Genomic DNA, 46,920 nt, shown 5'->3' on the forward strand with positions numbered 1-46,920 from the left:
AACTTTGCTCCTCGGTCTCCTGAACGTTTCGATCATCCGCTTCCGTTTCCTCGCGGTTCACTTCTATCTCTTCTTCTGCTGCATACTCCACTTGAGAGAACTGAATGCCTTGGTCCTCGGCATTCTGATCTTCTCTCGTATATGAAGCTGATTCTTCGGGCATAGCTGCTGGTTCTTCTTTAGCAAATTGATAGCCTTGCTGCTCATAGGGCTGATTATCACGTGCTTGAGCTTCGATTTGATCAGCTATTTCGTCTGTATAAGATTTAGCCTGTTCTGCTTGCGGGATCGGAGGCGGGAAGTAAGGTTGCTGCGGTGCTTGCGGCTGGGCTTCTTTCCTCTCTTCCAACACACCATATATTGCAACCGTCGCATGTAGTTCAAGAACATTGCTGCCAGGAACTTCATAATCAAAATTATCGATTGTGACATATACGTCATTTAGCTGCTTGATACGATTTTTCGGAACAGATATCTCAACAGGGAAACGATGATAAAATGTATTTGTTCCAGCTTCCTGTTTCTCGATATTTTCCATTTCCCTTGTACCAGGACTGACTGCGACTGCACTTCCTTCAGCAACTTCCTGAATAGGGTAATATTCCCCCGTAAGTTCAATGACTCCTCGGACAGAAATTTCATGCTCAAACTCCTGGATACTAATCTCCGGCTCCAATGCGATTCCTATTAAATCCTGCAACTGTGCGTCAGCACGGAAACTGAGTGATTCTTGTATATCAAACATAAAAGGTGTTGTCTCATTTGTAGACAAGTGGAATCCTCCCTCCAAGATTTAAGCGTTCCTCTGTACTAAAACCTATGCTTATGCCCATTCTTATATGTAAGGAAAATCCTTTGTCCCCATGAAAAAAAGCCCAAGCATAAGCTTGGGCTTTGAGTTTAAGATGCTGCTATTTTCTTGAAGGCTTGTCTAGCTGCTTCAATTGTCGCTTCGATATCCTCATCAGTATGAGCAGCTGATAGGAACAGCCCCTCAAATTGGGAAGGCGGCAGGAAGATACCCGCTTCAATCATTTCTCGATAGTACATGGAGAAGTGATCCAAATTGGATGTCTTCGCCGTATCAAAGTTAATGACAGGAGTATCTGTAAAGAACACACCAACCATCGAACCAGCACGGTTTACTTGCAGTGCTATGCCAAATTCCTCTGCAGCTGCTTTGTAGCCTTCAGCAAGACGGTCAGCATGAACATTGATGCGCTCATACGCCGCTTTATCCATTGCTGCCAATGTTTCGTATCCAGCAGTCATAGCAAGCGGATTTCCTGATAATGTGCCCGCTTGATAAATATCACCCGCTGGAGCAACACGATCCATAATCTCCTTACGGCCGCCATATGCGCCTACAGGAAGACCTCCGCCAATGATTTTACCAAGGCAAGTCAAGTCTGGTTCAACGCCGAAGTGACCTTGTGCAGAATGATAGCCAACACGGAAACCAGTCATAACTTCATCAAAGATAAGCAAAGCGCCATGCTGCTTCGTGATGTCACGAAGTCCTTCAAGGAAACCTGGCTGAGGTGGAACCACACCCATATTCCCGCAGACTGGTTCAGCAATGACAGCTGCAATATCGTCACCGTACTGCTCGAAAGCATATTGCACACTTTCTAAATCATTGTACGGTACTGTAATCGTATTACGGGCAATAGTTTCCGGTACACCTGGGCTGTCTGGAAGTCCAAGTGTTGCTACACCAGAACCAGCTTTGATTAGAAGAGAATCACCATGGCCATGATAGCTGCCTACGAATTTCAAGATCTTGTCGCGTCCAGTGAATCCACGTGCCAAACGAAGGGCACTCATTGTCGCCTCTGTACCGGAGTTGACCATCCGAACGATATCCATAGATGGAATCCGCTCTTTTACTAAAGCTGCCATCTTATTCTCAATCACAGTTGGCGCACCGAAGCTTGTCCCTTTCTCTGTGATCTTCTTCAAACCTTCTACAACGCGGTCATCTGCATGCCCTAGAATGAGCGGTCCCCAGCTTAGTACATAATCGATGTACGTATTACCATCAATATCTGTAATTTTAGACCCCTTACCGCTATCCATGAAAATAGGATCCATACCTACGGAGCGGAATGCACGAACCGGGGAATTAACTCCGCCAGGCATATGCTGTTTCGCTTCTTCAAATGCTGCTATCGATTTTTCAAAGCTTTTCAAAAGATTTCCTCCTCGTCAGTTGTCTTCCTTCAGCCATCTTGCCACATCTTTTGCAAAGTAAGTCATGATTAAATCCGCACCAGCACGTTTCATGCCGATCATTTTTTCCATAACAATTGCTTTCTCATCAATCCAGCCATTCAATGCAGCGGCTTTCACCATGCTGTATTCGCCGCTGACATTGTATGCGACAATTGGGGCATTGAATTGATTGCGCACATCACGAATGATATCCAAGTAAGCAAGTGCAGGTTTCACGATAAGGAAGTCTGCATTTTCTTCGATATCAGATGTTGCTTCGCGCAGTGCTTCTCTTCTATTTGAAGGATCCATTTGATACGTTTTGCGGTCTCCGAATTGCGGAGCGCCTTCAGCTGCTTCGCGGAATGGACCGTAAAAGGCAGATGCGTATTTGACAGAATAAGCCATAATCGGAATGTTCGTAAAGCCGGCTTCATCCAGTCCCTTACGGATTGCTTGTACATAGCCGTCCATCATGTTAGATGGGGCAATGATATCAGCTCCTGCTTTCGCTTGGCTTACTGCAGTATCTACTAAATAGCCTAGTGATTCATCATTATCGATTATTCCGTCATGCACGATGCCGCAGTGTCCATGGGATGTATATTCACAAAGGCAAGTATCTGCAATCAATAGAAGCTCAGGGACTTCTTGTTTTGTCTGGCTGATTGCCCGCTGTACGATGCCGTGGTCATGGAAAGCACCAGTTCCGATTTCATCTTTTTCAGCTGGAATACCAAAAAATAGAACAGATTTGATTCCTAATTCGCTTACTTCCTTCATTTCAGCTGATAAATTATCTAAAGACAGCTGGAATACACCTGGCATGGAAGAAACTTCATTACGGACGTTTTCGCCTTCAACAACGAAAACTGGGTAAATCAAGTCATCCACTGTTACTTCTGTTTCTCTTACTAGTGCCCGCATGTTTGCTGATGTACGCAAACGGCGATGGCGTTTGAATTCTGCCATTATCATTCACCTGTCCTTTGTTCATAGTAATGTAATAATGCATCGATCATTGCTTCTGTTGTGTAGTGAGCGGGCAGCAGGATATTATGGAAGCCATGCCGCTTGGCAGCTTCCTCTGTTGTCGGTCCAATGACAAGACAAAGTTTATTCAGCTGTTCCTTTTGCATTTCAGCCTGGCTAATAAAAGAATGAAAAGCCTCTATCGACGATGGACTTGTAAACGTCAATACCTCTGGCTGGTCCTTTAGCAAGACCTTGTTCAGAAGCTCTTGGTTACATTTCTCTTCTACCGTATCATAGACGACCATTTTCTCAAATGCATAGCCATTCTCTCTCAATCCGTTTGACAATGCTGGCCGGGATAAGTTCCCTTGGATCAGCAGTATCCGGTTAGCAGGATCATATGCTGCGCTGAATTCTTCTGCTAAGCGGTCAGCAGTATACGCATCCGGTATTAAATCAGCTCTCCTGCCAAGCACTCTTTCTACCGCCTCAGCAGTCTTCTGTCCGACTGCAGCAATATGGCAATGTTTCCAGTTCTCCAATTCGGAAAACTTACTCACTAAAACGCCAAAGTGCTCTACTCCATTATTGCTCGAGAAGAACAGCCAGTCAAAGCGATTGCCTTGCTGGCTAAGCATTTGGTTTTCTTTATCCGTTCTCGTTCGAAAAGTTAGTAAAGGCACCATAATAGGACTCGCGCCTGCTTTGGCCAGCTGTTCAGCTAATCGGACAGCCTGCTGCTTCGGGCGCGTTATGAGCACCTTCACGGCCGGCAACCGGCTCAATTGGATTCCGACTCCTGAATCGCTTTGGTGATGATATCCTGTGCACCTTGTTCCTGCATCTTTTCAGCGGCAAGCTTACCAACTTCCTGGGGATCAGTTCCTCGTACTTCTTCTTTGAATACTTGTTTTCCGTCAACAGAAGCAATCAAAGCTGTCAGTACAACGTCGTCTTCTTCCATATGAGCAACACCAGCAATCGGAACTTGACAGCTGCCGTTCATCAAATAAAGGAAAGTACGTTCAGCTGCTACTGTCTGCTGCGTATAAGAATCATTGATTTTAGCCAAAAGCTCGATTAATTCCATATCCGTATCGCGGCACTCTATTGCAAGTGCGCCTTGACCGATAGCTGGCAGACAAAGATCTGTTTCCAAGTATTCCGTTATTATTTCATCGTCCCAACCCATGCGCTTCAAGCCAGCCGCTGCAAGAACGATTGCATCAAAATCTTCATTCTCAAGCTTTTTCAGACGGGTATGAATGTTTCCGCGAATAGGCTTAATTTCGATATCAGGACGAATAGCAAGAATCTGCGATGCACGACGCAGGCTGCTTGTTCCGACAACCGCACCTTCCGGCAATTCTCTTAAGGAAACGTTATTCTTGGAGATCAAAGCATCCCGGTAGTCCTCCCGAACTGGTACGCTGGCAATTGTGAGACCTACAGGAAGCTCGGATGGCATGTCCTTCATACTATGTACGGCCATATCGATTTCCTCGTCATACATAGCTTGCTCGATTTCCTTGACGAACAACCCTTTTCCTCCAACCTTTGAAAGTGTAACGTCCAGGATTTTGTCTCCCTTTGTTTCGATTTTCTTAATTTCGAATTCATATGGGGCACCAGTTAGTTTTAATTGCTCGATAACCCACTTTGTTTGTGTGAGCGCTAAATTGCTTTTTCTTGAACCAACGATAATTTTTCGCATTGCTCTACCTCCTAAGGACTACATAATTTACCCAGTAAAATGAAATGATGAATACGTGCTAAGCAAGAAGAAATTAATGATGAGGATTAGAAAGGCTGCAATAGTATATATTGCCAAGCCTTTCCCTCTGACACCTCTTACCAAACGCAGGAACAGATAAACTGCATAGACGGCCAATACCGTCAGAGAACCGATTGTCTTCCAATCATACCAATAGAAGACTGCTGTTGTCGTATGAGCCCATACTATTCCCATAACAATCGATAACAATAATAAAGGCGTCCCGATTGTGATGGAAGTGAAGGTATATGTCTCTAGCTTGCCCAAGTCGCCAAGCCTTGTCCACCACCTATACCCTTTTTTCTGCTTCAAAAGTTGGAATTGCAATAAGTACATAAGGGCAAAGACAAAGGACAGAGTGAAAAATCCATACGCCAGAATAGCCAGCGTGATATGTGCGATCAGCACTTCATTCATAAAAGGAATAGTCTGAGACCATTCCCTCTCATAGGCTGAGCTTGCAATATATAATAACATCATAAAAAAGCCGACCACATTCAGGAAGAAGGTGAGAAAATCGACTTTGTAAATGCGGTTGATGAATAAGGATAGAGACACCAGGACCCAAGCATAAAAGTATAACCCTTCATATACATCCTTTACCGGCAGGCCAGCATGCGCAATCATTTCCTGCAATAAAAAAAGGCTCTGGAAGAACCATACTAAAGTAAGCAAACGGAAGGCGAAAACATTCGCCTTCCGATTCTTTTGTATAAAATCGATAAAATAGCTGAAAATGCTGGCTGCATATAGAAGTAAAATAATTTCATAAAGATAAGCCGGTACCTGCATCTATAAGCCCTTCTTTTTATCTAGTTGTGGAAACACTTGGTACAGACTGAAAGCCCTGTGACTCTGTACGCTCCAGTTTGATAAGATTATTTTGTTTATCCAGCACCGCTTTTTCGATCCCAAAAATCTCTGCGAACTGCTGAATTAATTCTTCACTGTTCTCACGGCCGGCAAGCTCTTTTGCTTGTGTGATCGGCTGCTTGAGAAGCTGATTAATGATGCTTTTCGTGTGCTTGTTCAGCACTCGCATATCACGTTCGCTAAGGTCAGGCAGCTTCCGCTCCAAACTCTTCATTGTCTCAGTCTGGATAGATGCTGCTTTACGGCGTAGCTCAGAAATGACTGGTACAACACCTAATGTCTGCAGCCATACTTTGAAATCGACGATGCCGCCCTCAATCATAATTTCGATCTTCTCAACTGCTTCTTGACGCGCAGCCAAGTTCGCATCGACGACATCCTGTAAATCATCGATATCGTATAGGAAAGTGCTTTCCAACTCATCCACATCTGGATTAATATCACGTGGCACAGCAATATCGACTAAGAATAATGGCTGGCCTTTACGTTCCTTATGAACTTCTTGTAGCATTTCTTTATCCAGTACATATCCTGGTGCACCAGTAGAACTGATAACAATATCAGCATCTTGCAAGGTACTGTCCAGTTCATCCCATCCAGCTGCTTTGCCATTGAATAAAGTGGCTAGCTGTTCTGCTTTTTCTTTAGTCCGATTTACTACCGTAACATCTTTGACGCCTGAACCATGCAGGTTTTTCGCTGCCAGTTCCCCCATTTTACCAGCGCCTAGGATGACGATTCGTTTAGAAGAAATATCACCGAAGATTTTTTTAGACAATTCTACCGCTGCGTAGCTGACAGAGACAGCATTTTCTCCGATTCCTGTCTCTGTATGTGCACGTTTCGCTACCGTAACAGCCTGTTTGAACAATTCGTTATAAATCGTTCCAGATGTATGCAATTCTTGTGCTTTTTGAAACGCGCGTTTCAGCTGTCCAAGGATCTGTGTTTCCCCTACTACCATGGAGTCCAGTCCGCTTGCTACCTTGAACAGATGCTCCACAGCTCTTTCATCCTCATGAAATGTAAGATAAGATGCAATCTCGTCTTTCTCGATACCGAACCATTCAGACAAGAATTTCTTTATATAATAGCGGCCAGTATGCATCTGGTCGACCACTGCATAGATCTCCGTACGGTTACATGTCGAAACAATGACGTTTTCGAGCATGCTTTTCTGGTTGGAGAGTGCTTGCATCGCTAAGCCAAGCTCTTCTTCCTTGAAACTTAGTTTTTCTCTTATTTCAATCGGGGCTGTGCGATAATTGATTCCAGCAACTAACATGTACATTCCCTTTTTCCCCCTTGAAAACATGTCGCTCATACTAGTATAACACTATGGTATTTCTGTCCTATTCAAAATTGTGAACAGAATCGTAAACAATTGTGTTAGGATAGAGTGTGTGTTTATTTGTGAATGTTTGTGAATGATTTCATAAGTACATATAACAAGTTAACACAGCTAGTCATGATAATCAACGATTTAATCTTATTTAATAATAATTATTATGTGGAGAGATGTTATGACGAAGAAAAATGCTTTTATCGGGTTCCTGCTACTGGGGATCGGTGCTTATTTCCTGTTACGACAGTTGCGTGTTCCCCTGTTTGTCGACTTCTATTCGTGGCCGACTTTGTTAATTATCATTGGCGCCGCACTACTATTGCATGCTTATCTTGCGAAAGATCATAAAAACTTATTCGCCGGCTATTTTATTCTTGGTTTAGGTGTCCATTTCCATGGAATGAAGCATTACGGCTTTTGGACCGATAGCTGGGGAGCTTATCCCTTCTTAGCCGGCGCCGCTTTGTTCATTTCGGCACTTAAGACGAAAAAAGGTTATGTATGGGCAATATTGCTGCTTGCTCTCGGCGTTTTTGCCATCGCTGCACCTCAGCAGCCTGCTTGGTTCGGCTGGCTCGATAGGACAGCAGGTATCATTAGTAATTATTGGCCTGTTCTACTTATCCTGGCTGGAGCTTACCTTTTATTCCGAAAAAAATAACCGTACAAGCTATAGCTTGTACGGTTATTTTTTATAGGAATTTTTTCAATACTCCCCATGCTTCCTCTTTTCCTTCTCCTGTTTCGGAGGAAAATGGAAGGATGATATCTTCTTGTAACAGCTGTAATTTATTAGCAGCCCGCTTGATATGCTGGACACGTTTCCCTTTTGGAATCTTATCCAGCTTCGTAGCCACTACAACAACCGGCAATTCATAATGCTTCAAGAACTCATACATCGCAACGTCGTCCTTCGTTGGTTCATGCCGTATATCGACAAGCAACACAACCGCCTTCAGATTCTCACGCTCTGTAAAATATTCCTCGAGCATTATGCCCCAAGCATTACGTTCTTTCTTTGAAACCTTCGCATATCCATAGCCCGGTACATCCACAAAATGAAACCGCTCATTGATCTTATAAAAGTTCAAAGTCTGCGTCTTCCCTGGCTTCTGAGATGTGCGGACCAGATTCTTCCGATTGATCATCTTATTGATAAAAGATGATTTCCCTACGTTTGAGCGGCCGGCTAAAGCAATCTCCGGCATATGCGTCACCGGATATTGCTTTTTCGATACCGCGCTGATTACTATTTCTGCTTCAGTTACTTTCATGTTTATCTTCCACCAATGCGTATTTTAATACCTCATCAAGATGGCTGACTTTTATAAACGTCATGTCTTGCTTGATTGTATCCGGTATTTCTTCCAGATCCCGATCATTATCGGCAGGGAAGAGAATTGTCGTAATACCTGCTCGGTGAGCACTCAAACTTTTCTCCTTCAGTCCGCCGATTGGCAAGACCCGTCCGCGAAGAGTGATCTCACCTGTCATTCCGACTTCTTTTCGTACCGGTCTGCCAGTCAGTGCACTCGTCAATGCGGTGGCAATCGTAATACCGGCAGATGGACCATCCTTCGGTGTTGCTCCTTCCGGCACATGAATATGAATATCATAGTGCTCATGGAACGATGGATCAACGCCGATTTCTTCGGCATTGGAACGGATATAGCTGAATGCAGCCTGAGCTGATTCTTTCATGACATCGCCGAGCTTACCGGTTAATGTCAGTTTTCCTTTACCTGGAGACAAGGAAACCTCTATTGATAGTGTATCTCCGCCAGCAGTCGTATAAGCAAGACCTGTCGCTGCGCCAACTTGATTCTCCTCTTCCATTAAACCATACCGGAAGCGTGGGCGTCCAAGCAATTCTTCTACTTTCTTCGCGCTTACCGTAACCCGTTTCTTATCTTCGGAAACGATGATACGTGCAACTTTACGGCAAACAGCTGCCAGCTGGCGTTCCAGACCACGTACACCAGCTTCCCTTGTATAGCGGCGCACGATATGTTCGAGCGCTTCATCCTTTACAAGGATGTTGCCTTTCTTCAGACCATTTTCTTTGATTTGCTTTGGCAGCAAATGTTCCTTGGCAATATGAAGTTTTTCCACTTCCGTATAACCTGCAATGCTGATGATTTCCATCCGGTCAAGGAGTGGCCCTGGAATTGATCCTAAGTTATTCGCTGTTGCAATGAACATGACATTGGAAAGATCATACGTCTCTTCGATGAAATGGTCACTGAATGAACTGTTCTGTTCCGGATCAAGTACCTCGAGCATAGCCGAAGACGGATCACCTCGGAAGTCATTGGACATCTTATCAATTTCATCGAGCAGAAAAATAGGATTCGTTGTTCCAGCTCGGCGCATGCCCTGCATGATTCGTCCAGGCATCGCTCCAACGTATGTACGGCGATGTCCACGGATTTCCGCTTCATCTCGTACACCCCCCAAAGATACACGGACAAATTTCCGGTTGATTGCTTTGGCGATACTTGTCGCCAAGGATGTTTTCCCGACCCCAGGAGGTCCAGCAAGACAAAGAATTGGCCCTTTCAAGGAATTGGTCAGTTTCTGAACAGCCAAGTATTCAAGAATCCGTTCCTTCACTTTGTCCAGGCCGTAATGATCTTCGTTCAAGGTCACTTCAGCGTGAGGAATATCCAGATTGTCTTCTGTTTGTTTCTTCCACGGCAAAGCAATCAGCCACTCTAAGTAATTGCGGATGACAGAGCTTTCCGCTGAGCTCTGCGGTACGCGCTCATAACGGCTCAATTCCTTTTCAGCAACTTCTTTCATGTGATCCGTCATATCAGATGCTTTTATATCTGCCCGGAACTGCTCAATCTCACTGGACTTGCCATCGCGATCACCAAGTTCCTTCTGAATTGCCTTCATTTGCTCTCGCAAATAATATTCCTTTTGGGTCTTTTCGACAGATTGTTTGACTCGAAGGCCGATTTTCTTTTCAAGATCAAGTACTTCCCGCTCATTCGTAATGATCGTAATAATATGACGCAGGCGTTCTTTCACATCTTGCATCTCAAGGATCTCCTGCTTATCTTCCAATCGCAGTGTAAGATGAGAGGTGATCATATCAGCCATGCGCCCAGGTTCCGTAATATCCGTCAAGGTCGCTAACGTCTCTTGGCCAATCTTCTTAGAAACCTTTATGTATTGCTCAAACTGTTCCAAAAGCGCACGCATCAGTGCTTCTTCCTCATTTTTCGTACCATGCTCGTCTGGTCTTTCTTCTATTTCAACCATGAACTGCTTGTCATCTTCCAGGAAACGGATGATTTCAGCACGATATAGTCCTTCAACCAATACACGCATCGTACCGTTCGGAAGCTTCATCATTTGATTAACTTTTGCTACCGTGCCTATATGGTGGATTTCCTCTTCTGTCGGTTCATCTAAATCCACTTCCTTTTGTGCAGCCAGAAAGATTGTTTCTCCTTCCAGCATCGCACGTTCCAATGCATGAACGGATTTTTCCCTGCCTACATCCAAATGTAGAACCATCGTCGGAAAAATAAGCAATCCCCTTAAGGGTAAAAGAGGCGTTATCAGTGTCTTCTCTTTTTCCATCGTGACACCTCCAAATGTCTGTCTTCTTCAGTCTTTCTTAAAGTATATACACAACCACAGTACTGTACCCATACTTTGTGAAAATCAAGAAAAAAATCCCTTGCCACCAACTGTAACAAGGGATTTGCTGTAGATGATCATCTGCTTGGCAGATAGAGATTATGCACTCTCTTTCGGAGATTGCTGGTTCTCATCTGTTACGGTACCATCATGCAGTACAAACTTCGGACGGCCATTCTCAAGCAGTACTGTATCTTTAGTTATGATGCATTGCTTGATATCGTCACGGGATGGAAGTTCATACATAACGTCCAGCATGATACCTTCAATGATGGAGCGCAAGCCCCGTGCACCAGTTTTACGTTCGATTGCCAGCTTAGCAATTTCACGAAGCGCATCTTCTTCAATAACCAATTCTACTTGGTCCATCTGGAAGAGCTTCTGGTATTGTTTCACCAATGCATTTTTTGGTTTTGTCAGGATCTCAACCAAAGCTTCCTCATCAAGCGGCTCTAGGCTGCCGATAACAGGCAGACGACCAATGAACTCAGGAATCAAACCGAATTTCAATAGATCCTCCGGTAATACCTTGGAAAGATATTCGCCTTTATCCAGAGTCTCTTTGCCATCATTAGCACCAAAACCGATAACCTTGTTACCAAGACGGCGTTTAATGATTTGCTCGATTCCGTCGAAAGCACCACCACAGATGAATAGAACGTTTGTTGTATCAATCTGGATGAATTCTTGATGAGGATGCTTACGGCCGCCTTGTGGCGGAACGCTTGCTACCGTACCTTCAAGAATTTTAAGAAGTGCCTGTTGCACACCTTCACCGGAAACATCACGAGTGATGGATGGGTTCTCTGATTTACGTGCTACTTTATCGATTTCATCGATGTAAATGATCCCTTTTTCTGCTTTTTCTACATCGTAGTCAGCAGCTTGGATCAATTTAAGCAAGATGTTTTCTACATCTTCCCCAACGTAACCAGCCTCTGTTAAAGAAGTTGCATCTGCAATTGCGAATGGTACGTTTAGGATACGCGCCAATGTCTGAGCTAGTAATGTCTTACCGCTACCAGTCGGACCGATCATTGCGATATTACTCTTAGACAATTCCACATCATCTGAGCTCTTACCGGAATTGATACGTTTATAGTGGTTGTAAACCGCTACAGCAAGATTCTTCTTCGCTTTATCCTGTCCGATAACGTAATCGCTTAGAATTTCACGGATTTCCTGTGGTTTCGGAATTTCTTTGAATTCAACTTCTTCTTCGTTTCCAAGTTCCTCTTCCACGATTTCTGTGCACAAGTCGATGCACTCATCACATATATAGACGCCTGGTCCGGCTACTAATTTACGTACTTGGTCTTGGCTTTTGCCACAGAAGGAGCATTTAAGTTGTCCTTTTTCTTCATTAAATTTAAACATCATTTCACCCCTCGAATGTAATATCTATATATGATATCTCGAAAGATCAAACACATTCTGGATGCGCCCAGCCTTCCTTTTTCCAATCATATCAGATAAAAGCAGTATTAAAAAGCAAAACACTTTTTCCATCAGTATTAGCCAAATGAACGCAGGTAAACCCTGCAAAGGAAGATTTCTCCCTTTTATTAAACTGGCAAATCCTGCATACGCGAAAAAAGAGGTACGTTTTATTATGGAGTTTTTTTTGTAAAAGTCAAACCATATGTATGTAGTATATGTAAACGAAAAAGCCGTTCATGCACGTAATTCCACAGAGAGGCTAACAATACCTTCTGGAACTACGTTTATTTTTTAGAAAAACAAGGCACAGTGATTGCTGCCTTGTTTTTCTGATTATGTCTTATGCAGTTTTGCTGTTGTCTACCAATACATCAATAGCTTTTTGGAACTTCAGATCATCTTTGATAGCGTCTGTGTTGCCGCCAAGCATTTGAGTCAATTGCTCTTTGTCTGTTTGGTACATTTCAGCCATTTTATCAAGCTCAGTGTTAACGTCTTCGTCAGTCACTTCTAAGTTCTCCGCTTGCGCGATCGCTTCAAGTGTCAAGTTCGTTTTCACACGTTTGCCAGCATCTTCTTTCATTTGCTCGCGAAGTGCAGCTTCGTCTTGACCCGAGAACTGAGCGTACATTTCAAGTGTCATACCTTGCATTTGAAGACGCTGTTCGAATTCACGAACCATGCGGTCTAGTTCTGTATCTACCATTGCTTCTGGAACTTCCACTTTCGCGTTGTCTGTAGCAAGGTTGATCAGCTGCTCACGTTTGTTGTTTTCCGCTGCAGTTGTTTTTTCTTCTTGCAAACGGTTTTTTGTTTTTTCACGAAGCGCATCCAAAGATTCAACTTCTTCGTCTACGTCTTTTGCGAATTCATCATCAAGCTCAGGAAGTTCTTTTGCTTTGATTTCGTGAATTTTTACTTTGAAGACTGCTTCTTTACCAGCAAGTTCCGCAGCATGATATTCTTCAGGGAATGTCACAGTGATATCGGACTCACTACCGGATTCTTTACCTACTAGCTGTTCTTCGAATCCTGGGATGAAGCTGCCAGAACCAATTTCCAAAGAATGGTTTTCTGCTTTGCCGCCTTCGAATGCTTCGCCATCAACGAAACCTTCGAAATCGATTACGACTGTGTCGCCTTCTGCTGCAGATCCTTCTTCTTTAACAACCAATTCAGCTTGTCTGTTGCGAAGTGTATCGATTTCTTTTTCAACATCTTCGTCAGTTACTGTAGTATCTTCTGCTTCTACTTCAAGACCTTTGTAGTCGCCAAGCTCTACTTCTGGTTTGATAGCTACAGTAGCTTTGAAGATAAGCTCTTTGCCTTGTTCGATCTGCTCAAGATCTACATCCGGCTGTGCAACAGGCTCAATGCCAGTCTCTTCAACAGCGTTCATGTATGCTCCTGGAAGAACGATATCAATCGCATCCTGGTACAAAGATTCTACACCGAAACGTTGTTCGAAGATTTTACGTGGTACTCTTCCTTTACGGAAACCTGGTACCTGTACTTGTTTAACTACTTTTTGAAACGCTTGGTCAAGTGCTCCGTCCAATTCCTCAGGAGATAGGGTAATTGTTAAGATTCCCTCGTTCTTGCCTTCTGTTCTTTCGAATTTTGCTGACATAATATTCCCTCCAACATCTATCGTTTGTTTCATGTTAATCGTTCTCAATTCTAGCATAATATAAGCTATTAACTAGTACTGGTTTACAACCATCTTATTATAACATATTCATAGTCGCTTTCAACACTAACGATACGAACTCTGTCATTCCTCGGCGACAGTCAGATATTTCGCTTCCAATGTAATGATCTCTTCCATCATGGAAGCGATTCTCTGCGCTTCTTCCTCTGTAACAGCAGGCTGATCGATTTGCAGATAACTGCTTGCCAGCTTCTGCAGTGCAGCAGCCAAAACAGTGCCGTCTTCTTCTGTAGGCACCATTGGGTATCTAACATACATATAACGATGTAAAAGCTTGTACACCAAGTCGTAAAGTGATGGATTCTGCTGCTCAAGAAGATGCAAATGCTGCAGTACCTGTTTCATCCCTTCCGATCTTTCAACTGTTGTCAGGTTCTCCGGGACAACTGTCATCGTTTCTTTCATCTTATGTATTGTGACTGGGAATTCGATTTCTTGCTTCACGAGCCATTCCAGTACGGCTGTCTGTACGACGGGATCAGCTTCCTCATCAAGTAAATATGCTTCCATCTTCTGTACATGCGGACTGACATCAAGCGAATGGCATTTCTGGATGAGCTGCCATTGCAAGACGATATCCTTACTCTTGCGTGCTTTTTCGAAATTATGTATAAGCTGATCTGCAGTTGTCTGACTCTTATCTTCGGCCATTTTACGACTTACCTTCTGCAGCTGATCAAACGATGTCTTAAGCGGCGTCGGTATTTTCTCAGTTGCATATACCTCGTCCAGCAATTCCACTACTTCGTCGTAGCGTCCGAGCTGGAACAGCAGTGTTAAATGAATATGTAAGTATTGCAGATAATCCTTATCCTTGGCAGCCAACAGCTGCAAGGACATTTCCTCTGCCTCTTCATGCCTGCCAAGCTCCATTAGACATATTAGGCGCCCAGTCAAAATTTCCGGCTGACGGTAGCCATAATCCAGAAGCTGTTCAAATTTCCCTATTGCATCGGTGTAATTCTTCTCCTGCAGCTCCTTCATCCCTTCCCGCTCCAGCCGCGTCTTTAGACCCGGGAACAGGACAACATTATTCTCTTTATCCATCGGCAACATCCTCATTAGATTTTCAGTTAGAGACCTGGTAACAGCTATACCCTTAAATGTAACAAAGAAAACGCAGATTGCAACTTTTAAATGGCAAAAAGCTGTGAATCCATGCATTCACAGCCCTATGATACTATTCCCTACTTTTCCCGGGGCTCCCCAGGGTGGGGTCTTCTGAAAGGTATGACATTCTCCGAGGGGATAGGTGTATCATCATCGTCTTCTTCTTCATCAAGAAAATCGAATAATCGCTGCTGCATATCTCCAAGTTCCGAGGTCATGCTTCTTTCCTTAGCTTCCAAGTCATAGATATTACGTTTGATCTGAAGGTAAAACTCCTTTAAGGGCTTATCTGTATATTGGCTTAGAAGCCGATCTGATATTGTATACTCCTGCTGCAGTTCCAAGTCATAGATGCGAACCATGAAATATTTCCCGAAAGGAACGGATCCGATAAACCGATAACGTTTCGTCTCATCTAAATACATAGGCCACCTCCAAGAAAAGTGTAGCATGTATCGACAACTATATGCATATTTTCTCCATAATATACAGAAAACTTACATTTACTTAATCATGCATACTAAAATCGCAGTGACTATCGAGAAAGTGCGGTTTCTTTACCGATTAAACTGTTTTCTGTACCAGTTACAAGAACTCCTTTACCCGGATAGTCTTCTACATGATTACCCAGTAAGCAAGCGCATGTTATGGGCGACTTCTCATCACCTTTCAGCCTTATTGCTGAAGCATACTTTCCTCCGCCCGTGATGGTGTTCTGTAGAATAAGGAAATTCTTGATAGGGTTGCTGCGCCCTGTCGGACGATTCTTGCTGTCTGTGTCATTCCTGCCATCCACGTAATTAGGATGAATGGCAACCCCACCACCGCATGATTCTATCCGATTATTATAAAGAACAACATCCCGCCATGAATAAGCACGCACTGCCCATTGAAGTGTTTCCTTTATGACATTATCTGTGATATAAATACGTTCATGCCATCTGTCTGCTGTAGCAGAGTGTGATCCAATTGCTCTTCCCCAGCTCCCCTTCGTGTCAGACGGACCGAAACTATTATGATGAATCCACATATCCTCGCAAGTTGTTTGTTCGAAAACGGAACCTCCCCAAGGGAATACACGGCGAGCTTTGGCTAAATCCAACTGAATCGCCTCACTGTAAGCACGCTCTCCTTTTCTGTCATCATAACCGAGAAACTTACAATGACGCACCTCACTATTACGCATAGCATTGAGTTCGATCGCACGCCCTCCGCCATGCTCCACCAGCTGCAGCTGTTCGATAATTACATTTTTCGCATGTGCCAACACAAAGCTTGTCCCGCCACGGTATGCTGGGTAGTTTGCATCCCACGTTCCGCCGCGAATGATTATATTGCCATTCCCACGATAAGCACGCATTCGGTCCCGCCTGCGCAAATTCAACAGCATAGGTCCATGATGCTTTTTTCGAAATATAGAATCGTCACTTGCATCAAGGAAGGTGTTCTGCTTGAGACGCAATGGCCAGCGCAGCGTGTAAAGTCCTGGTGGAAAGACAATATGTATGCCCTCCTTGCGATCAGCTAGGTTCAGCAGCTGCTGAATACCTTTCGCATCATCATGTTTTCCATCCGCTCTGACCAGCGGGTGATCTGTTGCTATTACTGTACATGCCGACTTTAATTCTTCTATTAAATGATTGCTGGTTCTGCTAATATCCCGAAGTGTTTCTGCTAGTTCGTTGAATACAGCTGTTACCTTCTGTTCCTTATCCAACCTGCGCCTCCTTTTCGTGAGTATTTTACCCATTAACCGAAATGGAAACGGATCAATCATAGTAACAACACTTTTATGGCAAGACAGCAAAAGAACGAACAGGAAATCCAGTCGCTTTTCCTGCTTTCGGTACGATATTAAAGATGAACGCCCCTTTCGCTGGCAGCAGATCTAAGTTCGTCAACAGCTCCACTTGATAGGAATCCTGTTCCAGCACATAATATTCCCCAAGCAGAGCACCATTTTTCTGAAAATCGACCGCTGCATCCGTATCAAAAGTCTCATGCCCTACTGCTTTAATATCTCGTTCTTCATATAGAAACTTTAGACTTTCCAGTGACCAGCCAGGAGAGTGACTCTTTCCTTGTTCATCTTTATTATCCATCTTCTCTTGATTTGGCCAGCGTTTGCTCCAGTCCGTGCGCAGAGCTACGAATGTGCCTGGCTCAATTTTTCCATGCTCTGACTCATAAGCCAGAATATCTTCAACAGACAATGTAAAGTCATGATCTGCAGTCGCTTCCTTAGATTTATCGATTACAACAAGCGGCAATACCAATTCTTTTAGCTCAAGCTCTTCCAAATAACGTGTATCCCGCACAAAGTGGATCGGCGCATCCAGATGTGTTCCGTATTGTCCTGGAAAAGTAAAGCTCTGAGCGAAGAAACCATCATCATGGGAAAATAGCGTTTCGAACTTTGCAGGATTAAAGGCTGAGAAATGAGGAGAATCTGGACCAAAGGTGTGTGTCAAATCCACCCATTTCTTTTGCCTTAATACTTCCAATGCTTTACTCAACTCGTTAGACATAAACATTCACCTCATATTAAATAATTTTAAAGAACACAAAAAACCTCTCCTAAATAAGAAGAGGTTCGCTACTTTTATGTAGTCCATTTCTTATCTAGTCTGGAATTAGCACAGTACATACAGTCTGTTGCTGAAGCTTCATAGGGCCAGTCCCTCCGCCTAAGAGAATATTCTGTTAATTATCACTATATTGTAAACTAATCTAATGGTCAATGGATCCGCCAAACAAAATTATCTATTTAAAAATAAGCATCCAGCCAATATCGGCAAGATGCCTATATATTATCGTTTTTAAATACGTACATTAATTGTCGGCAAACCCACTATGTTCGCCAGACTTACTTATCCCATATAAACACTGTCACATGTTCCTGCTTGCGGCTCATAAAAGCAATGATCCTTAAACTGACCTGCAAACGGCTGGCCATACCACGTCGGAGGGCATGGTGCATACGGATTAAAATACCAAAGTGCATACGAAGAAGGTTGTTGTCTCCAAGACTTCAAATTTCTTTCTGCCAATCTTCTTTCCTGTTCACGTGCTCTCTGATAAAAAACATTTCCTTTTTGAACAGCTTCAAATGAATAATTCCCACCCTGGATCTGGAAGATGACGTCATTAATTGATCTTACATCTGCAAAATCTAAACAGTCAGCTACAGCACGATTTACAATAACATTCCCCACAAACAGCATCCCTAGCTGCCCTTCCCCTTCGGCTTCTGCACGCATCATTCTAGCCATCAAGTCAATATCTGAACTATTGTATTGTACTCTTGCCATGTTATCACCCCACATACAGCGTATGAAAGGAAGCCCAATTTGATGTCATTATGTTGTGAAAATGATCAGTCAAAATGCACTATTTAATTGTGTTTTGGTCCCTATCCTGTATTAATGTTATATGAAAATCTTCCTTAAATGTCACCCAATTAACAGACTCGATATGGATTTCATCATTTATCTGAGGTAATTCATCCAAAAGATTTTCAGCAGTATTTATCATGGTAACAATTCTTTCATCATCCGCACCATTTTTAAAAGCTTCCGTTATCTCTTCACTATATTCTTCTGTATCAGGAAGTATATTGACGATGTACTCTGTTCGTCCTGTTACATCATTCTCCCAAGTGTCAGTTACATAATGCGTGCTATCAATTTTATAATTAGTTTTCAAATATGTATCAACGTCAAAATCAGGATTCTCTTTGACTACCTCATCTTGTGAGTTGTTTGCAGCTTCGTCAGCAGTTGCATTCCCTTCTTCATTTTCAACTTGCGTTTCTTCAGCGACTAATTCATCAGAGTTTTGATTACTTGTAATTTCAGAAACTAATTCCCTATTAGCATCAGAAGATTCTACCTCAACTTTAGTATCATCTATTTCATTCAGTCGCTTTTCAGATGAATTAGATGGTGCCGCAATACTTTCTTCTTTTGATTGCGCCTTTTCGTTTGATGCACTCTCTTCATTAGATTTTGAACAAGCACCGATCACTACAATTGACATTGTTAATAAAATAGCAATTGAATATCTATTTCTTAATCTCATTTTTTACCCCACCTTCTTTATATTGGTGCATCTTGTTGTATGCTCATCCCCTTCACATGATAACACAATTACTATTAATTGGATTTAAATACATAAATAACCACAAACAAAAAAAGAAGACTGTACCTATAATAAGGCAGCAGTCTTTGTAAGTGATTCAAGATTCCACTTTGGAAATAATTCAGTTACGTTCTACAGCAAGATAAGCACTTAGCCACGTATCAGCCATCAGTTTATTACCGGCATCGGTCATATGAACGCCGTCTGTTGTTAAATCCGTTTTCGTTGTTTGCAAGAAGGCTGTATGCGTCGGGACGAGAGTAGCATCATACTTTGCGGCCAGCTCCCTGACAATGTCTACATACGGAACTAACATTTGATTTCCCTTTGAATCATTATTTTCCTCAATAATAGTCGGCTCCATAAGGAAAATATCGGCACCCGTGTGTTTTGTTTCTGCGAGAAGCTTATCTAAGACTGTTATGAATTCCTCTGGATACACCTGTTCCATTTGAGGCTGATCCAGCTGCCTCCATACATCGTTGATTCCAATTGAAATAGATACTAAGTCAGGCTTTAACGACAGCACATCTTGTTCCCATCTCGCCGCTAGATCGGTGACACGGTTGCCTCCCACTCCCTTGTTGAGGATTTCCGCATCTTTTTTCTGTGCTAACTCCTCCTGAATCATTTTTACATATCCAACGCCTATGTCTTGAGGATCTTCAAATCTTCCGCATTCGGTGATGCTGTCTCCGATAAAAATCCATTTTTGAACCATATAAATACCTCCTTAGAATACCAGCCTGTTCACCTGTTTTTTATCCAATCAGTGGGGCTGCATCCTTTACTTTTCTTAAAGATTTGACTGAAGTATTGCGGGTTATTTCCATACCCTAATTGCTCTGCTAGTTCAAAAACCTTAATATCCCTCTGCTTCGACATGATTTCTACTGCTTTATCAATCTTGCATCTCAATACATAAGCAGAGAATTTCTCTCCTACTTCTTTCTTGAATAACTTCCCTAAGTAATCAGTGTTCATATATAAGACTTCATTAGCTATCCATTGCAATGACAAATCCGGATTCTCGATATTCTTTTTTATACTATCTATTATCTTGTTAACGACTGCGGAGTAATTTGTAGATGCTTCCGTGTGGATGCCTATACTTTTCTCTTTATTCTCTTCCGCCAGTTCTTGGACGACTTCCTCTAAAGCTTCATGAATATCTTCTTCACTCGAAGGTTTTAGCAAATAATGCTTCACTCCAAACCGCATCGCTTTTTGAGCATATTCAAATTCGTTATATCCAGAAAGAAGTATCCATCTGATCAGAGGAGAGACTTTTCTTCCTTGTTCAATCAATCCCATCCCATCCAGACCTGGCATGGTGATGTCGGTAATCACGATATCTGGATTATGTTCTTTAATAAAGTCCAAAGCCTCCAGCCCATTTTTGGCGATACCATGTAAAACAGTTCCCTGCTGCTCCCATTCTACAATAGAAGATATTCCTTCCAGAAGCATCGGCTCATCATCTACCAGCAGCACTTTGAACACTATCACTTCCTCCTTCATAAGGAATCTTCAGTATGATTTTCGTTCCCACGTCTGGTTCACTCATCACGTGAATTCCGTATGCCGGTCCGAACAAGATTCTTAACCGATTATCTATATTTCTGATGCCCAAGCCTGTACCTTTTGGACGATAATCTCCGCTCACTAGTTTATTAATAACCTCTTTTTCCATTCCTGGTCCGTCATCCGTTATGGAAATAAACGTATTTACTCCTTCTTGTACAGCTTCAATTCTTATCGTACATACACCGATAATTTCCTGCAGGCCGTATCTTATTGCATTTTCCACCAAAGGCTGAAGACTGAACTTAGGAACCTTACAAGAAAGAAGGTAATCAGGAATATCAGTATGAAAGCTTAATCGTTCTTGAAAACGATAAGATTGAATTGTGATATAGTGGTTCACAATCTCCAGTTCGTCAGCGAGCGGAATTAAGGCTTCTTTCGTTTCCAGCGACGACCGTAAAATAAAACCAAGTGACGTTGCCATACGTGACGTTTCCTGATGTTTACCAAGTCTTGCCGACCAATTTATTGATTCCAATGTGTTATATAGAAAATGAGGATTAATTTGTGCTTGGAGTGTTTTGAATTCAGCATCTTTAATGACCAGCTGTTTCTTATAATTTTCTTCAATCAGTGAATGAATTTGGTTCATCATTTTATTGAAGTTTTCATGCATTTGACCTGCTTCATCCTTGGAGAATCTTACGTGACTTTCCACCTTAAAGTCCTCGACCTCCCCTTTTTGCACTCTTTTCATCTTCCTATTCAATGCCTCGATCGGATTTGTGATTCCTTTAATAAAACGAATGCCAAGAAACAGTAACATCACAAATAACAGAAGATAAATCGTCAATACGGTACTTTTCACTAAGTTAACTGCTTGGAATAATTGGCTGTAGGGAGAAGTTATCATATAAGTCCAGTTTGTATATGCAGCAGAAGAATAGGTCACGAAATATCTGTCAGCATCATAATTTACCAGCTGATATCCATCGTTTCCTTGCACACTGGCCATTAGGAAGGAGTCCTTCTTCGTCGTTTCCTGCGGGAAGATAATTTCCCCATTAGAATCTGAGATCAGCAGCTGCATCTCTCTTTCATCCAGGCTATTCTCAAAAGATGAGACAATATCTTGCATATCAAATCGCACAACGATCATACCCAATCTCTCGAAAGAAAGATCCGGATACGCATTTACTTCCCGAGCCACAACAAACGATCCATCCTGATCATCAGGCGCAAACCATTCAGCTCCTCCATCTTTTTTATTTGTCCCTTGTTTATACTGAAGCAGTCGCTCGTTTGCGATTGAAATGACTCTATTTCCTGCACTATAGCCTCGATCTGTTGTATCATACAGCTGAATGGAATCTATCGAATCTTCGAAGGCACCTAAGTCCACAAGCCTCTTTTTAATAGTAACTCCAATTAGATATGCCTCGTAATCATCGTCCGTTTCTTTTAAATTGTATAGATAAGATTGAAGATAAGGATCAGTTGATAATCTATATGAAAACCCTTTCATTTTTTCGATCTCGTTTTCAATCAAAGCAGACGATACCTTCAATGACTGCGCGGACTGACGATGAATTTCATCATTGTACGCGACGAGGGCATATTGTAAGAGGACTAATCCACCTATACTAAAAGAAACTAAGATGAGGAAGAGTAAACAAAACAACTTATATTTCATCTTTAGATTAGAAAATAAGCTTTTAAGTTTTCTCATGCTGGCACTCCCTCTCCTGCTTTTAGCTTCCTCATCATTCTAGTTCTCTACAATCGAAATAATATCCTCTATATTTCTTCATAGCCTATCTTCTAATCGATACAAACGCTTTGCGTTATTTTGATAAACATCTTCTCTCTCACTCTCAGACAAATGACTTGTCACTGTATCCTCAAACAGCTGGATGACATCTGCGTAAGAACTAGACTTTAAGCATACTGGCCAATCACTGCCGAACAAGATCCGTTTTGGACCAAAGGCATCTAAAACGAGTTCGACATAAGGAGTGATGCTCTTAGTTGTCCAGCTGGCACCGACTTTTTCAGGAACAAGACCAGAAACTTTACACATGATATTAGAGTATTCCGCAATTTTTCGCATATGACTGGCCCATGGTTCCATTTTTCCAGTGTCTATTGGCGGTTTCGCTATATGATCAATTACACAGTGAATATGAGGCATTTTTTCTAACAGCTCATGGATTACAGGTAAGTGTCTTGGGTTGGCCTGTAAATCAATCGGAAAACCCTCATCCGCTAATTTGTTCATATTATGAAGAACCGTACGCTTTAATAGCCACTCCGAAGGCAAATCTTGAATCATTGGCCGGATTCCCACAAAATTAGAATCTTCTTTATAAGCAGCCAACGTTTGTATAGCTTGGGGATCGTCCAATTCAACCCAGCCTACAACTCCGATTACTTCTTTTCTCGTTTTAGCTATATGCAATAAAAACTCATTCTCTTCTAAGGTGGGTGAAGCTTGCACAGCGATTGTTTTGTTTATGCTTCGTTCATGCAGGTTAGGCTTTAAGTGATCAGGTAAATAAGAACGACTTCTGCTTCCAGGACCATGATCAACCTTATCATTGTGTTTGCACCAGAAATGCTGGTGAGCATCTATGATCATTCGACTATTCTCCTTTTATAATGACCTCTGAATACCAGACAAACACCATGACTGAGTTCATGGTGTTTGTTCATAAAAAAACTCTTATCCGATCAATAAGGATTCCGCACCGTCTATAAATATTTCCGTACCCGTAATATGTCTGGACTCATCTAAAGCCAAAAATTTAACAAGATCCCCCACTTCTTCAGGCTTACCTGAGCGATTATCCAAAGGTTTGCTTCCTTCAGGAAATTCTACAGGTATTTTGATTTCGTCCAAATCAGGAGATCGTTTTATCGACTCTTTGAAATTTGTTTCTATTCCGCCTGGACAGATGACATTTACTCGGATATGGTATTTTGCCAGCTCCAATGCGGCCATTTTGGCGAATGCGGCCTGTGCTGCCTTTGAACTGGAATATGCTGTGAAACCAGCTTGAGAAAAGACTCTGTTTCCGCTGATAGAACTGGTAATAATGATGCTTCCGCCTTGCCGTTTCAAATGGGGAATAGCTGCTTTCACGAGGAAGAATGTCCCGTTCAAATTGATGCTGAGAACTTGATTCCAATTGTCAACGCTCATCGACTCGATCGACGACACTTGGCCAACTATCCCAGCATTGGCGAATACCACATCGACCCCGCCCCACTGTTCCATCATTTTTTGTACGGCCGTCTCAACTTGGTTGTATTGTGATATATCACAAGGAATAATCATTACCTTGTAATTCTTTTCTTCCATCTCTTTTTTAACCTCTTGCAATTTTGCTTCATTCACATCCAGCAGGCAAACCCGGAATCCAGCATCTGCAAGCTTAAGGGCCGCAGCTTTTCCTATTCCAGATGCTCCGCCAGAAATGATCGCCGTTTTCTCCACCAACATATCCTCCATTCAAGCAAACGGTTTTTATAGATTTATTAAATCGTCTATGTTGACTGCATTTCCTGACTTCAAGGAGTGGTTACCTGCGATGCCAGTCATGATGGACATTGCTCCGTCTATGTGGGTAGCTGCACGGTTAAATGGGTCTGGCTTGGGATTACCGAATAAATCTTGCAGCAGCAGCGTATCGCCTCCGCCGTGTCCTCCTATTCCATTTTCCACCTGTACCTCATAAGGTACGTCGAACATAGGACTTACCAGAATCGATAATTGTTCCAGCTGCCCTTCCTCGGACTTGCTACCTCCCGAATTCACATAAGACTTTTCTACAATGCGCGCATCGATTCTTCCTTTCGTTCCATTAAAGGCGACGATAAAACCTTCCCACGGCAAGTAGGCATTCAAGCTGTATGTCAGGATTGCTTTACTTTTATAGTTCACCAGCACCCCTAAAGTATCCTCAATACTTATTCCATCTCCAAAAACACTTTGATCCCTTTGATAGCCATCTTCCATCTCAGCATCCAAGTACATGCGTTTCAAATGTTTATTGCTTTCCAAATCAAGGGCGAACGGATCACTTTTTGCCTGTTCGCTTTGATACGCTCGCTGATAGAATTTCGTTTCCCCTCTTTGTTCGGCATTTTCCCTCCCGTAGAAAAGCAGATTTCCTGTTGCATACACACGCTGTGGAGTCGTATCCAGCCAGAAGTTCACCAAATCAAAATGGTGTGTGGACTTATGAACTAGCAGGCCGCCGCTATTTCGTTTATCCCGATGCCATCGCCGGAAATAGTCAGCACCGTGCGTCGTATCAAGCGCCCATTCAAAATGTACCGAGTTTACTTTTCCGATGACACCCGAGCTTATCAATTCCTTGATCTTTGTATTATGCGGGGCGTATCGGTAGTTGAATGTCACTCGGACTTCTCTTCCTGTCCGCTCAATAGCATCCAAGATTTCCTGACACCTGTTTTCATCCGTTGTCATTGGTTTCTCCGTGATCACATCACATCCAAGCTCCAAAGCCCTGATAATATACGTATGATGCGTTCGATCAATGGTAGTGACAATGACAATATCCGGCTTTTCTTGCTGAATCATCCTTTCAAAATCTGCTGCAGGATATGCTGGTATAGCAGGATGCTGATACCTTTCCTCCAGCAGCTGATTGGCATAAGCCATTCTTGTTTCGTTTATGTCACAAAAAGCAGCTAGTGTACATGTATCCTTAAAATCCTTCACCATTGCTCCGTAATAAAACTCTGCCCGGCCGCCTGTTCCCACAAGTACATACTTTTTCATAGCGCAACCTCCCATTAGTTTGATCTTAGTTCGCTGGGATCGATTTGATTTCCTTAGCTAGGAGTTTTGAGGATTTCTTTTCTGTTCTTTCGAATGCTTTAGCAGCTGGCATCATAACGATCAATGCAACAATGCTGAAGCTGAAAAATAACGCCAACCCTTGGAAATACCATAAAATCGAACCTACTCCGATCGTTCCGATGAGCATAACAAACGTTTGGCTCGGGTTTAGCATCATAATAAAGAAAGAACGTTTTACGATTTGAAACGGCTTCATGTCATAATGCACAAGCATCGGGAATGCATATAAACTTGCAGAAAAAGCAATAGATGTGACAATGAGGTACGGAATCGTGAAGTACAAAGCGGCGTTCGCAGCAGATGTTAGGAAGAGGAAGTCAAGATAAAGGATATATCCTAACAGCACGTAGATATATCCCAGCTTGTTACTGTTCACGAACTCCTTCTTATACGTTTGTAAAAAGGTCTGAAAAATAGGAATGTCCGTTTTTCCTTGCAGCCATTGGTGCATCACATGCAGCAGGGCGGTGGTAGCAGGGAAAACCCCGAATACCACCAGACCCGGCAGTAAGAAAACGAGCCAGAGAATATTTATATATGCCATTCTTGTAATCCATTCCAGACCTTTATTAATAGCAGCCATAAAAGCCCCTCCTCTCTATCCTTTTAGACCAGTCGTGCTGATACCTTCCACAACATAGCGCTGGAAGATGAAGAAGATAACAAACACCGGTACAAGTGTGACAATCGACATCGCGAACATCGCTCCCCAGTTTGATACCGTTTCATTACTCAAGAACATGTTCAATGCCATCGAGACAGTATATTTCTCAGGACTGTTCAAATAGAGAACCGGTCCAAGCAAGTTATCCCAAGTCCAATAGAAAGTGAAAATCGCAGTTGTGGCTAAAGCAGGAACAATAAGCGGCAATATTACTTTATAAAAGATCTGGAATGTATTTGCCCCATCGATTGTCGCTGCCTCATCCAGTTCCCTCGGTATCGTTCGGATAAATTGGACGAGCAAGAAAATGAAGAATGGATGTCCAAAGAATGCTGGTACAACTAATGGTTTCAAGGAATTCAGCCAGCCAAGCTCAGAGAAAATGATGTACTGCGGAATCATAACGACTTCATAAGGCAGCATCAGTGTCACGAGCATGATCATGAACCAAAACCCTCGGCCAACGAACTTCAGTCTGGCAAAGCCAAATGCAATCAGCGAACACGAAATCAAGTGACCAAGCAGCATCCAGATAACAAAAACAAGCGTATTTTTAATGAACGTACCAAAACCGTATCCGCCAAACCCTTCCCACCCTTGCGCGTAATTCAGTAACGTAAAGGGATTTGGAATAAGCGATCCAGCGGTAATGAAAATATCGCCGCTCTCTTTGAAAGAGCTGACAAACAGCCATATTACCGGGTAAAGCAACAGGATGGCAAAGCCTCCGACTAGAATATGGTAGAGAAAATATCGAGGTCGTTTTTTAGTCATTCTACTTCCCCTCCGACTCATAATGCACCCAATACTTGGACGTCAAGAAGATGATTCCTGTCAAAACGGCTACAATAAGCAGCATGACCCAAGCCATAGCTGACGCGTAGCCCATATTGAAGTACTCAAACCCTTGCTTGAACAAGTACAGAGAATAAAGAAGTGTACCATCCAATGGACCACCAGTTCCTTTGGAAATGATGAAGGCAGGTACAAAGGTCATAAAAGCAGAAATTGTCTGCATGATGATGTTGAACAACAAAACAGGACTTAGCATAGGCAATGTGATGCGGAAGAATTTCTGGAAGAAGTTCGCCCCGTCCACACTGGCAGCTTCATAAAAGCTTGCCGGAATGGATTTCAAACCAGCCAGGAAGATCAGCATCGATGATCCAAACTGCCAGATGGAAAGGAAAATCAGCATCCATAGTGCCGCTGTTGGTTCACCAAACCAACGAACCGAATCAATCCCCATACTCTTAAGCGCTATATTCACGATTCCATCATCACCAAAGATATTCCGCCACATAATCGCAACGGCAACACTTCCGCCGATGAGGGAAGGCAAATAATAAAGCGTCCGGTACCAGCCTACAGCTCGTGATCCGACATTCAGCAGCATGGCCACCAGCAAGGCGAAAGCGAGCCGCAATGGGACGCCAGCGAATACGTAGATAATGGTAACTTTTAATGAATTAATATAGCGAGGGTCTTCTGTGAACATTTTTATATAGTTCTCAAAGCCGATCCATTTTGGGGCATCAAATAAACCGTACTCTGTAAATGAGAAATACAGGGAAGCTAGCATTGGTGTGATCGTAAAGGCTAAAAAGCCGATGATGAATGGTCCAATGAAAAGATATCCCCACAAATTGCTTCTAAGACGTGAGCTCAATGACGTTACTCCTCTCCTTTTGCAGATGTAATCAAAACGACAGCTGCTCAGCTGCCGTCTTGATCACCTTTTCTCCTATTGTCCAAGCATGCCTTCTGCTTGCGTTCTGAAACTTTCGGCAGCTTCTTCAGGAGCAAGCTGACCATAACTGATTTGTTCCGCTAATGTTTCTAATAATTCAATGACCTCTCCGGCACCAGCTGGATCTGGAGCTCCCATTGGAGAACTGTTTGTTTCAGCCCATTCCACATATTCAAAGACTTGCTTCTGTGCTTCAGAAACTTCATCTTTCAATGCTTCTTTTACTTCAGAAGACCCTGGCACACCACGGTCGCCGAGAATCAATTTATTCGCTTCTACATCGTTCATAAAGAAATCCAAGAAGTCAGCAGCAGCTTCTTTTTGTTCGGAGTTTTGTGACACAGAGAAGAACATACCTGGCTTCAAATAAAGTCCATCAGACGTTCCAGGGCCCGGCATTGGCGCAATCTCAAGCGGCTTCTCAGCTACTTGCTTCAATCCTACGAACTGATTGGACCATTGAAAAATCCCTATTGCCTCTCCTTTTACAACCGGATCATCTTCAATCCCCGTTATTTGAGCAAGAGCATCTGGCGTTGGAGTTGCTCCTTTTTCCACTTGCTCTGCGATCATACTCCAGTAATCCACGAATAATTTATCATCATCATAACCCAAGCCACTGCCATCCTCCGCATAAAGACGAGAGCCTTGGCTGCGAAGGTAATAATCGAAAAATACATCAGGTCTTAGATGTGTATCGAAAAAAGCGCCTTGCGCAACAGCTTTATCAGACATGGTCTTATAATCGTCCCATGTCCAGTCTTCCGGAATTTCACTTCCAAGACCTAGTTCTTCCAATAACTCCGGATTGTAATGGAATCCAACCGCATTTACTCCCGTGTTCATTCCATAGATACCGTCATCTATTTTTCCGCCATTTACGTAATCCTCTGTCATATTGCTCGTGTCGATTTGTTCCCCTAAAAATGGAGTCAAATCAGCTAATTTATTTCCTTGCGCATATTGAGCAAGATAGGAAACGTCCATTTGTACGATATCCGGCAATTCATTTGCTGCCGCTTGAGGAGAAAGCTTCTGCCAATAATCATCCCAGCTCGCATACTCTGCATCTATCTGTACATTAGGATTTTGTTCCTCATACATCTCAATAACTTTCGTCGTATAATCATTTCGCGGCTGATCGCCCCACCAAGCAATTCGCAGCTTCACCTTACCATCATCTGAACCAGAACTGCTTCCCTCACTGCTACAAGCAGCAAGCAATAAAACCAAAATCATTCCAAAAACTAACAGAAGCGATTTTCTTTTCATGTTCAATCCCCCCAGCTCTAATGTAAGCGATTACATTTATGATTTTACCAAAAGGATGGGAATTAGGGATATATAGAAAACAGGGGTAAATGTTTAAAAAAACGTGTAAAACAGTCTCTATTTTTCAGTAATCTTCTTCGGTATGTAGTAGAGACTTCTTTTGCAATCTTGACATTGCCATTTATCATTACAATTATTTAAATCAAAAAAACTTCGAGCTAATTCAAAGCCTCGAAGCATTTTTACTTATCTAACATGTTGGTTTCTCAGCTGCGGTTTAGTCAGCTTTTGATAACGATAGTATAGAAAAGCTGCAGCGACAATTCCAATGGTTGCCACTACACTATCAAAAATAAATATATGTTCCATATCACCTTTTTTAGCTATTAGTCCAGTTGCTATAGGTAAAACAACACTTGCTATACTAGAGGCAGTGGAAACAAACCCTGTAACAGCTCCCTTCTTCTTCCAGAAAAGCTGCGTCATCATTGAAATAGCCAGCTGTAAGATTCCTGCTGTCGAAAATCCCAGGAAAAAGCACGTTATACTTAAAACAAGCGGGGTATGGAAGCAAAGAATAACAGTGACAGCGATCAAAGTAATGATTGGATAAAGTAAAATCACCGTTACAGGCTTAAGAATCTTTTTCAACAGAATAGATAATAAGAGAACGGAAATAAGCGAGCCGATACTATAATAGCTCAGCAACTCAACCGAATTTGATGCAGACATCCCAGCAACTTCTTGTCCATAGCTTGGTAACCAAATTTGTGAAACCGTTAATAATGCGGTTGATGTAAAACCTATAATAATAAGAGCAATCCCTTCTTTCCAAAATTCGGGTTCAGTTAAGAATTGGCTTACTTGAGAATTGTCTTCCAGCCCTGGTTGTCCAGCTTGAGTCTTAGGAATAGCAAAAAATAAAAAAATCATATTTACAATGTAAATAGCTGCTGGTACAAAAAAGGAAAATCCATAAAATAAATTATTTTCGGATAGAAATAAGATGATAAATGGCAGAATTGTAGCACCTAGCGATACAAACCCTTTTATCATGACACTTGCTGAGCTAGCAGATTTCGGAAACATCTCAGTGAGAGCTGGATATGTACCAGCATCCATAGCTGAATTTGAAATACCCGCAAATATCGCTAACACAATTGCTATCTCATAACTAGGTGAAAAGGGGATTCCTATCAAAAAGACGACCATCGCAATTGCGGAAACAATAATTAAAGGTTTCCTGCCGAACTTATCTGACAATGCCCCTGCTATGCTGTAGCTTATCAATCTTCCTATACCTATTGCTGCAATCAAATAACTGACACCTGTAGCATCCGTATCCAATTGATTTGTTAATGAAGACATATTTGAAGCCAGGATAATATTTACCATACCTAATAGAAAGTAATTAATATACATCCCAAATGCCGATATAAAGTATTGATATTTCATTAGTTTCCCCCCGCAATGTAAAACATCCTGCTACTGCTATTGTTCTCCCCATAGAAAAATACAGTAAAAAAAGGTATCCTATATCATCAAGATAAGAATCCTCAAAAAAAACTAAGAAAAACATGGAGTGATCTCCTGTTTTTCTTAGCCCGATCCTTCATTCATTACTTAGATGTGAACTATACAATTCACATTATAAAACGAAAAAGCAATCTTATTTAATGGTATTATCTCCACTATAATTTTATTTACTAGTACTTAATAGTAACATTTATTCAAACATAATTTTTTTAATTTCTTCTTTTGGCATTTCTTCTCCAGAAAATAGCTTAAATCCTAATGCACCTTGTCCTAACATCATACCCAAACCATTGATGATTGTCGCACCAGCTTCTTCTGCCTGGGTTAACAACTTAGATTTTGCTGGATTATAAACAACGTCTGTTACAACTAAACCTTTACGCAAAACATCTAATTTATCATCCAGTATACTTAAATGATCTAAAGGTTTCATCCCTAGACTTGTCCCATTTGCTAGTATTGCACTTTCTGCTACTTCACGACTAAATGCCTCTTTATCCTCTAACGGAAAAATGTTTGCTTTTACATCATAATCCTTCATGTCATTGTTGATTTTCTCAACATTCAATTCAGCTTGGTGGAAATATTGGTCATTGCGAGCAAAAATACTAATTTCAGAAATTCCAGCAAGAGCCAATTCGATTGCGATTGGTGTTGCTGCTCCACCTGATCCTACAAGGGTTACCTTTTTCCCTTGTAAATCAATTCCATGTTCTTTAAGGTTGTTAACATAGCCTTTTCCATCCGTGTTATAACCAATTAATTTGCCATATCTATTGACGACTGTATTGACAGCTCCAATATATTTAGCACTCTCATCTAATTCATCTAAATATTGAATGACTTCCATTTTATTTGGCATCGATACGTTAAAACCTGCCACATCGAGAGCTTTCATTCCTTCTACAGCTTTTTCCAGTGTTTCATTGCCCACTTCAAATGCTAGGTATGCGTAATTTAAACCCTTTAATGTATATCCTAAATTATGCATTCTTGGTGACAAACTGTGTCCGATTGGTGTAGCAAGTAATCCAACTAATTTTGTTTTCCCATCAATTTTCTCTAAGTTATTTTCAAAGTTTTCCATGTTAAAATCTCCCTTATTGAATTTTCTATATAAATATCATTCTAATAAATAACCTTACTTCGCATTAAAATGAGTAAGAATAGCCATACCAACTGACATTAACTAATTACTTCTAATACATTTCTTAATTGGTCAACAGGAATTTGACCTGGTGCAGATGCTTCTATGCCGGCACCAAATGTACAAGCAGAACCAAATACTGAACCTGCTAAGCGGCTAACTAGGCCTGTACCAGACATAGACATGGTAATAAACGGTCGATCCGCATAGATTGTTTTCATTGTATTTGTAGCCTCTAATAATACTAGAACATCCTCTGCACTTTGGGGCATAACAGCAATTTTCGGTATGTCAGCACCAAACTCTTGCATTTTGCGAAGACGATAAATTATTTCTTCTTTAGGTGGAGTCTTATGGAAATCATGATTACACATGATGACATAAACACCATTTTCCTTCGCTAGCTTCACTGTTGCTTTGACTTCGGATTCTGCAAAAAACAATTCAACATCAACAAGGTCTATCTGCTTCGTTTGAATAGCTGTATGCAGCAATTCAAAATAATAACGATCTGTAATTTCTTTATTACCACCTTCTTTAAAACTTCTAAAAGTGAAAAGAAGAAGTGTATCTGGCAAAACGTTTCTAAGTTTTGTAATCATATTTGAAACAGCTTCTAAGCTTTCGACATGCTCATAGCAATCTACTCGCCATTCAACAATATCCGGCTTCGAGAATTTTACCGTTTCAACTTCTTGAAGTATTTGTTCCTCTTTAGTCGCTACTAATGGAACAATAATTTTTGGAGTACCTTCTCCAATTGTGGTGTTTTTAATTGTAACTGTCTTCACTTTGTGATCCTCCTACTAAAATCTTTCAATCATATTAAATTTAAAACTTTTGCTTTTTAATGACTCAACCTTTTCTTGTCAAAAGATTAAATCGATACATCACTACCAATGCCGCCAAAATTTCTACCACAGCAATGGCCACTTCAAGCCAGATAATTGCAGTAATGCTAGTCGTATCAGCCATCACACCGGTTAAAGCCGGTAAAGAAATAACTGCTATACTGCCCGATGTTGAAATAATCCCCGTCATCGTGCCCTTTTTCTGCCAGAATAATTGCGTGATTACCGTAATGGCTAACTGCAGTACTCCAGAAATAGATAAACCGACAAAGAAAGCACTGATGATTGCTACACTTAATGAGTTTACTGATAAAAGAACAATCAAAGAAATAACTGTAATAATCGGGTATACAATCATAATTGTCACAGGGCGAACCTTTTTCAGTGCAACAGCTAGCAAAATAACAGAAACAAAAGCTCCTGTACTATAATAGCTAAGCATTGTTACGGATTCCGTATTAGTCATACCTAATACTTCTTGACCTAAAGTAGGTAGCCACAATGGCGCGATCATGATTAATCCTAAAGAGGTAAAGCCAATAACGATAAGGGCAAGTCCTTCCACCCAAAATTTCGGCTGAGATAAAAATACGTTTTCCTCAGATTGTTTCGTACTTCCGTTATCAGATTCTGCATTTTTATGGTTCGGAAATCTTGCAATAAGGATTAAGACCAACGCAATAACTGTTACGATTGCAGGAATATAAAATGAAAATTTATAGCTCATATTATTAGTAGCTAAAAAAGTAATAAATATTGGAAGCAGGATTGCCCCAACAGAATTAGATGCTTTTGCTAGAACATTGGCTGTTCCTGCAGACTTTGGAAAAGACTCAGTAAGGGCTGGATATGTCCCTGAATCCATCGCTGAGTTTGCAATTCCCATCAACACGGCCAAAACAAAGGCTATTTGATAATTAGGCGCCATAGGAAATCCGATTAAGAATATGGCCATTAAAATACTTGAAAAAGCAACTAATGGTTTTCTACCTAATTTGTCTGATAGATATCCATTTAAAGCATAAGTAAGAAGCTTCCCAATTCCGAAAGCAGATAAAAGAAGACTGATTCCTGAAGTAGTGGTATTCAATTGTTCTGTTAAACTGCTCATATTTGATGCAAATATTATATTAACCATTCCTAATATGAAAAAGTTAAGATACATTCCACCTGCTGCAGTTATATATGGACTTTTCATAAAAAAATTCTCCATTCCCTCTATAAAAGTATTAAACATTAAATTAGTACAAGTGTTTGTCCTTCAATCCTGTTCATCAACCGCCACCTCTCAATAAGCACTGATTACTCATTTCCTTGGTTATGTTCCATCAGTAACCACTTCTTATATTTAATATGGCTTTAACCTTGAGTTATTAATTTAATCAGTTCTCCGTACACTCATGCAGTTACATGTATTAAATTAGTATATCGTTCTACTAATAGTGTAAGATAACCCACATTTGATTTTCCCAATATATTCGCAGCATAGTGACAACTACTACTGTATCTACAACACATCTTTTATTTTGGTATATCGTTCTACTAATAGTTCAAGGTACCTCACACATTTGGTCTTCTCAATGTATTCGGAGCATAGTGACAACTACTACTGTATCTACAACACATCTTTTATTTGGTATATCGTTCTACTAATAGTGCAGAGTACCTCACACATCTAGCCTTCGCATTATATTGGAGTTTCAGTGACGACTACAGCTGTATCTATAACACATCTTTTATTTGGTATATCGTTCTACTAATAGTTCAAGGTGTCTCACACATCTAGCCTTCGCATTATATTGTAGTTTTAGTGACGACTACAGCTTGATCTACCACATCTTTTATTTGGTATATCGTTCTACTAATGGTGCAGAGTACCTCACGCACTTGGCCTTCGCATTATATTGGAGCAAAGTGACAACTCTTACTGTCACAGTAACATAAAAAAAAATCTTCAATGTTGGAATATGGTGCAATTAATTCTTTTCTTTTATAACACTTTTAAAAGTCGTTACTTGGAAAAGATACATATAGGCATTGAAATTAAAATATGCAGTAATTACGTATACCTCATCATATTGAGAAGTATATTAAAACATTTTTCTACTCCATCTATTCCACTTATTTTTTTATTAATCTGCGCAGTAAATAAACTAAAATAAGTGTGCCTCAGCTATTATACTGCTACACTAAAATTGTGTCAAACCCATGAATTCACTTTATAACACATGTGATTTTATTCACAATTTACTTGACAGGTATCAAATGTATTAAACAATGTATTCAATCTTTTCGTTAAATATATAGATATAGAGGCACAGCCCATACCTAGAAAGTATAAAGGTTAAAGCAAATAAATCTTAACCTGTGCTGCAATGGAATGACCCGTTATTGTAGGTTATATAAAAAAAAGGTACTATTAAGAGAGAAAACATTATTGGAGAAATCCTGCGTCTTTTCAAAAGGAAAAATTATATGCAATGCATGATTTGCGATAATTAGTTTTCTTTTAAGAAATTAAAATTCTATTCAAGATGGTGATTCAACAATGAAACATCCTAAAAAAAAGCGAGTCACATTACAAGAGGTCGCAAAGCATGCTGGAGTATCGACCGCCACTGCTTCCCTTGTCGTTCGTAACAATCCTAGAATATCTGATAAAACGCGTAAAACAGTGATGAATTCAATGAAAGAATTAGGGTATGTATACGACAGAGTTGCTGCAAATCTCAGATCACAAAGTTCTAATACAGTGGGCGTGATTATCACCGATATTTCTAATAAATTCATTTCTGAATTTTTGGTAGGTGTACACGAAACACTGGAAGAGGTCGGATATACGGTGTTGTTAGGAACGTCTTTTGATTCTCTAGCCAAGCAAGACCATCTCCTTTCTACCATGTTGGAACATAGAGTCGGTGGTTTGATTCTCGACCCGGTCTCTGGGAGTAATGCAGAAACAGTTAATCGGTTAAACCAGATGAACACACCAATGGTTCTTGCTGTCAGAGAATTACCGGAAGTGAAAAGTGACTATGTTGGCATAAATTATAGGAAAGGGTCCCTGATGGCTACTAAGCACTTAATAGATAAGGGACATAAAAGGATCGCGTTCTTAGGAGGCGTTCGAACATCCTCGACCTGGATTGAACGTATGGACGGATATCAGTATGCCCATGATAACGCGGGATTGATCATCGACAATAACTTAGTGGTAGACAGTCCTCCTACCCGAGAAGGTGGGTTAGAGGCTGTATTACAAGTCCTTCGTAATCCTGATCCTCCAACGGCTATTTTTTGTTTTAATGACTTAGTTGCCTTCGGAGTGATGCAAGGGTTAAGAATGGAAGGTTTTAATCCCGGTCAGGACATAGATATTGTAGGATTTGATAATATTCCTGAATCAGATGTCTATCACCCCCCCTTAACAACTGTCTCATCATTTCCTCGACAAACAGGGGTAGAAGCCGCAAAGCTTTTACTCCAGCAATTGTCCGATGATAGCCATGAGCAGCAGCGACTAATTCTAGAGCCAGAGTTGATTGTTCGAGAATCTGCGTAAAGGATTTAATTGCAAGATGACTGGCTGTATGTTTAGGACATATCTTCCCCCTGCACCTTTATTATTTTTGGGTAATGACAGATTCCAGTTAGAACTACAATTTTCATTTAAGCCATAAAGTAATGTTAATAAAAGTACTAGCTTCAAAACAATGAAAAAAATACTGGTAACACTAATACGTAAATAAAGCGCTGGAATCCTTTTATATCAGGAGTTCTAGCGCTTTTATATTCTATCACCTATACTAAAAACAGATAATCATCACTTTATATTTTTACGTAAAGATACACGTAGGAGACGAATAAGTTTTGTATACTCACGATTGTTTAACTAATCTGCCCCCAAGGAGCTCTCAACAACAGAAAAAGCGCTAAAAACCTTTATCTTCCAGGTTTTTAGCGCTTTTCTCATTAGCGTCCCAAGAGGGATTCGAACCCCCGACCCACAGCTTAGAAGGCTGTTGCTCTATCCAGCTGAGCTATTGGGACATGGAGCGGGTGAAGGGAATCGAACCCTCGACATCAGCTTGGAAGGCTGAGGTTTTACCACTAAACTACACCCGCGTGTTTCTTTTATGTATGCTGTCCTCTCTTAAGGACAAGATTTATTCTACATGATATATAGCATATAGTCAACAGTTTTTTGAAATTAAGTAATTGCTCCGGTTTCCCGGAGCAATACTCCTTAATAATACGGACGGATCATCAAGTAAACGATGACGCCTGTAAGGCTGACATAAAGCCATAATGGCATTGTCCAGCGGGCGATCTTTCGGTGTCTTGGCACGTCCATATTCCAAGCACGTGTTATCGATGCAAGAGCTAGCGGTACGATGACTGCTGCCAGCACGATATGCGTGATAAGGATAAAGAAATAGATCGGACGGATGATGCCTTCGCCTCCGAATGATGAATCTCCTGCCAAATAGTGATAAGCTACGTAAGAAATCAAGAACAATGTAGTTGTGACAAAAGCAGAATAGATGAAGCGCTTATGCCAGATGATATTCTTCTTCATGATGAAGATCAATGCCAACAGCAGGAAGACGAACGTAAAGCTGTTAAAGATAGCATTCAGCATTGGCAGGATGTGTACGTCGAATAAATCGAAGCCTTCGACTGGCGGTAAGCCGCTCAATACGACAACTAATCCATCAATGATGATGGTCAGCCAAATAACAAGCGGACGATAATTGCGTTTTTTATGATTTGGTTTGTAACCGAAATCGGCTTCATTCATACAAAATCACCTCAATTCATTCAAACACTAGTATAACGTATGTGTGAGGTGATTCGGCAATAGAAACGTTACAATTTTTTGTCCGAGCTTACTTGAATGTGACGGATTTCTCCAGTTCCGGTACTTCTTCGCCACCCAACGTATAGTATCGAACCGTTGCAATTCTATCTTCGTAGGACAGAATGCAATATGTCGGATATGGCGACTGCTTTGGCAATCGGATACTGCCTGGGTTGATATACAGCCTGCCGTCGATTACGTCCGCTCTCGCTACATGGGAATGACCGTAGCAAACAATCTTCGCATCTTTCTCTGCTGCCAGCTTTTCCAGAGGACGGAGACTCGATTTCACTCCATATAGATGACCATGTGTGATAAGGATTGGCAGTTCAGATGCTGTCAGCTCCTCCACTTCTGGATATGCTCTGTCATAATCACAGTTTCCAGCGACCCGATAATAGCCTTCCATCTCTGGTGCATCAAAAGGCAGCTCCGAATCACCACAGTGAATATACGCCGCAACTTCGTCTTCATGTCGCTGCTTCAGCATGTTTACTTCAGTTGTCAATCCGTGACTGTCACTCGTTATCAGTATCTTCATCCTCTAACCTCACTTCGCTTGGTCATTCAACCATTTTTCCAAATGTACCATCGCTTGTTTCCGGTGGCTGATTTGATTTTTCTCTTCAGGTTTGAGCTCCGCCATCGTTTTATCATAGCCTTCTGGCTGAAAGACAGGATCGTAGCCAAAGCCATGTTCACCGCTTGGCACATCTGTGATTTTCCCTTCCACATGGCCTCTCGCATAGAACGTTTCTTTGCCAGGCTGTGAAACGGCTAATACACATACGAATCGAGCAGTACGCTCCTCTTTTGATACAGCTTTCAGTTCTTCCAGCACTTTATCCATATTTGCTTGATCACTTTTTTCTTCTCCAGCATAACGAGCCGAATAAACGCCTGGGCGCCCTTCAAGTGCATCAATCTCTAATCCTGAATCATCTGCCAGCACAGGGACTTGCAGGTGACCTGCCATTGTTTCTGCCTTCAGTGCTGCGTTTTCCTCGAATGTAGTACCTGTTTCCTCAATTTCATCGAATTGCTGTGATAATTCATCTAGTCCGTAAGCTGTAATATCGTATTCTTCGAAAAAGGCTTTAAATTCCTTCAGTTTTCCGGCATTTTTTGTTGCGATAATGATTTTATCCATGTTTAACCCTCCAATGAACGTTTCTGCATATCTGTACCCTTTTTGAAACCAAATTAAAAATTATGTAAGAAGAAAAGCTACTTTCCAGTATAGCGCTCTGCGATTACTCTTTGCAAAAATTCAGCGATTAAAAAGTTGAACTGAATGTCATTTCTTGTCTCTATCAATCAGCCTAAACAAAACGACACAGATAAGTATAAGCGTGATAAAAGTTCCAGTCGTGTCAGGTGGTTCTGAGAAGAGCCATCTATTTATAGGATAGTTGATAATCAATATTACAATTGCAAGTGTTACTAAAATACGATCAAGGCTTTTCATTTTTTACACCCGCTCTTTCATACTCAATTTTCAATCTTCTTATACAAGATTAAATATAACACTTTTTTGGTAAACGATTAGACCTTATAAAAACTAAAAACCCGATCAAATGACCGGGCTTTCTGCTTTTACAACTTTTCAGCTGGAACGTACTGTTCTCTTGAGACAGGCTCAGCGTATGCTTCGCCGTGCTCATTGAACACTTCTTCCACGCCTTCTACTTTAACGGATACAGCTTCGACTTCTTCAAGCTCTGTCAAGCTCATAACAAGTGTTTCCATAAGCTGATCTGTGATTGCAGCTTCATCCACGTTGCTCAATACCTCCGTGTTGAATTCCAAGTTAAGGATGCCATCTTTCAATGTTGGCTCAGAAGCGAGTGCCGAGCCTGTATTGAAGACATTGGACAAATTGCTGTCCATAGCTGGTCCGTCAATCAGTGCATTGACGATCTCTTCGTAGTCGTTTTCTGCATTGCTGTTCATACGCTCTGTTACTGGCACTTCATAAGGTGTGCCGTCTACTGCTTCTGCCGGGAAGTATAGCGTGACAGACTGGCTGTTCACAGTAGTGATGCCATTATCCATCAAGTTGATACCGTCAGCTCGGGAATAGCTTTTCCCGATAGGTGTGCCATCAACCGGCATTTTCGCCAGTTCTTGTCCTTCTACGCGGATGGCCACATTTTTCACATTCTCAAACTGTGTCAATGTGTACGTAATGGATTCAAGAATCTTCTTCTCACTGGCTGCTTCGTATTCATTGAATTCCTTCGAGAAGTCAACAATCAAAGTGCCATCTTCCTGCGCATCAATACCATTGATCGTTGTTCCTGCCGGCAATACTGCTTGGAAGCCGTTAGGAAGCATGTCCGTTACTGGACCATCCTTTACGAGGTATTCCAATGTTTCTTTTGCTACTTCATTCGTCTGTGGCAGTTCAAATGTCATCGGTACGACCATTCCATTGGCATCCATCAGGAACAACTGACGTTTTGCTGTAGCGGATTCGCCTTCTTTAGCACCCTCTTCAGGCTGTTCTTCCTCACCCTCTGCCGGAGCGTCTCCTTCAGCCGGTGTTTCTCCTTCAGCTGGTGCTTCCGCTGCGCCAGGATCAAGCGCGTTTTTCTCCAGCTCGTCCACATAAGTTGTATCCTGCGGCACGTCCACTTCGTCGACAGCCTGTTCTCCTTTTAAGGAGCATCCGGCCAATAAAATGGAAAGGCCTATTACACTAGTGAAAAGACCTGCAATCTTTTTATTCATACGCACTTCTTCCCCCTTGATGGTTTGTACTATCATGTATACGAGCCATCAAAGGTTTTAGACCATCTTTATTCAAATAGATTGTTTGCTGCCGAGCTGGATCCTTCCAACTTCATTAACTGACCGCTGCAGCCACATATTCGCGATCTTCATAAAGAGATGCGTATCTCCAGATGCATAGAATTGATGATTAACAGGACGATTCCCTTCATAGAGCTTTCGTTTGAAACCGAGAATTGCACTTACCTCACGAGCTGTCTCGTCACCAGAACTGATTACTTCCACCGATTCACCAATTACTTCTTCAATAACCGGTTTGATGATCGGGTAATGCGTGCACCCCAGAATGAGTGTGTCCATCTCTTTCCAATCCTTCAATGGTGTCAGTGCATCTTGGACGACCTGGAGAGCCAATGGTCCTGAGACAACACCTTTTTCTACCATTGGAACGAATGTTGGACATGCAAGTCCTTCAATTTCGAGTTCACTATTGATATTTTTCAGCGCTTTACGGTACGCATGGCTGCGGATCGTGCCTTCTGTACCGAGTACACCGATATGATTTGTCTTTGTCGTTTTGATTGCAGCACGGGCGCCTGGTTCGATAACACCGACAACCGGTATATCAAGCTTTTGCTTCAGCTCCTCCAATGTAAAAGCTGTCGCTGTATTGCAGGCGATGACGAGCATCTTGATGTTCTTTTCCAGGAGGAAGTTCACCATGTCCCATGTAAATTCCACCACTTCTTCTTCCGGTCTTGGACCGTAAGGACAGCGCAGTGTATCCCCGACATAGATAAGGTTTTCCTTTGGCAGCTGACGCATCAGCTCCCTTGCAACGGTCAAGCCGCCTACTCCTGAATCAATGACACCAATCGGATAATCCACGTTTATCTCCTCTTTTTCTTCTCTGTTTTAGCCTCTAGCTGTTCGTAATCATTCATTTTACCGTGTAATTTATGTAAGAGCAACTGCAGCTGGTCTGCCTCTTCCAGTGAAAAAGTTTCCAGCAGCTCTTGTAGATATGCTTGACGCTTTTTGATCACTTCCGAGATGATCTGCTCTCCCTTTTTTAGGATATGCACCCGTACAATACGCCGATCCTTCTCATCACGTACACGTTTCACAAGCTCATTCTTCTCCAGCCTGTCAACGATATCGGTCGTCGTACTGATGGCAAGCCTGATTGTTTGGGAAAGGTCGCCAGTTGTCATATCTCCTTTGTCCGCCAGCCATTGCAGCGCGACGAACTGCGGTGCCGTAATCGGATACTGCAGGAGGATTTCCCGTCCTTGTTGCTTTATGATTACGGCAATATGTCGCAGCTCCTTCTCAATCGCTGCAATCCTTTCAGCTGTCAGTATGTCGTGCACTATTCATTCCTCCTGCTATTCTTTCGTTAGTTTATTCCTGCGCAAATATTTTGCGAGTTGTTTCTTATATTGTAAAGCAACCATGATATACAATGTGTCGCCTGCTTTGATAACTGTCTGTCCGTTCGGCGAAATAATTTCGCCGCTTCGGAGTATGGCATTGATTAAAGTCGTCTCAGGGAAGCTGAGATCCTCCAGCCGTTTGCCGGATATCTCATTCAGTTCCGTTGGTTTATATTCTACCATCTCGAGATTGTTCCGTCCTATACTGATCAATTCAAGCGTCTCAATTTCATTCGTTGTCGGCGGTTCCACCAATTTAAGTTTCGCCGCAAGCGCCGTGACCGTCGAGCCTTGCAGAACAGTCGATAAGAGGACGACGAAGAAAACAGCATTAAAGATTAGCTGGGCATTATCGATACCAGCAATGAGCGGGAAAAGTGCAAGCACGATCGGTACGGCACCTTTCAAACCTGCCCAGGAAATGAACACTTTCTCTTTGGCTGTATACTTGAAAGGGAGCATCGATAGGAAGGTTGCTAATGGACGTGCCAGGAAGATCAATACAATCGACAGTAAGAATCCTTTAATCATCAGACTCGGCGTGAATAACTCCCCAGGGAAAACGAACAGGCCCAGCAAGACGAACATACATATCTGCATAAGCCAGCCGAAGCCCTCATTGAAACGGATGATCGAGCGGCGGTACGTAATTTCCGCATTTCCGATATAAAGCGCACTGACATATACAGCCAATAATCCGGAAGCATGGATGACGGATGTCAATCCGTAGCTTACCAAAGCGAACGAGAGCGCGAACAACGGATAAAGACCGCTCGTATCCAGATTGATCCGATTGATCGCTGTTACAGCTACGAATCCGATCAGCAGTCCCATCGCTGCTCCTGCTCCCATTTCCCATATAAAGCTTCCGATCATGGAAAGAACGCCGGGGCCGTGGCCGCTAATTAATTCGATACAAGTAATCGTCAGGAACATGGCCATCGGATCATTCGTACCAGATTCAGCCTCTAATGTCGCAGAAAGCCTCTCTTTGACATTCTGTCCCTTCAAAACAGAGAACACAGCGGCAGCATCCGTCGAACCGACAATCGATCCGATCAAAACAGATTCCAGCCACGTTAAATCAAATATATAGTGAGCAGCAACAGCGACGATTGCCGCTGTCAGCAGCACCCCAATCGTTGCCATTGTAATTGCCGGGGCAAGTGCCGGCTTCATCGAATGCCAATTCGCATGAAGACCGCCTTCAAACAAAATGACAATCAGCGCGAAGATACCGATTGCCTCCGCCAAATGAGCATTATCAAAATAAACAAGACCAAAACCATCGCTTCCAACAATCATTCCGACCGCGATGAACAAGACAAGAGCCGGAACACCCAGCCTCGTCGAAAACTTCGTCACCACTACACTCACAATAAGCAGCAGCGCGAAGAGAAAAATGAATTGATTCGTTACCATATAATCTTGCATGTACATCCCCCTACAAGGTGTCGATCGATATCTGACTTTTCTATCCTATCCTTAATGATACCGTTAAAAACGCTGTACTGCATGTAATTCGCCCTCGCCGAAGCTGAACATATAAAAAAACCGACTCAATCGGAGTCGGCTTTTACTACTAATTATTTGAACAATGAACTGAATGTATACGATCGAAACAACTCCGAAAAGGAGGAAACCGGTAATTCATGATAAGGCACGGCTTTACACCCATTAATGCTGACCATTATGCACTTCTGCACATCATCATATCGGCTGACAACCGTATTCCCCTTCTTCATTGCCCACTTCTCAAAATCCGCCGGGGGAGAGCTTCCCAAGTAAGCTGCCTGAAATTCCGCGATGCTGCATTCTGCTGCACAGTAGTGTGAAGCTACTTCCGCGACCGTTAAATGATGCATCTCAGCGACCGGCATCATCACAATCTCATCATCTTCATCAGCCATATAATATACCCCTGCTTCGGTAACACGCACAAAAGCTTCTCTAACCTCCTGGTAAATCTGCTGCTGCAAACTCGGCAGCGACGCAATGACTGGAGCGACAGACGGACTTTTCAGAATTTCCATGGAAAACCCTCCTTTTCTGTACAGTTTCGACAGAATTGGAGGGATACCTGCTTTTACGATAAAAAATCAGCTTAAGAGCTTTTTTCTATGTGTTTTAAAAATGAGTATATTATTGTTCAACCAAAACTTCTTGAATCGCGTATGCCACGCTGGATTCATTAGCCCATATAGCCCACACCATTCCAATTTGTAAGCCAAGCGGTATCGACACCCACATTATTACAATAGCGAAAACGCGAAATTGCTCGGATGGGAATTTAAGTAAGGTTATCAATCCAAATATGAAACCTATAGCCCACATCAGTAAGATTACAAAAAACTCTGGGGCTACGTACTTTTGGTCGGTAGGATTTTCAGCTATCGTACCCGAAGCACAAAAATCAGCAATGAAAAAAGCAATAAAACCACTTATGACAGCATTTACGAGAAATATTTTCTTGTTTTTATTCAAGTTATTCCTCCTCAATTACCAGCAACTCTACCACCAACCGATTTGGTCTTCAATTACATTTTTACCATACGTATCAAGCGCATTGTGCAAATTCGACAAATATAGAAAATACCTGCAACGATAAAAGAAACCCGCTCTTAAGCCGGTTTCTACAGATTGGAGGACAGTATGCAGTTATTCTCCACCGCCGCCCCCTCCACCATCTGAACCTCCACTATCGTAGGAAGGACTGCTCGGACCGGAATCGTAGGACTGGGAACTTAAATCGGTATCATGATATCGTTTATTATTGCTATCACTTTCTGAATCCGCGCCCATTAATGGCGTATGTATGGTCGAGTTTCCATCACTATCTGATTTACTCTTGGATTGTGCGTTATCTTTTGATTGCGTATGACCTTGATCTTCATCCTGCTTTTTCTTTCGGATGGCTATTAAGGCAATTACTACGGCTGCTATAAGTACAATGATTACGCCTATAAAAATATTAGTCCCTATACTATTGTCAATCGTTATTATATCCATTAAGCCTTCACTCCCTAAAACGAAAATTTTCGGTAGGTTTATTACACATAAACTTTTCTTATTTTTACAGAATAACATAGATTTATCTACTTTATTTCATGCATTTAAAAAGTGACATGTATCTTTTCGGTTGTTGATAAATTTTATATAGAATAACTATCTACTATAATTATTCTATATTTTAAATTAGAATGAGCAAGAAATTTAATAAAAAAAGAACTTCCTTATCAGGAAATTCTTAATAGCTGTCTGAAATATATAGGAAGATAATTGGTCGGATAAAAGCAGAACATACATCTATCCTAGAAGACCAGATTAACTACTGTTTATTTACTGTAAACACGTATTCCTTATTCAATAAATAAGGGCGGTAATAACCGTTGATTGTAGACATCGGAAGCACTTCCGGATGAAGTTGAATACCAAGAGTTTGGATCATATACTCTCTGCGCATTTGGATTCTTTCCCATAATTCCGGATAGTGAGTAGCCAATTCTGTTCGCAGTTCTTCGTCCGCTAGCGCAATACCATCTTCAGCATTCGCTCCACCGTACCCTGGAATACTAGGAATAATGTCCACTTGGAGCATCATGCCGCTAGCAAGTCGGATTTCTGAATTGGGATAGATTGGGGAAGACATCCATTCTTCACCCGCCGTCAAATGACCAGGATTAAGTTTCCACCCATATTTTGATTTAGGCAAAACAGATTCAATTAACTCATACATCTCTCTACCAGTCATACCAAGCCTCACATTTTCATACCAAGCAACACTTGCTGCGTAATAAGGCTTAGCAACTATATCAATATAATCAGATACATCTGCTGGCAGCTCTTCAGCAGATGATACAACATATGCCGATCGGTTAGTAAGACCTCCCCTGTAACCTACTGTGACCGAAAATTTATCACCTAACTCTACTTTCTTTGCTCTTGGTGCTACTACTGCATTCGTAAAACGATCACCCGTGGCACAAATTGTCTGAACATTATTCGGCTGTCCATAGGCAGCTAGTCCATCCGCAAGCTCCATCTCTTTTTTTCCAGGTTCTAATTGATCCAGCACTCGTAAAATTCGGGACGATGCAAGTGATGCTCCAAATTCATAATGAGCGATTTCGTTTGCATTCATTAAAGTACGAGCACCCGTACCAGGATGAATAAATAATGAAGTGGCATTTAAAACACTACCAGTATCTTTCACAAGCTCTTTCACGGCATTAACGATAAAATACGGCGTATCAAACAGCTGTTGATTGTCTTCATAAGGACTCGTAAACATTTTCCATCCCGCTATACCAACACGCATACCTTCTCTGACACCCGCAGATGCAATAAGTTCTGCAAATGTTTTTTCAGTCTGCATCGGCTGATTAGGCAGAGAAAAGTACGGGACCAGGATAGCTTCTGCTTCTATACGACTGTATTGTTTCATTCGGAGAGATTCATTACCTAATAACAGGTAAGCACTCCCATTACTATGTAAAACCAAAAGAGCTTCCTCAAATCTTGGCTCAAAACCTGTGAGATAACCAAAGTTGGTACCATGTTCACGGTCACCATAAACAAGAAGAACATCTAAATCTGCGTTTTTCATTTGAGCAATCATTTTCTCTTTGTGAAGCTGCATCGTTTCATCAATTAAATCCACTGGTGCTTCCGCCGATGTTTCGGCAGGTGCAGGCACTTCAATATAGCTGATTCTCTCTATATAGTTCATTATGACAATCTCCTTCGCTAAAGCATCTAATAGTTACATTGTAAGCGATTAACACAATTAAGGGTTAGTGATCAGCAAATGTTTTATGCTTACTATTTATGTAGAAACAAAAAACCGACCATCACAGTCGGTTTTAGTTAGCCGTCACAGCAAGCCAGTACTCTCTATTCGCTTATAAACAGCTATGTCAGTCGACAGGCGAGCCATGCCTGTCAGAGCTTCAGTTCCCCCATACGAAGGAGCTCCACTACAGCCTGAGACCGTCCCTTTACTCCCAGTTTCTGCATCGT

Annotated in this window: 43 protein-coding genes, 2 tRNA genes, 2 pseudogenes and 1 riboswitch; of the genes and pseudogenes, 2 read left to right on the forward strand and 45 right to left on the reverse strand. The window is 41.8% G+C overall.

The window, feature by feature from the left end:
- The 7 genes and pseudogenes from CHH48_RS05270 to hemA all read right to left on the reverse strand — a co-directional run.
- Nucleotides 1-772 (reverse strand): annotated as a pseudogene (locus CHH48_RS05270) (hypothetical protein); the annotation flags it as partial.
- Nucleotides 773-900: 128 nt separating this feature from the next.
- On the reverse strand, nt 901-2,193 hold the full coding sequence (hemL, locus tag CHH48_RS05275) for a glutamate-1-semialdehyde 2,1-aminomutase (RefSeq protein WP_095220305.1): 1,293 nt from the start codon (nt 2,191-2,193) through the stop codon (nt 901-903).
- A gap of 15 nt (nt 2,194-2,208) precedes the next feature.
- Entirely contained in the window at nt 2,209-3,192 is a 984-nt protein-coding gene (gene hemB, locus CHH48_RS05280; RefSeq protein ID WP_095220304.1) for a porphobilinogen synthase, read from the reverse strand.
- Nucleotides 3,189-3,974, reverse strand: a complete 786-nt coding sequence (locus CHH48_RS05285; RefSeq protein WP_095220303.1) for a uroporphyrinogen-III synthase — start codon at nt 3,972-3,974, stop codon at nt 3,189-3,191. The genes hemB and CHH48_RS05285 overlap by 4 nt, the downstream gene beginning before the upstream one ends.
- Nucleotides 3,971-4,903, reverse strand: coding sequence for a hydroxymethylbilane synthase (hemC, locus tag CHH48_RS05290; protein WP_095220302.1), 933 nt, complete (start codon nt 4,901-4,903; stop codon nt 3,971-3,973). The genes CHH48_RS05285 and hemC overlap by 4 nt, the downstream gene beginning before the upstream one ends.
- Nucleotides 4,904-4,930: 27 nt before the next feature.
- Entirely contained in the window at nt 4,931-5,755 is an 825-nt protein-coding gene (locus CHH48_RS05295; RefSeq protein WP_095220301.1) for a cytochrome C assembly family protein, read from the reverse strand.
- 16 nt (nt 5,756-5,771) lie between these two features.
- Nucleotides 5,772-7,127, reverse strand: coding sequence for a glutamyl-tRNA reductase (hemA, locus tag CHH48_RS05300; RefSeq protein WP_095220300.1), 1,356 nt, complete (start codon nt 7,125-7,127; stop codon nt 5,772-5,774).
- Nucleotides 7,128-7,359: 232 nt separating this feature from the next.
- Here hemA and CHH48_RS05305 point away from each other — a divergent pair, with 232 nt between their 5' ends.
- The gene (locus tag CHH48_RS05305; RefSeq protein ID WP_095220299.1) at nt 7,360-7,842 is read left to right on the forward strand and encodes a LiaI-LiaF-like domain-containing protein; all 483 of its coding nucleotides are present in this window, start codon (nt 7,360-7,362) and stop codon (nt 7,840-7,842) included.
- A gap of 31 nt (nt 7,843-7,873) precedes the next feature.
- Here the strand turns inward: CHH48_RS05305 and yihA are convergent, their stop codons facing one another.
- The 24 genes from yihA to CHH48_RS05425 all read right to left on the reverse strand — a co-directional run bounded on the left by yihA (nt 7,874) and on the right by CHH48_RS05425 (nt 34,069).
- Nucleotides 7,874-8,455 (reverse strand): ribosome biogenesis GTP-binding protein YihA/YsxC, encoded by a 582-nt coding sequence (gene yihA, locus CHH48_RS05310; RefSeq protein WP_095220298.1) that lies wholly within the window; start codon nt 8,453-8,455, stop codon nt 7,874-7,876.
- Nucleotides 8,442-10,775, reverse strand: a complete 2,334-nt coding sequence (lon, locus tag CHH48_RS05315; protein WP_095220297.1) for an endopeptidase La — start codon at nt 10,773-10,775, stop codon at nt 8,442-8,444. The genes yihA and lon overlap by 14 nt, the downstream gene beginning before the upstream one ends.
- A gap of 159 nt (nt 10,776-10,934) precedes the next feature.
- A complete protein-coding gene (gene clpX / locus CHH48_RS05320; protein ID WP_095220296.1) occupies nt 10,935-12,212 on the reverse strand; it encodes an ATP-dependent protease ATP-binding subunit ClpX in 1,278 nt (425 codons plus the stop codon).
- A 403-nt stretch (nt 12,213-12,615) separates the two neighbouring features.
- On the reverse strand, nt 12,616-13,905 hold the full coding sequence (tig, locus tag CHH48_RS05325; protein ID WP_095220295.1) for a trigger factor: 1,290 nt from the start codon (nt 13,903-13,905) through the stop codon (nt 12,616-12,618).
- 144 nt (nt 13,906-14,049) lie between these two features.
- On the reverse strand, nt 14,050-15,033 hold the full coding sequence (locus CHH48_RS05330) for a tetratricopeptide repeat protein (protein WP_176466368.1): 984 nt from the start codon (nt 15,031-15,033) through the stop codon (nt 14,050-14,052).
- A 140-nt stretch (nt 15,034-15,173) separates the two neighbouring features.
- Nucleotides 15,174-15,521, reverse strand: coding sequence for a hypothetical protein (locus CHH48_RS05335; RefSeq protein WP_095220293.1), 348 nt, complete (start codon nt 15,519-15,521; stop codon nt 15,174-15,176).
- Between the two features lie 110 nt (nt 15,522-15,631).
- The gene (locus tag CHH48_RS05340) at nt 15,632-16,813 is read right to left on the reverse strand and encodes a hypothetical protein (protein ID WP_095220292.1); all 1,182 of its coding nucleotides are present in this window, start codon (nt 16,811-16,813) and stop codon (nt 15,632-15,634) included.
- Nucleotides 16,814-16,886: 73 nt separating this feature from the next.
- On the reverse strand, nt 16,887-17,624 hold the full coding sequence (locus CHH48_RS05345; protein ID WP_095220291.1) for a cyclase family protein: 738 nt from the start codon (nt 17,622-17,624) through the stop codon (nt 16,887-16,889).
- An 80-nt stretch (nt 17,625-17,704) separates the two neighbouring features.
- Nucleotides 17,705-17,798: riboswitch (SAM riboswitch) on the reverse strand.
- Nucleotides 17,799-17,966: 168 nt separating this feature from the next.
- A complete protein-coding gene (locus tag CHH48_RS05350; protein ID WP_095220290.1) occupies nt 17,967-18,407 on the reverse strand; it encodes a cell wall hydrolase in 441 nt (146 codons plus the stop codon).
- Between the two features lie 79 nt (nt 18,408-18,486).
- On the reverse strand, nt 18,487-19,176 hold the full coding sequence (locus CHH48_RS05355; RefSeq protein WP_095220289.1) for a hypothetical protein: 690 nt from the start codon (nt 19,174-19,176) through the stop codon (nt 18,487-18,489).
- A 181-nt stretch (nt 19,177-19,357) separates the two neighbouring features.
- Nucleotides 19,358-19,957 carry an SGNH/GDSL hydrolase family protein gene (locus CHH48_RS05360; protein WP_095220288.1) on the reverse strand — a complete coding sequence of 200 codons (600 nt, stop codon included), beginning with the start codon at nt 19,955-19,957 and terminating at the stop codon, nt 19,358-19,360.
- A 29-nt stretch (nt 19,958-19,986) separates the two neighbouring features.
- Nucleotides 19,987-20,739, reverse strand: coding sequence for a response regulator transcription factor (locus CHH48_RS05365; protein WP_095220287.1), 753 nt, complete (start codon nt 20,737-20,739; stop codon nt 19,987-19,989).
- A complete protein-coding gene (locus tag CHH48_RS05370; protein WP_095220286.1) occupies nt 20,714-22,492 on the reverse strand; it encodes a cache domain-containing sensor histidine kinase in 1,779 nt (592 codons plus the stop codon). The genes CHH48_RS05365 and CHH48_RS05370 overlap by 26 nt, the downstream gene beginning before the upstream one ends.
- 78 nt (nt 22,493-22,570) lie before the next feature.
- Entirely contained in the window at nt 22,571-23,401 is an 831-nt protein-coding gene (locus tag CHH48_RS05375; RefSeq protein ID WP_095220285.1) for an amidohydrolase family protein, read from the reverse strand.
- An 84-nt stretch (nt 23,402-23,485) separates the two neighbouring features.
- On the reverse strand, nt 23,486-24,265 hold the full coding sequence (locus tag CHH48_RS05380) for an SDR family oxidoreductase (protein WP_245840317.1): 780 nt from the start codon (nt 24,263-24,265) through the stop codon (nt 23,486-23,488).
- A 24-nt stretch (nt 24,266-24,289) separates the two neighbouring features.
- Nucleotides 24,290-25,570, reverse strand: coding sequence for a Gfo/Idh/MocA family protein (locus CHH48_RS05385; protein WP_095220283.1), 1,281 nt, complete (start codon nt 25,568-25,570; stop codon nt 24,290-24,292).
- Between the two features lie 25 nt (nt 25,571-25,595).
- Nucleotides 25,596-26,234, reverse strand: a complete 639-nt coding sequence (locus CHH48_RS05390) for a YesL family protein (RefSeq protein ID WP_095220282.1) — start codon at nt 26,232-26,234, stop codon at nt 25,596-25,598.
- A 15-nt stretch (nt 26,235-26,249) separates the two neighbouring features.
- Nucleotides 26,250-27,089, reverse strand: coding sequence for a carbohydrate ABC transporter permease (locus CHH48_RS05395; protein ID WP_095220281.1), 840 nt, complete (start codon nt 27,087-27,089; stop codon nt 26,250-26,252).
- A 1-nt stretch (nt 27,090) separates the two neighbouring features.
- On the reverse strand, nt 27,091-27,984 hold the full coding sequence (locus tag CHH48_RS05400; RefSeq protein ID WP_095220280.1) for a carbohydrate ABC transporter permease: 894 nt from the start codon (nt 27,982-27,984) through the stop codon (nt 27,091-27,093).
- Between the two features lie 75 nt (nt 27,985-28,059).
- A complete protein-coding gene (locus CHH48_RS05405) occupies nt 28,060-29,337 on the reverse strand; it encodes an ABC transporter substrate-binding protein (RefSeq protein ID WP_095220279.1) in 1,278 nt (425 codons plus the stop codon).
- 246 nt (nt 29,338-29,583) lie between these two features.
- On the reverse strand, nt 29,584-30,792 hold the full coding sequence (locus tag CHH48_RS05410) for an MFS transporter (protein ID WP_095220278.1): 1,209 nt from the start codon (nt 30,790-30,792) through the stop codon (nt 29,584-29,586).
- Nucleotides 30,793-31,063: 271 nt separating this feature from the next.
- Nucleotides 31,064-31,960 (reverse strand): quinate/shikimate dehydrogenase, encoded by an 897-nt coding sequence (locus CHH48_RS05415; protein WP_095220277.1) that lies wholly within the window; start codon nt 31,958-31,960, stop codon nt 31,064-31,066.
- 98 nt (nt 31,961-32,058) lie between these two features.
- On the reverse strand, nt 32,059-32,811 hold the full coding sequence (gene aroD, locus CHH48_RS05420) for a type I 3-dehydroquinate dehydratase (protein WP_095220276.1): 753 nt from the start codon (nt 32,809-32,811) through the stop codon (nt 32,059-32,061).
- 64 nt (nt 32,812-32,875) lie between these two features.
- Nucleotides 32,876-34,069 carry an MFS transporter gene (locus tag CHH48_RS05425; RefSeq protein ID WP_095220275.1) on the reverse strand — a complete coding sequence of 398 codons (1,194 nt, stop codon included), beginning with the start codon at nt 34,067-34,069 and terminating at the stop codon, nt 32,876-32,878.
- 1,350 nt (nt 34,070-35,419) lie between these two features.
- Between CHH48_RS05425 and CHH48_RS05430 the strand changes: the two genes are divergently transcribed.
- Nucleotides 35,420-36,433, forward strand: coding sequence for a LacI family DNA-binding transcriptional regulator (locus tag CHH48_RS05430; RefSeq protein WP_095220274.1), 1,014 nt, complete (start codon nt 35,420-35,422; stop codon nt 36,431-36,433).
- Between the two features lie 414 nt (nt 36,434-36,847).
- Here CHH48_RS05430 and CHH48_RS05435 read toward each other — a convergent pair.
- The 14 genes and pseudogenes from CHH48_RS05435 to CHH48_RS19295 form a co-directional block, all read right to left on the reverse strand.
- Nucleotides 36,848-36,921, reverse strand: a tRNA-Arg gene (locus CHH48_RS05435).
- A gap of 1 nt (nt 36,922) precedes the next feature.
- Nucleotides 36,923-36,996, reverse strand: a tRNA-Gly gene (locus CHH48_RS05440).
- A gap of 121 nt (nt 36,997-37,117) precedes the next feature.
- Complete coding sequence (locus CHH48_RS05445) at nt 37,118-37,672, reverse strand: DUF420 domain-containing protein (RefSeq protein WP_095220273.1); 555 nt, start codon at nt 37,670-37,672, stop codon at nt 37,118-37,120.
- An 88-nt stretch (nt 37,673-37,760) separates the two neighbouring features.
- On the reverse strand, nt 37,761-38,273 hold the full coding sequence (locus CHH48_RS05450) for a metallophosphoesterase (protein ID WP_095220272.1): 513 nt from the start codon (nt 38,271-38,273) through the stop codon (nt 37,761-37,763).
- A gap of 9 nt (nt 38,274-38,282) precedes the next feature.
- Nucleotides 38,283-38,882, reverse strand: coding sequence for an XTP/dITP diphosphatase (locus CHH48_RS05455; RefSeq protein WP_095220271.1), 600 nt, complete (start codon nt 38,880-38,882; stop codon nt 38,283-38,285).
- 446 nt (nt 38,883-39,328) lie between these two features.
- On the reverse strand, nt 39,329-40,465 hold the full coding sequence (locus CHH48_RS05460; RefSeq protein WP_095220270.1) for a GerMN domain-containing protein: 1,137 nt from the start codon (nt 40,463-40,465) through the stop codon (nt 39,329-39,331).
- Between the two features lie 72 nt (nt 40,466-40,537).
- Nucleotides 40,538-41,353 carry a glutamate racemase gene (racE, locus tag CHH48_RS05465; protein WP_095220269.1) on the reverse strand — a complete coding sequence of 272 codons (816 nt, stop codon included), beginning with the start codon at nt 41,351-41,353 and terminating at the stop codon, nt 40,538-40,540.
- A 2-nt stretch (nt 41,354-41,355) separates the two neighbouring features.
- Nucleotides 41,356-41,838 carry a MarR family winged helix-turn-helix transcriptional regulator gene (locus CHH48_RS05470; protein ID WP_245840318.1) on the reverse strand — a complete coding sequence of 161 codons (483 nt, stop codon included), beginning with the start codon at nt 41,836-41,838 and terminating at the stop codon, nt 41,356-41,358.
- Between the two features lie 15 nt (nt 41,839-41,853).
- The gene (locus CHH48_RS05475) at nt 41,854-43,335 is read right to left on the reverse strand and encodes a potassium/proton antiporter (RefSeq protein WP_095220268.1); all 1,482 of its coding nucleotides are present in this window, start codon (nt 43,333-43,335) and stop codon (nt 41,854-41,856) included.
- A 152-nt stretch (nt 43,336-43,487) separates the two neighbouring features.
- Nucleotides 43,488-43,934: a hypothetical protein gene (locus tag CHH48_RS05480; protein WP_095220267.1), complete on the reverse strand. Its 447-nt coding sequence runs from the start codon at nt 43,932-43,934 to the stop codon at nt 43,488-43,490.
- Nucleotides 43,935-44,043: 109 nt separating this feature from the next.
- The gene (locus tag CHH48_RS05485) at nt 44,044-44,385 is read right to left on the reverse strand and encodes a hypothetical protein (protein WP_095220266.1); all 342 of its coding nucleotides are present in this window, start codon (nt 44,383-44,385) and stop codon (nt 44,044-44,046) included.
- A gap of 174 nt (nt 44,386-44,559) precedes the next feature.
- Nucleotides 44,560-44,910 carry a hypothetical protein gene (locus CHH48_RS05490; protein WP_095220265.1) on the reverse strand — a complete coding sequence of 117 codons (351 nt, stop codon included), beginning with the start codon at nt 44,908-44,910 and terminating at the stop codon, nt 44,560-44,562.
- Nucleotides 44,911-45,229: 319 nt separating this feature from the next.
- Nucleotides 45,230-46,630, reverse strand: a complete 1,401-nt coding sequence (locus CHH48_RS05495; RefSeq protein WP_095220264.1) for a M24 family metallopeptidase — start codon at nt 46,628-46,630, stop codon at nt 45,230-45,232.
- 212 nt (nt 46,631-46,842) lie between these two features.
- Nucleotides 46,843-46,920, reverse strand: a pseudogene (locus tag CHH48_RS19295) (helix-turn-helix transcriptional regulator); the annotation flags it as partial.

This window comes from Terribacillus saccharophilus, assembly GCF_002272075.1.
Classification (GTDB): Bacteria; Bacillota; Bacilli; order Bacillales; family Amphibacillaceae; genus Terribacillus; species Terribacillus saccharophilus_A.

Coding starts and splice junctions, on each gene's coding strand:
- hemB (WP_095220304.1), bottom strand. CDS start 3,192: ATGATAATGGCAGAATTCAAACGCCATCGCCGTTTGCGTACATCAGCA.
- hemC (WP_095220302.1), bottom strand. CDS start 4,903: ATGCGAAAAATTATCGTTGGTTCAAGAAAAAGCAATTTAGCGCTCACA.
- CHH48_RS05295 (WP_095220301.1), bottom strand. CDS start 5,755: ATGCAGGTACCGGCTTATCTTTATGAAATTATTTTACTTCTATATGCA.
- hemA (WP_095220300.1), bottom strand. CDS start 7,127: ATGTACATGTTAGTTGCTGGAATCAATTATCGCACAGCCCCGATTGAA.
- CHH48_RS05305 (WP_095220299.1), top strand. CDS start 7,360: ATGACGAAGAAAAATGCTTTTATCGGGTTCCTGCTACTGGGGATCGGT.
- yihA (WP_095220298.1), bottom strand. CDS start 8,455: ATGAAAGTAACTGAAGCAGAAATAGTAATCAGCGCGGTATCGAAAAAG.
- lon (WP_095220297.1), bottom strand. CDS start 10,775: ATGGAAAAAGAGAAGACACTGATAACGCCTCTTTTACCCTTAAGGGGA.
- clpX (WP_095220296.1), bottom strand. CDS start 12,212: ATGTTTAAATTTAATGAAGAAAAAGGACAACTTAAATGCTCCTTCTGT.
- tig (WP_095220295.1), bottom strand. CDS start 13,905: ATGTCAGCAAAATTCGAAAGAACAGAAGGCAAGAACGAGGGAATCTTA.
- CHH48_RS05330 (WP_176466368.1), bottom strand. CDS start 15,033: ATGGATAAAGAGAATAATGTTGTCCTGTTCCCGGGTCTAAAGACGCGG.
- CHH48_RS05335 (WP_095220293.1), bottom strand. CDS start 15,521: ATGTATTTAGATGAGACGAAACGTTATCGGTTTATCGGATCCGTTCCT.
- CHH48_RS05345 (WP_095220291.1), bottom strand. CDS start 17,624: ATGTCTAACGAGTTGAGTAAAGCATTGGAAGTATTAAGGCAAAAGAAA.
- CHH48_RS05350 (WP_095220290.1), bottom strand. CDS start 18,407: ATGGCAAGAGTACAATACAATAGTTCAGATATTGACTTGATGGCTAGA.
- CHH48_RS05355 (WP_095220289.1), bottom strand. CDS start 19,176: ATGAGATTAAGAAATAGATATTCAATTGCTATTTTATTAACAATGTCA.
- CHH48_RS05360 (WP_095220288.1), bottom strand. CDS start 19,957: ATGGTTCAAAAATGGATTTTTATCGGAGACAGCATCACCGAATGCGGA.
- CHH48_RS05370 (WP_095220286.1), bottom strand. CDS start 22,492: ATGAGAAAACTTAAAAGCTTATTTTCTAATCTAAAGATGAAATATAAG.
- CHH48_RS05375 (WP_095220285.1), bottom strand. CDS start 23,401: ATGATCATAGATGCTCACCAGCATTTCTGGTGCAAACACAATGATAAG.
- CHH48_RS05380 (WP_245840317.1), bottom strand. CDS start 24,265: ATGTTGGTGGAGAAAACGGCGATCATTTCTGGCGGAGCATCTGGAATA.
- CHH48_RS05385 (WP_095220283.1), bottom strand. CDS start 25,570: ATGAAAAAGTATGTACTTGTGGGAACAGGCGGCCGGGCAGAGTTTTAT.
- CHH48_RS05390 (WP_095220282.1), bottom strand. CDS start 26,234: ATGGCTGCTATTAATAAAGGTCTGGAATGGATTACAAGAATGGCATAT.
- CHH48_RS05395 (WP_095220281.1), bottom strand. CDS start 27,089: ATGACTAAAAAACGACCTCGATATTTTCTCTACCATATTCTAGTCGGA.
- CHH48_RS05405 (WP_095220279.1), bottom strand. CDS start 29,337: ATGAAAAGAAAATCGCTTCTGTTAGTTTTTGGAATGATTTTGGTTTTA.
- CHH48_RS05410 (WP_095220278.1), bottom strand. CDS start 30,792: ATGAAATATCAATACTTTATATCGGCATTTGGGATGTATATTAATTAC.
- CHH48_RS05415 (WP_095220277.1), bottom strand. CDS start 31,960: ATGGAAAACTTTGAAAATAACTTAGAGAAAATTGATGGGAAAACAAAA.
- CHH48_RS05425 (WP_095220275.1), bottom strand. CDS start 34,069: ATGAAAAGTCCATATATAACTGCAGCAGGTGGAATGTATCTTAACTTT.
- CHH48_RS05430 (WP_095220274.1), top strand. CDS start 35,420: ATGAAACATCCTAAAAAAAAGCGAGTCACATTACAAGAGGTCGCAAAG.
- CHH48_RS05445 (WP_095220273.1), bottom strand. CDS start 37,672: ATGAATGAAGCCGATTTCGGTTACAAACCAAATCATAAAAAACGCAAT.
- CHH48_RS05450 (WP_095220272.1), bottom strand. CDS start 38,273: ATGAAGATACTGATAACGAGTGACAGTCACGGATTGACAACTGAAGTA.
- CHH48_RS05455 (WP_095220271.1), bottom strand. CDS start 38,882: ATGGATAAAATCATTATCGCAACAAAAAATGCCGGAAAACTGAAGGAA.
- CHH48_RS05460 (WP_095220270.1), bottom strand. CDS start 40,465: ATGAATAAAAAGATTGCAGGTCTTTTCACTAGTGTAATAGGCCTTTCC.
- CHH48_RS05475 (WP_095220268.1), bottom strand. CDS start 43,335: ATGCAAGATTATATGGTAACGAATCAATTCATTTTTCTCTTCGCGCTG.
- CHH48_RS05480 (WP_095220267.1), bottom strand. CDS start 43,934: ATGGAAATTCTGAAAAGTCCGTCTGTCGCTCCAGTCATTGCGTCGCTG.
- CHH48_RS05490 (WP_095220265.1), bottom strand. CDS start 44,910: ATGGATATAATAACGATTGACAATAGTATAGGGACTAATATTTTTATA.
- CHH48_RS05495 (WP_095220264.1), bottom strand. CDS start 46,630: ATGAACTATATAGAGAGAATCAGCTATATTGAAGTGCCTGCACCTGCC.